The 57,671-nt window shown below is 32.9% G+C and carries 52 protein-coding genes, 1 pseudogene and 2 riboswitches; of the genes and pseudogenes, 39 read left to right on the top strand and 14 right to left on the bottom strand.

The window, feature by feature from the left end; genetic code table 11:
- Positions 1–105 precede the first annotated feature (105 nt).
- A pseudogene (locus Q4500_RS13665) lies at positions 106–1,405 on the bottom strand (Na+/H+ antiporter NhaC family protein).
- Positions 1,406–1,452: 47 nt separating this feature from the next.
- Positions 1,453–1,550: riboswitch (SAM-I-IV-variant riboswitch) on the bottom strand.
- Between the two features lie 196 nt (positions 1,551–1,746).
- On the opposite strand from Q4500_RS13665, the gene Q4500_RS13660 reads away from it, so the two are divergent.
- On the top strand, positions 1,747–2,829 hold the full coding sequence (locus tag Q4500_RS13660) for a serine hydrolase (RefSeq protein WP_303600203.1): 1,083 nt from the start codon (positions 1,747–1,749) through the stop codon (positions 2,827–2,829).
- A gap of 15 nt (positions 2,830–2,844) precedes the next feature.
- Here the strand turns inward: Q4500_RS13660 and Q4500_RS13655 are convergent, their stop codons facing one another.
- Together Q4500_RS13655 and Q4500_RS13650 are read right to left on the bottom strand one after the other, a co-directional pair.
- Complete coding sequence (locus tag Q4500_RS13655) at positions 2,845–3,606, bottom strand: SPOR domain-containing protein (protein WP_303600202.1); 762 nt, start codon at positions 3,604–3,606, stop codon at positions 2,845–2,847.
- 156 nt (positions 3,607–3,762) lie between these two features.
- The gene (locus Q4500_RS13650) at positions 3,763–4,140 is read right to left on the bottom strand and encodes a PleD family two-component system response regulator (RefSeq protein ID WP_303600201.1); all 378 of its coding nucleotides are present in this window, start codon (positions 4,138–4,140) and stop codon (positions 3,763–3,765) included.
- 335 nt (positions 4,141–4,475) lie between these two features.
- Between Q4500_RS13650 and Q4500_RS13645 the strand changes: the two genes are divergently transcribed.
- The 3 genes from Q4500_RS13645 (at position 4,476) to Q4500_RS13635 (ending at position 5,914) form a co-directional block, all read left to right on the top strand.
- The gene (locus Q4500_RS13645) at positions 4,476–5,231 is read left to right on the top strand and encodes a DUF5995 family protein (RefSeq protein WP_368389766.1); all 756 of its coding nucleotides are present in this window, start codon (positions 4,476–4,478) and stop codon (positions 5,229–5,231) included.
- Positions 5,232–5,348: 117 nt separating this feature from the next.
- Entirely contained in the window at positions 5,349–5,513 is a 165-nt protein-coding gene (locus tag Q4500_RS13640) for a Lacal_2735 family protein (protein ID WP_303600200.1), read from the top strand.
- Positions 5,514–5,557: 44 nt separating this feature from the next.
- Positions 5,558–5,914, top strand: coding sequence for a DoxX family protein (locus Q4500_RS13635; RefSeq protein WP_303600199.1), 357 nt, complete (start codon positions 5,558–5,560; stop codon positions 5,912–5,914).
- Positions 5,915–5,917: 3 nt separating this feature from the next.
- Here Q4500_RS13635 and Q4500_RS13630 read toward each other — a convergent pair whose 3' ends face one another.
- Positions 5,918–6,280 (bottom strand): DoxX family protein, encoded by a 363-nt coding sequence (locus Q4500_RS13630; RefSeq protein ID WP_303600198.1) that lies wholly within the window; start codon positions 6,278–6,280, stop codon positions 5,918–5,920.
- Positions 6,281–6,379: 99 nt separating this feature from the next.
- Here Q4500_RS13630 and Q4500_RS13625 point away from each other — a divergent pair, with 99 nt between their 5' ends.
- Complete coding sequence (locus tag Q4500_RS13625; protein ID WP_303600197.1) at positions 6,380–7,633, top strand: NAD(P)/FAD-dependent oxidoreductase; 1,254 nt, start codon at positions 6,380–6,382, stop codon at positions 7,631–7,633.
- Positions 7,634–7,635: 2 nt separating this feature from the next.
- Here Q4500_RS13625 and thiH read toward each other — a convergent pair whose 3' ends face one another.
- The 5 genes from thiH to thiS all read right to left on the bottom strand — a co-directional run bounded on the left by thiH (position 7,636) and on the right by thiS (position 11,104).
- Positions 7,636–8,748: a 2-iminoacetate synthase ThiH gene (thiH, locus tag Q4500_RS13620; protein ID WP_303600196.1), complete on the bottom strand. Its 1,113-nt coding sequence runs from the start codon at positions 8,746–8,748 to the stop codon at positions 7,636–7,638.
- A gap of 3 nt (positions 8,749–8,751) precedes the next feature.
- The gene (locus Q4500_RS13615) at positions 8,752–9,516 is read right to left on the bottom strand and encodes a thiazole synthase (RefSeq protein ID WP_303600195.1); all 765 of its coding nucleotides are present in this window, start codon (positions 9,514–9,516) and stop codon (positions 8,752–8,754) included.
- A gap of 1 nt (position 9,517) precedes the next feature.
- Complete coding sequence (thiE, locus tag Q4500_RS13610; RefSeq protein ID WP_303600194.1) at positions 9,518–10,171, bottom strand: thiamine phosphate synthase; 654 nt, start codon at positions 10,169–10,171, stop codon at positions 9,518–9,520.
- A 20-nt stretch (positions 10,172–10,191) separates the two neighbouring features.
- Positions 10,192–10,827 carry a thiamine phosphate synthase gene (locus Q4500_RS13605; protein WP_303600193.1) on the bottom strand — a complete coding sequence of 212 codons (636 nt, stop codon included), beginning with the start codon at positions 10,825–10,827 and terminating at the stop codon, positions 10,192–10,194.
- Positions 10,828–10,900: 73 nt separating this feature from the next.
- Complete coding sequence (gene thiS / locus Q4500_RS13600) at positions 10,901–11,104, bottom strand: sulfur carrier protein ThiS (RefSeq protein ID WP_303600192.1); 204 nt, start codon at positions 11,102–11,104, stop codon at positions 10,901–10,903.
- A gap of 91 nt (positions 11,105–11,195) precedes the next feature.
- Positions 11,196–11,289: riboswitch (TPP riboswitch) on the bottom strand.
- Positions 11,290–11,540: 251 nt separating this feature from the next.
- Here thiS and Q4500_RS13595 point away from each other — a divergent pair.
- The 5 genes from Q4500_RS13595 to Q4500_RS13575 all read left to right on the top strand — a co-directional run bounded on the left by Q4500_RS13595 (position 11,541) and on the right by Q4500_RS13575 (position 15,794).
- The gene (locus tag Q4500_RS13595; protein WP_303600191.1) at positions 11,541–12,590 is read left to right on the top strand and encodes a serine hydrolase; all 1,050 of its coding nucleotides are present in this window, start codon (positions 11,541–11,543) and stop codon (positions 12,588–12,590) included.
- 131 nt (positions 12,591–12,721) lie between these two features.
- Positions 12,722–13,441: an NAD(P)-dependent oxidoreductase gene (locus tag Q4500_RS13590; RefSeq protein WP_303600190.1), complete on the top strand. Its 720-nt coding sequence runs from the start codon at positions 12,722–12,724 to the stop codon at positions 13,439–13,441.
- A gap of 28 nt (positions 13,442–13,469) precedes the next feature.
- Positions 13,470–14,039, top strand: coding sequence for a hypothetical protein (locus Q4500_RS13585; RefSeq protein WP_303600189.1), 570 nt, complete (start codon positions 13,470–13,472; stop codon positions 14,037–14,039).
- A 263-nt stretch (positions 14,040–14,302) separates the two neighbouring features.
- Entirely contained in the window at positions 14,303–14,980 is a 678-nt protein-coding gene (locus tag Q4500_RS13580) for an alpha/beta hydrolase (RefSeq protein ID WP_303600188.1), read from the top strand.
- A 214-nt stretch (positions 14,981–15,194) separates the two neighbouring features.
- Positions 15,195–15,794: a DUF6642 family protein gene (locus tag Q4500_RS13575; protein ID WP_303600187.1), complete on the top strand. Its 600-nt coding sequence runs from the start codon at positions 15,195–15,197 to the stop codon at positions 15,792–15,794.
- A 106-nt stretch (positions 15,795–15,900) separates the two neighbouring features.
- On the opposite strand, the gene Q4500_RS13570 is transcribed toward Q4500_RS13575, so the two are convergent.
- Positions 15,901–16,779 (bottom strand): LysR family transcriptional regulator, encoded by an 879-nt coding sequence (locus Q4500_RS13570; protein ID WP_303600186.1) that lies wholly within the window; start codon positions 16,777–16,779, stop codon positions 15,901–15,903.
- A gap of 110 nt (positions 16,780–16,889) precedes the next feature.
- Between Q4500_RS13570 and Q4500_RS13565 the strand changes: the two genes are divergently transcribed.
- The 11 genes from Q4500_RS13565 (at position 16,890) to Q4500_RS13515 (ending at position 28,684) form a co-directional block, all read left to right on the top strand.
- Positions 16,890–17,798 (top strand): DUF1338 domain-containing protein, encoded by a 909-nt coding sequence (locus tag Q4500_RS13565; RefSeq protein ID WP_303600185.1) that lies wholly within the window; start codon positions 16,890–16,892, stop codon positions 17,796–17,798.
- Positions 17,799–18,566: 768 nt separating this feature from the next.
- Positions 18,567–19,127 (top strand): hypothetical protein, encoded by a 561-nt coding sequence (locus Q4500_RS13560; protein WP_303600184.1) that lies wholly within the window; start codon positions 18,567–18,569, stop codon positions 19,125–19,127.
- Positions 19,128–19,131: 4 nt separating this feature from the next.
- Entirely contained in the window at positions 19,132–20,949 is a 1,818-nt protein-coding gene (locus Q4500_RS13555) for a sensor histidine kinase (RefSeq protein ID WP_303600183.1), read from the top strand.
- A 20-nt stretch (positions 20,950–20,969) separates the two neighbouring features.
- The gene (locus Q4500_RS13550) at positions 20,970–21,740 is read left to right on the top strand and encodes a LytTR family DNA-binding domain-containing protein (protein ID WP_303600182.1); all 771 of its coding nucleotides are present in this window, start codon (positions 20,970–20,972) and stop codon (positions 21,738–21,740) included.
- Positions 21,741–21,917: 177 nt separating this feature from the next.
- A complete protein-coding gene (locus Q4500_RS13545; protein ID WP_303600181.1) occupies positions 21,918–22,622 on the top strand; it encodes a hypothetical protein in 705 nt (234 codons plus the stop codon).
- Positions 22,623–22,780: 158 nt separating this feature from the next.
- Positions 22,781–23,551, top strand: coding sequence for a hypothetical protein (locus Q4500_RS13540; protein ID WP_303600180.1), 771 nt, complete (start codon positions 22,781–22,783; stop codon positions 23,549–23,551).
- Positions 23,552–23,823: 272 nt separating this feature from the next.
- The gene (locus Q4500_RS13535) at positions 23,824–24,915 is read left to right on the top strand and encodes an AraC family transcriptional regulator (protein WP_303600179.1); all 1,092 of its coding nucleotides are present in this window, start codon (positions 23,824–23,826) and stop codon (positions 24,913–24,915) included.
- A gap of 86 nt (positions 24,916–25,001) precedes the next feature.
- A complete protein-coding gene (locus Q4500_RS13530) occupies positions 25,002–26,315 on the top strand; it encodes an amidohydrolase family protein (RefSeq protein WP_303600178.1) in 1,314 nt (437 codons plus the stop codon).
- 53 nt (positions 26,316–26,368) lie between these two features.
- The gene (locus Q4500_RS13525) at positions 26,369–26,941 is read left to right on the top strand and encodes a hypothetical protein (RefSeq protein ID WP_303600177.1); all 573 of its coding nucleotides are present in this window, start codon (positions 26,369–26,371) and stop codon (positions 26,939–26,941) included.
- Positions 26,942–27,076: 135 nt separating this feature from the next.
- Positions 27,077–27,808 (top strand): NAD(P)-dependent oxidoreductase, encoded by a 732-nt coding sequence (locus Q4500_RS13520; RefSeq protein ID WP_303600176.1) that lies wholly within the window; start codon positions 27,077–27,079, stop codon positions 27,806–27,808.
- Positions 27,809–27,823: 15 nt separating this feature from the next.
- Positions 27,824–28,684 (top strand): alpha/beta fold hydrolase, encoded by an 861-nt coding sequence (locus tag Q4500_RS13515; RefSeq protein ID WP_303600175.1) that lies wholly within the window; start codon positions 27,824–27,826, stop codon positions 28,682–28,684.
- Between the two features lie 604 nt (positions 28,685–29,288).
- On the opposite strand, the gene Q4500_RS13510 is transcribed toward Q4500_RS13515, so the two are convergent.
- Positions 29,289–30,173, bottom strand: coding sequence for an AraC family transcriptional regulator (locus Q4500_RS13510; protein WP_303600174.1), 885 nt, complete (start codon positions 30,171–30,173; stop codon positions 29,289–29,291).
- Positions 30,174–30,353: 180 nt separating this feature from the next.
- Between Q4500_RS13510 and Q4500_RS13505 the strand changes: the two genes are divergently transcribed.
- From Q4500_RS13505 to Q4500_RS13430, 16 genes are all read left to right on the top strand, one after another.
- Positions 30,354–31,415 carry an L-dopachrome tautomerase-related protein gene (locus Q4500_RS13505; RefSeq protein ID WP_303600173.1) on the top strand — a complete coding sequence of 354 codons (1,062 nt, stop codon included), beginning with the start codon at positions 30,354–30,356 and terminating at the stop codon, positions 31,413–31,415.
- A gap of 39 nt (positions 31,416–31,454) precedes the next feature.
- Positions 31,455–31,745, top strand: a complete 291-nt coding sequence (locus tag Q4500_RS13500) for a putative quinol monooxygenase (RefSeq protein ID WP_088696690.1) — start codon at positions 31,455–31,457, stop codon at positions 31,743–31,745.
- 56 nt (positions 31,746–31,801) lie between these two features.
- Positions 31,802–32,587, top strand: a complete 786-nt coding sequence (locus Q4500_RS13495; protein WP_303600172.1) for a glycine betaine ABC transporter substrate-binding protein — start codon at positions 31,802–31,804, stop codon at positions 32,585–32,587.
- A 17-nt stretch (positions 32,588–32,604) separates the two neighbouring features.
- Entirely contained in the window at positions 32,605–33,618 is a 1,014-nt protein-coding gene (locus tag Q4500_RS13490) for a zinc-binding alcohol dehydrogenase family protein (protein ID WP_088696692.1), read from the top strand.
- An 18-nt stretch (positions 33,619–33,636) separates the two neighbouring features.
- Positions 33,637–34,107, top strand: a complete 471-nt coding sequence (locus tag Q4500_RS13485; RefSeq protein WP_303600171.1) for a cupin domain-containing protein — start codon at positions 33,637–33,639, stop codon at positions 34,105–34,107.
- Between the two features lies 1 nt (position 34,108).
- Positions 34,109–35,215, top strand: coding sequence for an L-dopachrome tautomerase-related protein (locus Q4500_RS13480; protein WP_303600170.1), 1,107 nt, complete (start codon positions 34,109–34,111; stop codon positions 35,213–35,215).
- Positions 35,216–35,312: 97 nt separating this feature from the next.
- On the top strand, positions 35,313–36,266 hold the full coding sequence (locus tag Q4500_RS13475) for a 2OG-Fe(II) oxygenase (RefSeq protein WP_303600169.1): 954 nt from the start codon (positions 35,313–35,315) through the stop codon (positions 36,264–36,266).
- Between the two features lie 181 nt (positions 36,267–36,447).
- Positions 36,448–37,260: an SDR family NAD(P)-dependent oxidoreductase gene (locus tag Q4500_RS13470; protein ID WP_303600168.1), complete on the top strand. Its 813-nt coding sequence runs from the start codon at positions 36,448–36,450 to the stop codon at positions 37,258–37,260.
- A gap of 1,135 nt (positions 37,261–38,395) precedes the next feature.
- Positions 38,396–38,965: a restriction endonuclease subunit S gene (locus Q4500_RS13465; RefSeq protein ID WP_303600167.1), complete on the top strand. Its 570-nt coding sequence runs from the start codon at positions 38,396–38,398 to the stop codon at positions 38,963–38,965.
- Between the two features lie 210 nt (positions 38,966–39,175).
- On the top strand, positions 39,176–39,481 hold the full coding sequence (locus Q4500_RS13460; RefSeq protein ID WP_303600166.1) for an HNH endonuclease signature motif containing protein: 306 nt from the start codon (positions 39,176–39,178) through the stop codon (positions 39,479–39,481).
- 57 nt (positions 39,482–39,538) lie between these two features.
- Positions 39,539–41,023 carry a type I restriction-modification system subunit M gene (locus tag Q4500_RS13455; protein WP_303600165.1) on the top strand — a complete coding sequence of 495 codons (1,485 nt, stop codon included), beginning with the start codon at positions 39,539–39,541 and terminating at the stop codon, positions 41,021–41,023.
- Position 41,024: 1 nt separating this feature from the next.
- Positions 41,025–42,254, top strand: coding sequence for a restriction endonuclease subunit S (locus Q4500_RS13450; RefSeq protein ID WP_303600164.1), 1,230 nt, complete (start codon positions 41,025–41,027; stop codon positions 42,252–42,254).
- Between the two features lie 2 nt (positions 42,255–42,256).
- Positions 42,257–42,583, top strand: a complete 327-nt coding sequence (locus Q4500_RS13445) for a hypothetical protein (RefSeq protein ID WP_303600163.1) — start codon at positions 42,257–42,259, stop codon at positions 42,581–42,583.
- Positions 42,576–43,406 (top strand): DUF2971 domain-containing protein, encoded by an 831-nt coding sequence (locus Q4500_RS13440; protein ID WP_303600162.1) that lies wholly within the window; start codon positions 42,576–42,578, stop codon positions 43,404–43,406. The genes Q4500_RS13445 and Q4500_RS13440 overlap by 8 nt, the downstream gene beginning before the upstream one ends.
- Before the next feature lie 2 nt (positions 43,407–43,408).
- Positions 43,409–46,663: a type I restriction endonuclease subunit R gene (locus tag Q4500_RS13435; protein ID WP_303600161.1), complete on the top strand. Its 3,255-nt coding sequence runs from the start codon at positions 43,409–43,411 to the stop codon at positions 46,661–46,663.
- Between the two features lie 3 nt (positions 46,664–46,666).
- The gene (locus tag Q4500_RS13430; protein WP_303600160.1) at positions 46,667–47,374 is read left to right on the top strand and encodes a M48 family metallopeptidase; all 708 of its coding nucleotides are present in this window, start codon (positions 46,667–46,669) and stop codon (positions 47,372–47,374) included.
- Between the two features lie 1,256 nt (positions 47,375–48,630).
- On the opposite strand, the gene Q4500_RS13425 is transcribed toward Q4500_RS13430, so the two are convergent.
- Together Q4500_RS13425 and Q4500_RS13420 are read right to left on the bottom strand one after the other, a co-directional pair.
- Positions 48,631–50,037: a hypothetical protein gene (locus tag Q4500_RS13425; RefSeq protein ID WP_303600159.1), complete on the bottom strand. Its 1,407-nt coding sequence runs from the start codon at positions 50,035–50,037 to the stop codon at positions 48,631–48,633.
- Positions 50,038–50,039: 2 nt separating this feature from the next.
- The gene (locus tag Q4500_RS13420) at positions 50,040–53,642 is read right to left on the bottom strand and encodes a hypothetical protein (RefSeq protein WP_303600158.1); all 3,603 of its coding nucleotides are present in this window, start codon (positions 53,640–53,642) and stop codon (positions 50,040–50,042) included.
- Positions 53,643–54,293: 651 nt separating this feature from the next.
- Here Q4500_RS13420 and Q4500_RS13415 point away from each other — a divergent pair.
- Complete coding sequence (locus Q4500_RS13415) at positions 54,294–56,333, top strand: DDE-type integrase/transposase/recombinase (protein ID WP_303600157.1); 2,040 nt, start codon at positions 54,294–54,296, stop codon at positions 56,331–56,333.
- The gene (locus Q4500_RS13410; protein WP_303600156.1) at positions 56,333–57,007 is read left to right on the top strand and encodes an ATP-binding protein; all 675 of its coding nucleotides are present in this window, start codon (positions 56,333–56,335) and stop codon (positions 57,005–57,007) included. Before Q4500_RS13415 ends, Q4500_RS13410 begins: the two co-directional genes overlap by 1 nt.
- On the opposite strand, the gene Q4500_RS13405 is transcribed toward Q4500_RS13410, so the two are convergent.
- On the bottom strand, positions 56,996–57,586 hold the full coding sequence (locus Q4500_RS13405) for a hypothetical protein (protein WP_303600155.1): 591 nt from the start codon (positions 57,584–57,586) through the stop codon (positions 56,996–56,998). The genes Q4500_RS13410 and Q4500_RS13405 overlap by 12 nt on opposite strands.
- Positions 57,587–57,671: the final 85 nt, after the last annotated feature.

Genomic DNA, 57,671 nt, shown 5'->3' with positions numbered 1-57,671 from the left:
TATATTAGATTTTATCCTCTATATTACTAATTAAGCAATACAAGAAGGTTATAGTACACTTTATTGTAGTTTATTAGGAATTGATTATTCGGTTTCTGTTTAAGCTCAATCATTTTTTTGGGACTTTAACCCAATAAACAGTAACGTATAAATGAACAAAAGCAGCAAATACCACGTATTACTTACCAAATCTAAATAATCGATTTTTTCTTTTGAGAAGCTTAAAATCATTAAAACCTGAGCACCGTAAGGTAATAGTCCCTGAATAATACAAGCAAATATGTCTAAAATGGAAGCTGTCTTTTTATTATCTAAATGGTATTCGTCATTTATCGTTTTTGCAATAGGACCAGCAATTATGATCGATACCGTATTATTTGCAATCGCCATATTAACGGTACTTACCAAGGTGGCAATACCAAACTGAGCAGACTTCTTATTTTTAATGAGTTTTTTAATATTGATCAATATGAATTCGATACCTCCATTTCTCTCTACCAAAGTAACTAAGCCACCTGTCAATAATGACAAAAGAAATATTTCGGTCATATTGGTAAATCCGGTATAGGCGATTTTAGAAGATTCTATTAATGTGAAATCTCCGTAAGCGATTCCTAATGCACCTGCCGCAATTGTACCTAACAACAAGGTTATAAAGACATTGACTCCCACAATGGAAAGAATAATCACCAATACATATGGCATTATTTTTATAATGGAATAATTATAAACCGTGGTTTCAGCTACGACGGACTCCAACCCCAATCCCTGAAATACTAAAATGGCAATGGTGAATAACGCTGCAGGTACCGCTATTTTAATATTCTGTTTAAATTTATGGCTCATTTTACATCCCAAAGACTGAGTCGCGGCAATTGTGGTATCTGAGATAACAGATAAATTATCGCCAAACATACTACCGTAATAGGGCACCACATAATATTGACAAATCTGCGCTGCTTTCATCTTCAAATCCAACTACAATTGGTGCCAATGCTACAATTGCACCAACTGATGTTCCTGTAGAAACCGATAAAAATCCAGCGATAATAAAGATGCCTACATAAATGTATTGAATGGCTATGACATCTAAACCAAGGTTTACAATAGCATTTACACTGCCTGTTTCATTTGTAATAGCCGCAAAAGCACCAGCTAACAAATAAATAAGACACATGGTCAATATTTTATCATCTCCACAACCTTTCAGTAGCGTATTAATTTTAGAAGTAATGGTTTGCCTAAATAATATAAATGAGACCACTATACCAACTATTACCGCAATAGGAGCTGGTAAAGCATAGAAATCATTCTGATATATACCTACCCCTAAAAACGTAAATACAAATACGAACAAGGGTATTAAAGCTGAAAATTTGGGAGTTCTGTCTTTTGTGTTTGCCATTTCTTTCTTTGTTCTATAAAGGAAATAGTAGTAAATAAGTAGACACATGTGTTAACATTTGTTCCAATTAATGGCTTATCTATTTAGCACCTTGCTTGTTATTGCAGGTTGCTATCTCCTTTTTTTGAGATTCTTGATAAAAATTTTGAGGCGGCAAATGTAGTCTATAAATCTTTCTACTAAATCTTAAAAAAAGTTAATTTCTGTAAATAATATTCCTACAGAATTCCTCCTACATAATTACCTAAAATTTAACTTCAATTATTATTTCATTAACAACCTTGCGTATTTTAATGGTCGAAGTTTGGCATCATAACATTAACTAATCCAATCATTTACATATGAAAAATCATTACTTAAAAGTTATTGCTGTTACATTTTTATTATTGTTAGCCTTTTCTTGTACACCAGAAGTAGACGAATTTGGCGAAGATTTTGATCGAGATAAAATGGACTTGTTCTTTTCTAGAATTGAAGAGAAAAATTTAGGAATGGGCAGTATTTCTATTTTCAAAGATGGTAAAGAAGATTATCAAACTTCTTTTGGTTTTATTGATGTCGAAAACTCGATTTCAGCCAATTCAGCTTCTAAATACAGAATAGCTTCTATTACAAAAACATTTACTGCTACAATGATTATGCAGCTTGTTGAAGAAAATACATTAAGCTTAGAGACTACACTAGATGATTACTTTCCAGAAATACCCAATGCCGAGATTATTACTATTGAACATTTACTAAGACATAGAAGCGGACTTTTTAATTATACAAGTGGCGAATTCGAATTAGGAAGAAATTTTGAATCAGCCACGCGCTCAGAACTTATAGACTATTTCATAAGTAACGGAACCATTTTTGAGCCAAACGATAAGTACGAATATTCTAATACCAATTATGTTTTATTATCCTTTATAATAGAAGATTTAGATACCAAAACCTATGAACAATCTTTAAATGATAGAATAGCTATTCCTTTAAATCTGGTTGATACTTACAATGGCGAAATCACTAATTCTGATAACAATGAAGCTTTTTCATATTATTTTGAGAATGATAATTGGACATCTATCTTAGAAACACATCATACCATACTTCAAGGTACTGGTTCAATTGTATCTTCTGCAAAAGGGGTAAATATCTTTTATCAAGCTTTATTCGATGGTAAACTCATTTCTGAATACTCATTGAGTCTTATGACAACTATGGTCGATGGTTATGGATTTGGACTAAACTCTCCTGCATTCTATAACAAACAAGGATTTGGACATACCGGTAGTATTGATGGTTATAGATCATCAACCGTATACTTCCCTTCTGATGATGTCACCATAACTTATGTATCTAATGGTGTAAATATGATACCAAATGATATTGTTATTGGTGCTTTGAGTATTTATTCTAATTTAGATTATGACCTACCTTAATGTAGATGAGATAACCTAACGTTTTTTGACCCAAGAATCAATACCGAATGCTTCGTTTAATTCTAGAATAAGTTGCTTTCTTTTAGCTTCATTACCACAGTCAACAGGAACCCCAACATAGGTCAGACCTTTTGGATATGCTCCTTCATCATGGGTATAGCCCAATTTTTTAAGCTTTTCTATAATTGTATTTTTATTATTAGGGTCTTTAAAAACACCTACCATCGCAATACAATTTAAAGAAGAATTCGTAGTAGCTACTGGTGCCGTTTTGGTAGTTTCAGGTAGCTGCTCGACTTTCTTGGCTACTGGAATTTTAGTTTCCTTTTTTTCAATAACAGTAGTTTCTATGTCTCCTATAATTACTTCGGAGGTACTTTCGTCGGATGCACCTTTAGATATACTTTGAATTTTAGTTGTGATCTCTTCCTCTAAGTCAACATTTAGTTCTTCTTCAAAATCAGAAACAGTAAGTGTAGTATCAGAAATTACAACTGCTATATTCTTATCATGGTCGTATGCATCTTTTACAGGGATGGTTATGGGTTCATAAACATCTGAATTAGAGTAAACATATTCGCGACCTTCAGAATGATAAGAGTCGGGTAGTGGTGCTTCTTCTGCAGTATCTATATCTGGAGTAGCTGCTACACTATCATCCTGTTTATTAAACATATACATATAAATGAATGTAGAAAAAATAGCGATTACAATAATAGCAATTGCAAAATCCCATCTTCCTTTTGGGGTACTAAAAATATCTTTTTCGGGGGTCATGGCTATGTGTTTACTTTAAAATACAATGATGTATTTAAAAAAGTAAATATAACCAATCTCTATTTATGTAAGATAAAAGCCTTCATGGAAACATTTAACTAAGAAAGCCAAAGTAAAGAAAATACGAGTAGATTTCAGCGCATGCAAAATCATTTATTATGCACTAACCTTCTTTCCATAAATCTTGTTATAAACTAAATCTATAGCATTATGAAGCTCACTTTTGGTGAATGGCTTACTAACAAAATCAACACAGCCAAGTTCTCTGGCAACTTCTTCAAATTCTTGCTTGGTAGAACTTGATATAAATGGCAAACGGTCTGCAAACATTTCCAAAAAAGAGAGTCCGTTCATACCTGGCATTTCAATATCTGACATGACCACTTGTGGTTGCGCTATTTGTATGTGTACCCAGGCATCATAAGAATCTTCAAAAGTGATTACACTACGTACTAACGGATGAGTTTTTGCAAGCTTTTCGGCTAATGACAACCATAAAGGGGAGTCATCTACTATTATTAATTCGAGTTTCATTAATCTGATTTCGGGGTTTGAGTGCCGAAAAGTACCCTATTACCTCAGTATGAAAAATTAATTCAGACGAACGTCTTGAAAATATCTTTATATGTTCATATTACACTTTAAAAGGCAGTACAGATTGTAAATTTTAAGGCGAGTTTGATAGCATAAACTTTGAAATATTCTCTCAAAAACATATTACTTTTTTGTGAGGATATTATATTGTCAGCTTATTTCTAGCATTTTATTTAAATCTTTACTCCTTTAAATATTAAATTAGTTTTTCATTGACTCTAGTATTACTACATTTAGAATGTATTAAAAATCTTACTCTTTAAAACAAAAACCAAATCAGCCGACCAACCACCATATCAGAAGTTCTTCACCAACTTGATATCATTATACTAGATGCTATTGAAAACAATAACCGTATCGGGTATTTTGCATTTTTATATAGACGGGTTACTGCTGAAATATTGAAAGAGGTACAATTAGGGAATTTTGAAGATAATGCACGAATGGAAACCTTCGATGTTACTTTTGCCAATTATTATTTAGATGCTTATAATGGTTATAGCACCAATCAACGCATTAGTGTATCATGGCAATTTGCCTTTGACACCAAAAATGACACTCTAACCATTTTACAGCATATTATGTTGGGTATAAATACTCATATTAATCTAGATTTGGGTTTAGCCGCAAGTACTGCTATGAACGGGTTAGAAATATCTGATATTGAGAAAGATTTCAATACCGTTAACGCCATACTTGGCAATATTGTAAATGAAATGCAAGACCGACTTAGCCGAGTTTCGCCTTTGTTATTTCTTTTAGACCTTGCTGGTAAAAATACAGATGAGGAAATCATCAACTTCAGTTTAAAGAAAGCTAGAGAACTCTCGTGGTATAATGCCAACCTGCTTTGGGGCTTAGGTATTGGTCACCAAGATGCAGCTATACACCAAATGGACAAAACTGTTTTAAGCCTTGGAGAATTTATAAAAGCGCCTAAATCAAAAATTGTGACGTACGCTCTTCAATTTTTAGGCAAGTTTGAAGAAAAAAATGTAGGTAGAGTGATTTTTAGATTGCGAGAGGAGTAATACAGACAAAATCACTTTATCTAATTTTGTTTAATTATATCTAAAAATAATTAAACATTATGTATCTTTATAGACTAATAAATCACTAGATACATACATCAAAAATCTATATAAATTATGTTCGGATTATTTAAAAAGAAATCAGAAAAAGAAATATTACAAAGTGAGTATGAAAAGCTATTAAAAGAAGCCTATACCTTATCTACAACGAATAGAAAATTGAGTGATCAAAAGACTTTTGAAGCCGATGAGATAATGAAGAAAATAGAACAGTTATCTTAATTCTTTCGACCCATACAACTACCTACGGGTATAAAAAAAACAAAATGAAGATTTTAAACACTGCCATACTTTTATCAAGTAGCGCCTTTTTATACTACGGTGTAGAATGTCTTTTCTCTCAAAAAATGAAAGATGAGTTTGCAAGATTTGGTCTAAAGAATCAGAGAGTTCTTACTGCATTGTTGCAGCTAGCTGGTGGTTTGGGATTAATTATAGGTTACTTCTTTTCACCTGTTCTAGTATTAGTGGCTTCAGCAGGTCTAACACTTCTTATGTTTTTAGGTTTCGCCGTTAGAATAAAAATTAAGGACAGCGCAGCAGAATCTTTACCATCTTTGGTATTAGCTCTTATAAATTTATTTATAGCAGTAAGCTATTACCAACAACTTACTGCCTCATAAATTTTATGCAAAAGCTATAATCAAACAAAGCACTAGAAATAAAGCTGCAGGAAAAGATTTTAGTAATGGGTCTTTTATTTTAATATGCATCGCTATTGAACCTAACAGTAAGGCTGCCAAACCTAAAGCTGCAGGTTGCTTTACTACTGGAAACCAAATTGCAACAAGTAGTAAAATAGCAAAAGTCACCTTTAAAAAGCCAATAACATAGCACATTTGCTTTGATAAGCCATAGACCTCAAATTCTTCTATTATAGTTGTAGCATTTCCACCACGCCATCTCGTTGGTTTTTTATTCTGTATTAGCCATACATTTAATATACTTAAGGCGACTATAATTTGAAAGATGATAATTAAATAATTCATGATTAAGATAGTTTTATAGACCAATTACATATATTAGTCTATATCAAAAATACTAATTTTGTTCATATATATGTTAAATCAGTTAAACAAAAATATAAAATGAGTAATCAAAATTCTAAGATTCATATTATAGGTGCCGGAATTAGTGGCTTAGTCGCAGCAATTGAACTAGAACAAAATGGATATTCTCCTGTATTAATCGAAGCTACAGATAGGGTAGGCGGTAGGGTCAAAACAGATATTGTAAATGGATATCAGTTAGACCACGGATTTCAAGTATTGTTAACCGCGTACCCTGCAGCTCAAAAATATCTTGATTATAAAGCTTTAGAACTACAAAATTTCTTACCTGGAGCTTCCATTTTTAAAAATGGAAAACAAGAAGTAATTGGTGATCCGCTAAGAGATGCATCCTTATTGTTTTCTACGTTGTTTGCCAATATTGGTACTGTTGCCGATAAGTTGAAAATTCTAAAATTAAATACTAGCCTAAAGAAAAAATCAATCGACGAAATATTTTCAGATGGAGCGCAAACAACATTTTCTTATTTGACCGATTTAGGTTTCTCTTCTGAAATAATAGATGATTTCTTTACACCTTTTTTTAGTGGAATTTTTCTAGAAAACAAGCTAGAAACTTCTAGCAGAATGTTCGAATTTGTTTATAAAATGTTTGGTGAAGGAAATGCTGCATTGCCTAAAGGTGGTATTGAAGAGATTCCTAAACAACTACTACATCAATTAAAAAACACCGTTATAAAATATAACACGTCTGTATCTTGTATTAGCGATAGCAAAATTCTGCTTGCTGATGGGCAAGAAATAGAAAGCGATTTTATTATTATCGCCACAGAAGCGAGTAACTTAATTCAAAATTTAAAGAATCAAGCCATTGAATGGCAAAGCTGTGATACCTTGTATTTTGAAACGGAGAACAGAACGATTAAAAAACCCCTTATCGGATTAATACCTGATCAAGGAACTGTCATCAATAACATCTTTTACCATACAAGTCTTAAAACCGCCATAAACGCAGGTAAAGAATTGCTTTCTGTTACTGTTGTTGACAATCAGGGTATAACTGGTAAAGCCTTAATAGACCAAGTGCAAACGGAGTTAAAGGAATTTTGTGGTATTACTTCTCCTACATTTCTAAAACACTACAGCATACCAAAGTCATTACCAAAATTGAGTGATTTACAATACGAGATATCACCTTCAGAAACACGATTAAAAGAAACTGTTTATTTAGCTGGAGATTTACAACTAATTGGATCTTTAAATGCAGCTATGATTGCTGGTGAAAAAGCTGCGCTGGGTGTATTAGAAAATTTACAAGGTATTTTTAAATAAAATTATTCCCAATTATTGGTCCAATCTTTCCACACTACATCAAGTCCGTTACCTTTCAGCATTTCTGTAATTACTTCTGTTGGTCTTTCATCAGATATTTCAAACTGCTCTAAGGATTCAGGTGCTACGGCATACCCACCAGGGTTGGTTTTAGACTCGGCACTTATAGAGGTGATTCCCAAATTCACAATATTATTTCTAAATACTTCGCTTTCACGAGTAGACATCGATAATTCTACATCTTCGTCTAATAATCTAAAGGCGCAAATTAGCTGTACCAAATCTGGATCGGTCATTTCTACCTTAGGTTCCAATCCGCCAGAATGCGGTCGTAACCTTGGGAAAGAAATGGAATACTTCGTCTTCCAATAGGTCTTCTGTAAATACTTTAAATGTAATGCGGTAAAAAAGCTATCTGCTCGCCAATCTTCTAATCCGAATAAAGCGCCTAAACCAATTTTATGAATTCCGGCTTTGCCCAGGCGATCGGGAGTATCCAACCTAAAATCGAAATTTGATTTTTTACCTTTCGGGTGGTGTTTTTTATACTCTTCTCTATGATAAGTTTCTTGATAGACCAACACGGCATACAAACCATTTTCAATCAATAGTTCATATTCATCTTGCAGTAAAGGTTGTACTTCTATGGTAATATTTGAGAATTGAGAACGAATAAATTTCAAGACATTATTAATATAATCTACACCAACTATTTTATTAGCTTCTCCCGTCACCAATAAGATATGATCATATCCTTTCGATTTTATGTACGCAACTTCCTTTAATATTTCAGCATCGGTCAGGGTACGACGCGGAATCTTGTTGGTCATACTAAATCCGCAATAGGTACAAATGTTCTGGCATTCATTACTCAAATACATGGGCGAATACATTTGTATGGTATTCCCAAAGCGCTTTTTCGTCAACTGCCTGCTCAGCTGTGCCATCTCTTCTAAATATGGCTTGGCAGCAGGTGAAATCAATGCTTTAAAATCTTCTAAATCACGCTTTGTGTTAATTAATGCACGTAAAACATCGTTCTCCGTTTTGGAAAATATGCTTTGTAAGGTTTCATCCCAATTATACGTATCAAATACGTCCTTAAAACTGCTCATTTTCTAATTTAAAAAACTGGTTAGCGGACTACTGGCTGCTGCTTTTTTATGAACTACGGGTGCCAATTTTGCTTCAAAAGCCATTCTACCAGCTGCCACCGCCATTTTAAAGGCTTTTGCCATTTCTACGGGGTTTTGAGAGACAGCTATCGCCGTATTTACCAACACGGCATCTGCACCTAATTCCATCGCATAGGCAGCATGAGAAGGCGCACCTATACCGGCATCTACAATTACGGGCACATTACTTTGGTCTATTATAATCTCTAAAAAATCTTGGGTCTTTAATCCTTTGTTACTTCCTATTGGTGCGCCCAAAGGCATTACGCATTGCACGCCCACTTCTTCCAATCGTTTGCACAATACAGGATCTGCATGTATATAGGGCATGACCACAAATCCCAACTTCACTAACTCTTCGGTAGCTTTTAAGGTCTCTATGGGGTCGGGCAACAAATATTTTGGGTCAGGGTGTATTTCTAATTTCACCCAATTTGTTTCTAGGGCTTCACGAGATAATTGCGCTGCAAAAACGGCTTCTTTAGCATTACGAACTCCCGATGTATTTGGTAATAGGTTGATGTGTGAATGGTTTATATGATGTAAAATATCATCTTGGGTATCTTCGATATCCACACGTTTTAAGGCTACCGTTACTAATTCACTTTCTGATGCCAACAATGCTTCTCGCATTACTTGAGACGAACTGAATTTTCCCGTTCCCGTAAACAATCTTGAGGTATACTTTTTATCCGCTATTTGTAACATATTATTTTCTTTTTTCTTCAGATATCCAACGTTCTTCTTGTAGTGGACCTCCGTTGATTAGTTTCTTCAATTCTGGTATGCTTTTGAAGTTGCGTGTAATTTCACCCGATACTGCAATACCATGTACTCCGGTATTCATAATAGCTGTAATATCATCGGCAACAATACCGCCTATAGCAATAATTGGAACACTTGCTTTCAACTCTTCAATTATGGTTAAATAGCCGTTTAGCCCCAACACCGGACTCAAATTTTCTTTGGTTTCCGTGAATCTAAAAGGTCCCATGCCTATATAATCTACTTTTTTAGCGATAAGAGCTTCACAGTCCCCTAGCGTATTAGCGGTACCACCAATAATTTGCCACGACGCCAATTCTTTTCTAGCTACAGTAGGGGAGGTATCAGTTTTGCCTAAATGCACTCCGTCTGCTTTTACCGCAGCTGCTATTTTGTAGTAATCGTTAATGATTAATCGCGTTTGAAATTTCGCTGTTATTTCCCTTGCCTTTTCTGCAGTTTCCAACACTACTTTTTCAGACTGATTTTTTAATCGCAACTGTACCAATTCTACACCAGAGGTACAGGCTTTTTGTATGTTCTCTAAATGTTCTTGGGGAGTCTTTCCCTGTGATATATAATGTAATTTTGGTGTCATATTCTTTCTTATCGTAAATGCTAAAAATTCTTTTTTCTGATGGATGCTTTCTTCTGTTCTTGAACGGCTGTTTCGTATTGCTTTTTCAATGCAACAAAGCTTTCTACCGGGTTTTCCATATTCCACACTCCGCCTAAAACACCAATTCCCTTAAAACCGAGCTTTAGTGTTTGTTGTACTGTTTTATCTGTGATACCGCCCATGCCCACAATCAACTTTTCACTTTGGTTGACGTTGAAACCTTTGCCTTCATATCCTTGTTTAGATATGGAAGAAAACACGGGACTCAGTAAATGATAATCAAATTCAAATTCACAATCTTCTAAAACCTTTGGATCGTGAAAAGAAGAACTTATGGTCTTACCGTACATATCTAAACTTTTAAAATACTGCCCGGGATTGTCAATATGGTCTATTCTTTTTTGCTCTTGAAAATGAACCCCTTTTAAGTCATATACATTGATCAATTCATGAAAAAAGTGTACTACAATTCTATTATGATATTTGGTATCGATCGCATTTAAATAATCGCAATGCTCTTGATAGTCCTTCAAAGGTTTTCTTAAATGGTAATATGCCAAACCTTCTTGAAACAACTGATGTAGCAATTCAATTTCATTCGGGATATCTTTTTCTGGAGCTATTAATACAATCATTTTTGTGATTTAAATATTGTAATGGAAATTCTCTTGCTTCATGTGGGTAAAACGGGAATAGAAAGCCTGGTTTTCAACCCCCTTGGGTAGCTCTAATGACCAATACTTCATCGCTCTCGTTCAGTGTTTTGGTATGCCACTCTGTTTTGGTAATAATGTTCTCATTTACCGCCACGGCTATTCCGTTGACAGAAATATCCAAACCCTTAATGATTTCATCTAGTGTAACGTTCGGCTTGAATAGGTGAGTGGTGTTGTTTACTTTAATGTGTATCATCTGTTTCACTAGTTAATTGAAGCGTATTCGCTACTATATTTTTTAGTGTAAACAGTAAGAATAGAAAATGATAAAAGGAAAGTACAGGTTGTTGATCCTGATAACTTTTCCCTACGTTGATATTAATCAAATCAGGTTCTAAGGATATTTCTCAAACTATGAAATAGCTACTCCTAAAGTTTACATGGCTAATTTAAGGATTTGAAGGGGAATGTGATTCTTAAAATGGAATAGTTTGATTTTTTTTCGAACAGACCACTGTTAAGTAATGTAATTCAGTAATACATCAAAAGAAAGTTAAAGATTGATTTACTGATATGTTCATGAGATTTCACTCAATTCATCCCCAAAAAATTACAATTCGGTTATTCACAATTCATTTTTATGCTGATTCCATATATGTTTGTATCATCAATCAAACCTAAAGAATCACATAATGGAAAATGTCAAACCAAAAGTCAGTAAGAAAAAACAGATTTTTAGAATCATATTATTTGCCAGTACCTTCATTTCTTTATGGTTTGTACCGTGGATTCTTGTAAAAGCATGGATTCTACCATTACCAAATACGCTACAAGGGCAAGTGAATCAAACGGCAGGTTACGGATTCGACGGTGTCATAGTCTACGTTGACCAAGCCGGCAAACCACCAACACTGTATGGTGCCGGATATCATAACACAGAAAAGAAAATACCCGTTAATCCAAAAGCTTTGTTCAAAATTGCGAGTATAAGCAAGCTATATGTGGCAGTAGCCATTACAAGGTTAGCCAATGAAAATCGTATAGATTTAAATAAACCGCTTACCCATTATTTTCCTGAACTTTTAGGTAAAATTGAAAATGCAGATAAGATTACATTACGAATGATGGTAAAGCATAGAAGTGGCATTCCGAATTTTACCAACAATGCCGATTACTGGAAAAATCAACCAAATACCGATATAGATGTACTTATCTATGCAAGCAATCTACCTGCGGATTTTGAACCGGATGAAGATTATGGCTATTCTAACACCAATTATTTACTGCTTTCCAGAATTATAGAGCAAGTAACTGGCGGTAGTCGTTATGACTATTTTAAAAAAGAAATTTTAATTCCGCTTGGTCTCAACAATACGTTTGGCTCACTTGATGATGTAAATTTAGATGATGTTATGAGTGGTTATTATGTGGGAATTGATAAAGATTTTAAAAGTGAGGATAACGGCATGATGCTGGCTACTGCAGAAGATGTTGGCAAATTCGTAAGAGCATTAAACGATGGTTCTTTACTTAGCGAAGAAGAAATGGAAATCTACTCCTCACTTTATGAGTTTAATCACGGTGGCTTGGCTACTGGCTATCAATGTTTGGCAGAATACCATAAAGATATAGACGCCGTAGTGGTTCAATTTATGAACACGACAGATTTTGAAGGCTATCAATGGAATTTGCTACAAATAACGCATAGTAGAGTGGTTAAAATATTACGTAAAGCAAAATAGCTACAAAACCCCATAACAACTTAAAATTAGACATTTACATATTTAAAAATGTAACAATTTCAACATATCATCGTCTTACAGTCAAATCATCAATCAATCAATCAATCAATCAATCAATCAATCAAATCAGTATGACAGTTTTAGTAGTAGGCGCAAGTGGCGCCACAGGTAGTCAGTTGGTAACACAACTTCTTTTGCAACAACATTCGGTAAAAGTAGTGGTACGTTCTCCCGATAAGCTTCCTGAATCTTGGAAAAAAAATGACAGCCTTCAAATTATTACCGCAAGTATTTTAGCCCTTACCGATGACGAAATGCAAAATTTGGTAAGCGATTGCCATGCAGTGGCTTCTTGCCTTGGTCATAATTTAACTTTAAAAGGTATGTACGGGCAACCTAGAAAATTGGTTACAGATGCTACCAAACGTATTTGCAATGCCGTTAAAGCCAACCGACTACATACACCAACCAAGTTTGTTTTAATGAACACTACCGGTAATCGTAATCGCGATATTCATGAACCCATTTCATTTGCCCAAAAATGTGTCATTGGTCTTTTGCGTTTACTACTGCCACCTCACGTAGATAATGAAAAAGCTGCGGATTACTTGCGTGCCCAAATTGGTCAGAACAACAGTGCAATAGAATGGGTTGCCGTAAGACCAGACGAATTAATTAACGAAGACCAGGTAAGTGAATACGAAATTTTCACATCTCCTACACGTAGTGCCATATTCAATGCGGGTAAAGTAAGTCGTATCAATGTTGCTCATTTTATGGCTAGCCTTATCAATGACACTAACCTTTGGAGTAAATGGAAAGAACAAATGCCGGTTATTTATAGTTCATAACAAGCCAGTTAAATAACATTACAGTAAAATGGACAACTTCATAAAACAGTTAGAAAAACAACATTCTGGTAAGAAGGTTCTATTGCTTTTCTTACTCACCAACATCGTATATGCGTATATGCTGCTAGTTACCATACCGGCAACGATGGAATTCTCGAACGGATTGCAATTATTAGATATGATGCCCGCAGGATATGATTTAGAGTATGTAAACACTCTTTTTCATACTCTAGGAGATACCGGACGCCAAACGTATCTCACCAAACAAATTCCTGTAGATATGATTTACCCATTACTCTTTGGTATTTCTTATGCAGCAGTACTGGCTTATTTCCTCACCAAACTACCCAAACTTAACCCTAAATTCCTTTATCTGTGTCTATTGCCTATAATTGCCGGTATAGCAGATTATATTGAAAACATCGGTATTATTTCCATGCTAAATGCCTACCCAACTGTTACAGAGACTGCTGTAAATATCACCAGTATGTTTTCAATTATTAAAAGTAGCTCTACCACTATTTATTTTTTAGTTTTAATAGTCGTCTTGATTATACTTGGTTTTCGTAAGTTGAAATCTAGTAGCAAAAATTTTTAGCAATAACATAACCCCAATAACTATCAATGGGAGGGAGGCACTATGTATTACAACTCATATTATACCTAAAAAGAATAAAACAGTTGTAGTAGTATCGTATATCGCACATCCCAAATAAATACGCTTAAATTGGGCATTGCATATATATATATTCATCACTTTTTGTAAGCAAATGCACTAAAGGCGGACTCAAATACATATTACTAACAAAGCCATTTATGAAAACGATTTTCTCCTTTGTTTTAAGCTTAAGCTGCTTATGTATGTTTGCACAAAAAACTATAGACTTTCCTTCTAAAGATGGGCTGCTGATTACCGCAGATTATTATGAAGCCAAAGGGAGCGAAACCTTTATACTCCTTTTTCATCAAGCAGGGTGGAGCCGTGGAGAATATAAAGAAATAGCACCTAAATTAAACGCATTAGGTTATAGCTGCCTTGCCATTGATCAACGATCCGGCGGTGAAGTAAATTCCGTTGTCAACCAGACCAACCAAAGAGCGGTAGCAGCAGGGAAGAAAACCAAATATCTTGATGCTTTTCAAGATATTGAGGCAGCCGTAGCTTATGTAAAAATGACATATATGCCAAAGAAAATAATTATCTGGGGTAGTTCTTACTCTTCTTCTTTAGTTCTTAAATATACCGGTGACTATCCTGATAATATAGATGCCGCAATGGCTTTTTCACCTGGAGAATATTTTGGTGAAGACGATTTTATAAAAAATAGTGCCGCACACATTAAAGTACCTACGTTTATTACTTCTGCGCAAAACGAACAAAATAAATGGCTTACTATAAATCAAGCGATACCTACCACAACAAAAGTATCGTATGTGCCGGCAACCAAAGGAAACCACGGTTCGCGAGCGTTGTGGGAAAAGTTTGAGGATAATGATGGCTATTGGAGTGCCGTAAAAGAATTTTTAAAGAGTATATAGTTAAATCCTCAACGCGTCATGGGCTATTTGACATATCCATTTTAGATACTATTCAATAATCGCCTAACGGTTTAGTATTGTTTTGTACTTAAGCTACTCAACAGTGGGAGGGAAGCCCTATGTATTACAACCCATATTTATCTCAAAAACACTAAAAAGTATAAAATAGTTACTGTAATTTTGTATTTCATACACCCCAAATAAATACAAAAGCTTGCTAGAAAAAAGAAGACAATTACCCCAAGAACAATCAATTGACGAAGATCAGTTTATCTATTGTTTAGAAGGTGTTAATGACATTGAAAATGAACAGCTTACCGAAGCTCAACAAAGCCTCGAGCAACTAGCCATGAAATATGGCATAGCTAGTATTTATAAAACTTGTGATACCATCGAAGGATTAGAAGAAAGCTTAAATACACTGGTCTTAGATGATCATAATTTTAAGGATTATGAAATTATTTATTTGGTGATGGCCGGTGAGGCAAATAGCATCTGCCTAAACGATTACTATTATACGCTGCAAGAGATTGCGGAGATTTTCGAGGGACGATTAAAAGGGAAAATCCTGCATTTTTCAAACACCAAAATTCTAGACCTTGACGAAGAAGAAGCACAGTACTTCTTAGATATTACCAACGCAAAAGCAGTTTCGGGCTACGGAAATGCATTTAACGGAGTAAGTAGCGCTAACCTTGACAAGGCTTTCTTTAACTTATTTAAAGAAGATGATGATATGTTCGATGTTATAGAAGAATTGCACCAAAGGCATTACAATGTTTGTAAAATGTTAGATTTTAGGCTGTATTATTAGAATAGAGCTCAAATACTGTTTTAATTTTTGGGCTGCCTAATCATAAAAAATCAACACAGTACTCTCATTGGTTGAACCTATAAAACTTTACTACAAAAGAACCGTGTTACAAAACCTCTAAAAAATAAGGTAAAGCCATATTCGTCTTTTTCTTGTTCCATACAGCGAACAGCTCGGTTTCTTGTGGTACATTATTTAATTCAATAAATTTAATTTTAGTATTGCTCTTATCTCGAAGGGAGTTGGGAACTATAGAAATACCCAATCCGCCTTCTACCAGTTTAAAAATCGTAGGGGCGTGAATTGAACGATGCGATATTTTAGGAGCAAAGCCGTGATCATTGCAAAGGGAAACAATTTGGTCATAGTACATTTGACTATTCTTGTTTGGAAACAGTATATAGGACTCATTTGACAATTGCGATACATCTTTAAAATTGGCTTTAGAAATCGCATGGTCCTTTGGTAATACCAAAGCGAATTTCTCTTTGAATACCGACTTAATTTCCAATGTGGGAGCCACTACATTAGAGCGTATGAATCCAATATCAATCTGTCCCGCTTCTAAAGCAGAAAGCTGGTCGGTGTTACTAAGATCGTTTAAGTAAAATTCAATGTTAGGTTGCGTTTCAGTAAATTTCTTAATGACAGATGGCAAGTATTTTTGCATTGCAGAACCTACAAATCCGATTTTTAGCAATCCTTGTTTGCCAGAAACTGCAGATTTCCAACGCTCCATAGACAAAGCAGCCTGATTTTGTATAAGCGTAGCCTCCTGTTTAAAAATAATTCCTTCAGGACTCAAACTCACCTTTCTATTGGTGCGTATAAAGAGATTCTTGCCTAAAATAAATTCCAAACGCTTTATCTGTTGGCTTAAGGCAGATTGTGATATATATAGTTTCTCCGCTGCCTCTCGGTAGTGTAATGTATCTGCCAATACCAAAAAGTAGTGGAGGTGTCTAAATTCTAATTGATTAGTCATACTTATCAATAAACCTACAATGTTAATTGTTTATTGTTAAAATAGACAAGAACTTTGTAATAGAATTACAATTAAAACATCTTACAATCTATTCTTAATACCTGCGTGCTATGAATTTTGAACAAAATACTTCTTTAGATAAAGTGTTAACTGCTTTGTTTCTTCCCTATAAAAAAAGTGTAACCGATGTAGAAAAAATTACCAAGGCAATGATCGATGCCAATATGATTGAAAACGAAAATGAAATCGTAAACGATCATATAGCGTTTCGTACGTTAGGTGTTCCTAATTTGGGAATTTCATCTTTTGAAAAAATATTTCTACACTATGGATATTCCAAAATGGATTCCTATTATTTTCCTGCTAAAAAACTTGACGCCTACTGGTATGCACCGCCAAGCCAAGAGTATCCTAGAATTTTTATTAGTGAGTTAAGAGTTCAAGACCTTTCTAGTCAATCGCAACGTATCATTTCTGAATATACAAATACCATTAACACCGACCCCATAGATGCCATTGATTTAGACGATTCCAAGGCTGTTGGAGAATTTTTTTACCAGCCGTTATGGAAGTTGCCAACGCTAGCCGATTTTCAAAAACTGTCAGAAGAAAGTGAATATGCAGCTTGGGTAATTTATAACCGCTATTATTTAAATCATTATACCATCAGCGTTCATAATTTACCTTCTCCATATAATTCTTTAGAGGTATTCAATGAATTTTTAGAAGGAATAGGAATTGTGCTTAATTCATCTGGCGGAAAGATAAAAACCAGTAACGATGGTTTGTTACGTCAAAGTAGTTCGATAGCCGAAATGGTAGATGCGACCTTTGCCCATTACGAAAAAATGAAAATTTCAGGTAGTTATGTAGAATTTGCGGAGCGCTCTATACTATCAGAATTTGAGTCTTTAGATAAAAGTGAAATTCAAAGGGAACATAGACGAGAAGGTTTTGAAGCTGCTAATGCAGATAAAATATTTGAAAGCACCTATTTAGAGCAAACTTCAAAGAAGTAATAGTGGCTATTGGTTTAAAACACTTTTTAAATTATTCAGAATTATAGTTTAAAAAGTGTTTTCCAGATCTGCAAATTGTTGGATTTTAGGCTCTATTATCAGACATAAAATTTGATACAGCCTATTAGTAGCATTAGCTTAAAATTCATAATAACTTTATCGCTATTTTATATAATGCCAGATTATAGAGCATTTCTGCTCTATAATGTCTTGCGTTATGAAACTTTGCTTTGGTAAAAGCGAAGTTATTTTCTCCAATCTCCTTTTATTTTTTTCTTTCTAAAAACTTTCTTCTCAAAAGATAATGAAACCGACGCAGGAGGTTCATGAATACCTTTAAAAATAAATAACTAGCAATGAATAAACACTTATTATACGAGCCGACGGTAGGAGGGGAGTATAAGGGTATTTCACTAAAAATTTTTATTAGAAAAAAAGATTTTCATGATTACTTACTTGCTAAAAAAACATATATTTAAACCATCCGTTATTCCAAAATATAAATTGCTCTATCTATAATAGTATTAGAAGAATAAGGTAGAAAGTGATTTTAATTTATTTCTGAATAACCAAAAGATGTAAAACGTTTATTTGGACTCAATTAATTACAATCGCAGCATAGCCATACGTGACTAGAATTGATAAAGACTCCTTTATAAACGTACAAATCTATTTTAAGAATGTAACTAAAGATAATATATGAATTGTTTTAAGAAGTAAACCTATCCTTAAATTTATTATATAAATCCACCAAACCATTATAACATTATGAAAATCAAAATTGGTACTGAGAAGTCTAGCTTATATTTAAATGTACTAGGGTCATATTTAGAAAAAGCAGTAAAATACATGGATTTAGGGGAAGGGACCTTATCGTATCCAATTGCACTTGATAAGTTTGTGGTAAATACGAATGATGCCATTCCAGAAGTCATTATTGGTGTTGACAAGAACATTGATATGATATTGGAATATTCTAAGGATGAGAAAAAAGACTATTCTCCAAGATTACATTATTGTAAAGGCTCGGATTTAACTAAAGATTCAGAAAGTTCAATAGGCTGGGGTGAAATCTTCGAACTCAATGATAGGAGTTCTAGACCTGATGCACAGATTACTATTTCGCCGGATGGTTTTTTGTATATCAAATCAGATAATACATACGAAAAGTGTACTATTGAATTAAAATCAGAAGCTCCTATTTTTGAACGATATATTAGTTACGGTGCCGTATTATCTTTAGAAATGGAAATAACAAAGGAAGGTAAAAAAAAGCGCTTGTATTTTATACTAGACCCATTGATGAAAGTTAGTTCTAATCAGGGTTAGTAATATGCAAGAGACAGTCAACTTGTTTATAGGAAAAACTAGACTGTACAAAGTCCAATTGTTGTTTTTTCTTTTATCCTTTGGTTCTGTTTTTAATGTAATCTCGCAATCCCAACAAAAAGTTGATAGTCTATTAGCTATTTTAGAAACTAAAACTATTACTCAAAAAGAGCAAGCTAGACTATTAAGTAAAATTGCTTACCACCATCCAATTCCATTACAATCACTTGAATATGCCAATGCATCTTTAAAAATAGCAAACAGTTTAAGCGATGAAGAACTTCAAGCAGAGGCATGGGAAGAGCTAAGCCATGTAGAACGATTATTGGGTAATAATCCAAAATCTTTTGAAGCTTCATATAATGCATTACGCATATATGAAGAACTCAATATGTTAGAACGACAGGCAGCCTCTTATGTTCAAATTGGTTCTAACTACATTAATGATAAGGACTATTCTTCTGCAATTGTTTATTTAAGGAAGGCTAGTGATATTTACAATAATAGTAACACTTCAAATTATGCAATAACTTTAGTCAACTTAGGAGAAGCCTATAGGCTATCTGGTGATTTGAATTTGGCTATTGATACTTTTAACGAAGTAGTTAATATCAATGACGTACTAAATGACGATTTGATTTTAGCTTATACCTCAGGAAATCTGGGTATGGCATATGCTGCACAAGGCAAACCTCTTAAAGCTAAGCAAAAGTTAGAAACTGCTATAGAGATTTTAATGATTTTAGGTGACCCCTATTCTTTATCTATTTTTTTAGCAGAATTGGGCAATATCTACACAAAAGAGAGACAATTAATAAAGGCCGAAATGAAATTTTTAGAAGCCTTGGACTTGGCTAGGCACAATGGTCTAAAAGAGCAAATACGAGATGTTAGTGCATTATTGTCAACACTTTACGAGAATCAGCAATTATATAAAAAAGCCTTGATCTATAAAAAAGACTTTCAAAATTATCAAGATAGCTTAGTAAATAAAGCTAATATTCAAAAAATAGAACAACTTAAAGCAGGTTATGAAATAAATAAGCGAGAAACCGAGATTAATTTATTGAATACTATTAATGCCAATCAAAGAAATAAAATGTTAATTCTTGGTATTGGTATTTTCATATTCAGTCTTTTAACCTACATGTTATATAAAAGTAATAAAGCTATCAAAATGGTAAGCAAGCGTGTCTCTGCCCAAAATATAATTATAGAAAAACGTGAACAAGAAAAAGCACTCTTACTAAAAGAACTCAATCATCGAGTTAAGAACAATCTTCAAATGATATCGAGTTTATTAAATCTACAAAGTCGAGAACTTAGTGGCCACCCAGCACAAGAAGCCTTGTTAACAGGTAAAAATAGAGTAGAAGCACTATCACTAGTACATCAAAAGCTTTATCAAGAAGGTATCGAAACAAAAGTGTTCTTAAAAGATTATATAGAAGAATTAGTTCTCGGGCTTTTTTATGGTTATAATATCAGTTTTGAACCAGAATTGGATATTGATGATTCTAGTATCTCTATAGACAAAGCCATACCAATAGCATTAATCGTAAATGAAATGGTCGTTAATTCTTTAAAATATGCCTATAATGATACACCTTCACCAAAATTTAAATTGGTCCTTAAAAAAGTAAACGATACGCTTGAAATAAATATTTGTGATAATGGCGTAGGTTTTACTGAGAAAGAAGGGGCTAAGCAAAATTCTTTTGGTCTTAAATTAATAAAATCGCTGATTTCCCAATTAGATGGCAGTATTAAAAGACTGAAAACTGGGGGTACCCATTGGCAAATTATGGTGAAAAATATCTAAATTTTAAAAATTCATATCACATGATTCCAAGCATTGCCAGGGTAAAATTACTCATAGTAGAAGACGAAATTTTATTGGCTAATGACATTGCGAATAAACTTAGTGATAACAATTACCATATTACCGGTATAGCTGATACGGTAAAAAAGGCCTTAGAATTTTTAGAAAATAATCAAGATATTGATATGGTCTTGATTGATATTATGTTAAAAGGAGAGTTTGATGGAATAGAATTAGCGCGCTTTATAAATGACAAGTACCGTATACCATTCCTGTTTCTAACATCACACGCAGATAATTATATCGTAGAAAGAGCAAAGAGCGTAAAGCCTCATGCGTATTTACTTAAACCCTTTAAAGATCGTCAGGTCTGTATAGCAATTGAGCTTGCTTTAAAGAACTTTTCTAATAAAACTGCAGAAAACGAAATGCAAACAAAAAAACAGTTTGCTGCTACAGAAAATCAGGTACTAAACATTAAGGATAGTTTATTTCTTAAAAAGAACAATCATTTTGAGCGTGTACAGCTCCAAGAAATCTTGTATTTACAAGCTGATAGTAATTATTGTACGGTGTATACCAAAACTGATCGATTTATATATTCTGTTGGACTCAATAAAATTGAAGAGCAACTACCCACTAGCCGTTTTGTGCGTGTACATCGAAGCTATGTGGTTAACATTAATTCAGTAAGTGGTTTCGAAGGCAATATGCTTTATATCTCAGAGAATAAAATACCTGTCAGCAAGTCTCACAAAGATAAAGTTTTTAGGCTCTTCAAAACTATATAAATCCTTTATCACATTTTAGCTCAATTAATTAATTGACTTCGCATATTCCACTTGCTCATTAATTTTAGTACTTCACTAGAATAATCTATCCATTCACTCATCTATTTTCTTTACAAGGTTTTGTTTTTTAAGATTTGAGAAGAAAAAATAAATAGTAACTTCTTAAACCTAATGATTATGACAAATTCAGATGACAACAATGATGGACAAGTAAAAAAGTATTATTCAACTAATCATGATGCAACCGCAATTTATGTGACTACTGAAAAAGACCAAAAAATGAATGATGACACAATCGCAACATTCAAAAAAGCGTCTCATTTAAGCGCTCTTCTAACTGAAGCAATTACTAAATCAGGAAGGGATAAATATGATTACGAGGCAGCGTACGCAATTCTTTCTGGTAGTGGGTACTTTAGTTTAAGTGAAGCCAAAGATGTAACTTATACCCACACGGATTTTTCGGTAACAATAGACGTTGGGATAATTGCCTCTATCGTTGGCGACGCTGTTGCACCTGAAATGGAAGCTGCTTTGACATCAGTCATAAAAGACTTTGGAGGAGCATTAACGGTTAGCGGAACTGTAGATAAAGAATCACAAAAAAAAGTGAAACGAATTCTTTGGGCTGAAGATGAAATGGGGATGCCAGATATTTCCATACAAATGTATTTCCTTAGTAGAGATGAAGCTAAAACATTTATTAAAACTCCTTGCTCCACCTCATCTACAGATGCTATAACCTTTACTTATCACACTTTTGAAGTTAGATTTGTTGATCCAGATTGGTTTGATCAATTTACTGACGATTTTCTTTCATCAAAAGATCATGACGCACTCTTAACACAATTCATGAATCTTATACCAAAACCTGTCGTTTAGACTTTAAATAAGCATTTCTAAGATTAGCTTTTATAGCAATACTCCTAGCTACCAAATAATATAGGAGTATTGCTTAATAGTATAATAAAAAATAGTGTTTATAATTTTTTTTAAAGTAACTAATCAGGATATAAAATAATCCATAAATTAAAAATATTATGATTGACAATGTAGGTCATTTCATGCTTAATCCCAGTGCATTTATTATTGCAAACCCTATTGTTCTTAATTCAATAAATCAAAATTTAATAGGTGGAATTCCAGCGATTAATAATCTTAGAACCTTTTTCTCTCTATCAACAAATACGGTTCATGGAGTTCCAGGATTGTTAGATTATCCAACATTACGTATGCAACCTATTGGTGCTGCCCCAGTTCTTCACCAACCTGGCGGTGGTGTATTAAATACCATTGATGCCATGTACTGTAGAGCCGCCAATGGAGGTGATGGATTTAATATCATGCCTTTCTGCGACATTTCAACTGTACCTGCCCCAGCAGATGCTCACTTTTTGTTTACAACTGGTATGAATGGATGTTCAATGATTATTGCATCTGCAGTGCCAGTTGGTGCGGCACCATTAGCTCCGGGAAGTTGGAGAATACTTCATGACCACGATCATCGTAGCATAGCGGCTTGGGTCGCAGCTGGTTACACAGTGCAATTTGCATGCTATGCTGATATAGCTGAAGCAGGCGTTTTAGGGCCTCATATACATAGTTACAATCCGAATAATTATCCTTGGGGTTATGACGCAGGGGCTCACTTTGGTTTCTCACTTCGAATTGTTACAAATTTTCTCTATTGGAATGGAGCTAATTGGAGTTTTAATAGTCGTCATTATCATGCATCAGGAATTCATATTTTGAATGTTGATTCGCCTCCTGCTTTTGCCGGTGCTACAAGCACCCAGACAATTATAATTTAAATACCTACCAACTTATTAAAAAGTTTCATGATCCTGCGGTAAATTTTAATTCATTATCAGCGGGGAATGTAATGTGTGTGGAAAGGTAGTTAAAACAAATCTTTCAATAATAGTAAAGTATTATTTGTAAACTATATTTGGATTCGATAAAGCCTCGTAATTATGATTTTTTCTTGCGAATCATTACATTACTGAATGTAAATCACAATTAATCATATATTAATATATCGTAGCCCTTTATTAAAAACGAATTAAACCTAAAACCAAAATTCTTGTCATCAATCAATATCTCGTTTTTAGAAATAGTTTCACTTTTAGCTACTCTTCATTGTTTAGTTTTAAGCTTAGTGATTCTCTTTTCTAAGTTTTTCAGAAGTAAAAACAATAAATATTTAGGGTTTACTTTATTAATTATCGCTGTTGTTGGTATTAATAATTGGTTTTGGGATATCGGTTCTGATCCAATAATAATTAGCATCCTAGATTTATTTCTTTGGCAGTTTTTATATCCAACAACCTTTTTTGTCTTCTTTTATAAAACCTCTAATAACGTTCTTGATAGTACCCCAAGCCTAAAAGTTTTTTACTTGCCTTTTGTGCTTTTAAGCGCACTCAATATCTTTTTATCTTTAAGTACAACTTTTCAATTGTATAACCTGCCTGCGATCATTTTAAACTACATTCCTGCATTTTATAAAACAATTAGTTTACTAGCTATTATTTTTCCTATTTACATGATTGTCTTAGCCTATAAATATACGATAGCTAAAAAGGACAGTTTGAGTAAAAAATGGTTAAAATATCTTTTGGCTTTTCTTTCCTTAATTATAGTATTTGGAGTTGTATTAGAATCTTATCGATTTATCTTTTCAGAGAAATTACCTCTTACCTATTTATGGACATTTAGTTCCATTTTTATTTATTGGTTAACCTATAAAGGTATGTATCAATTTAAGTTGTCGAATGACCAATATGAAATTAGAGAAATTACGAAAAGAGAAAAAAAGAAACCAATCGATTCTGTAAACTCAAAAAGTTCTCATTTTAAAAAACTGGAACTTCTAATTGAAGAAACAAAAATACATCACAACCCCAATCTAAGTAGAGATAGTGTTGCTCAACAACTAGAAATAAGTAATGGATATCTATCTCAAATTATAAAAGAAAATACTTCCGTTAATTTCTCAGATTATATCAATTCTCATCGCATCAAAGATGTAAAGCTAATGGTAAAAGACTCAAAGTTTGATAAATATAGTTTACTATCCATTGGTCTCGAATGTGGGTTTAACTCTAAAACATCCTTCTACACAAACTTTAAAAAAGAAACTGGATTAACTCCCAAAGAATATAAAAATAAATAAGTTCTATTTTATCAAGAGTATCGATTTTCGAACTACTAAAGCTTTAATAAAAAGTACGTTTGCATTAAATTAATAAATCAAAAAAAATGCAAACGCTAAAAAATTGTTTACCAGTATTTATTCTAATGCTCTGTTCTGTTGCTCTGGCTCAAACAAAAATAATTTCGTTTGAGAATGTGAGTGTAATACCAATGAATACCGATACCTTAATTACTAATCAAAGAGTAATTATTGCAAATGGAAAGATTTTGAAAATTGAATCAGCTTCTAAAGCGTCAACTACCTACATAGATGATACCATTGAAGCTTCAGGCAAATATTTAATTCCTGGATTGGTAGAAACTCATTATCATCTACAAAACGATATTGAGAATGAGTTTAAACTTTTAATTGCAAATGGAATAACCTCTGCAAGAAACATGGCAGAATATGAGGGGCAAGATCATATAAAAATAAGAGCACTCGCTCGAAGTAACGTTATTCTATCTCCTCATTATTACACCGCCGGACCATATCTTAAAAGAAACCACTTTAATCATATAGATTCTGTTGAAACTATAGTACAATATCATAAATTAAGAGGGTACGACTATTTGAAAATTGCTGATGATCTTCCAAAGAACACATACTTAAAATTATTAGAAGTTGCTCAAAAAGAAAGAGTCGAAGTCATTGGTCACGGGCAAAGAAAACTACCATTAGAATTCTCATTAAGAATGAAATCAATTGCTCATACAGAGGAGTTCATGAACATTTTTACCAAAGAAGAAAACAACTCAATTAAATTTTTAACCCAGAAAGCTAGAGAAATAAAAACAAGTGGTGTTTATGTTTCTCCTACTCTTGGAATATTTGAAATGATTAGTCGGTATGCCGATAAGAGCAAATCTGAAATATTGAATAATGATGAAAATATCAAATACCTACCAAAACATTATTCAGATTATTGGAAGTCCAATAAAATTAATTATAGAAAAAATTCATGGTTTACTGATAAAGAATCGTTGATCCGACTTGAAAATGAATTAGAATGGCAAAAAAAGTTCACCTTATTACTACATAAGCAAGGAGTACCATTAATGGCAGGAAGTGATACATATGGCTTATTTCTTCCTGGTTTTTCTCTTCATCACGAATTAGAGTTAATATACAATTCAGGACTTTCCACTTATGAAACACTTAAAACAGCAACAGTTGTTCCGGCACGTTATTTAAATACAATTTCACAAAGCGGAACTGTTACTGAAGGAAAATTAGCCGATTTGGTTTTATTAGAAAAAAACCCCCTTGAAGATATAAGAAATACAAAAACAATTTTGGGTGTTGTTATTAAAGGGAAATGGTTTGATAGAAAAAAGTTGAATAATATCTTATTAGATGTAGAAAATTCGAACAAATAAAACGAACTACTACTCAGACACAAAATCGTTGTAATCAATCAAAAAAAATAACTATGAAAAAAATAAATTATAAAGAAATAATCGAAATCATTTGCCGCCTTTATGTGTTCTTTTTTCTAACTGTTTATGGAATAGGAAAGGTTATGGGAGGGCAGTTTTATACGGCTGAAAGAATGCCAGATGGATTGGACCTTATGCCAATAGGACAAGTTTCAGACTTTGACTTGGCTTGGGTTTTCATGGGGCGTTCTTATGGATATTTACTTTTCATAGGGCTAGCAGAAATTTTTGGAGCAGTTTTATTGCTTTTTAATAAAACCAAACTAATTGGCACCCTGGTTTTAATCCCAATAATGGTAAACGTAATAGTATTCGACATTTTTTTTCTTGACGAATATGGTGCATTAGCTGGAGCAACATTATATCTTATAATGCTACTTACAATTCTTGTTATCAATAAAGAAAAGATAAGCAAACTGCTAATAGAACTTGTTAGTACTAAAATGATTTCTCAAATATCATTCAAAGAAAAGCTCATCAAATATGCACTAGTACTCGCTACAATAATTTTAATTTTTATGGGAGATCAATTAATTGTGAGTTTCCTTGGATATGGAAAAGGATAAGAAATAACTCAATACAACATAACAAATATGTAATCTTATGTGTTGTTAAAACCTTACATAAATTACGGTTTCAGTAATTGAAACAATTATAGAAATACATCGTCTTAAAGGTATTATAATCAATCAAAAATCAAAATGACAGTTTTAGTAGTAGGCGCAAGTGGCGCAACCGGTAGTCAATTAGTAGAACAACTTCTAATTGAAAAACATAAAGTAAAAGTAATTGTAAGATCACCAGAAAAGTTGCCAGAATCATGGATAACAAATAATGACCTACAAATTATCTCTGCAAGTCTATTAGAATTAAGTGATACAGAAATGATTGCCATTGTTAGCAATTGTGATGCAGTTGCTTCTTGTCTTGGTCATAATTTAACTTTGAAAGGTATTTACGGGCAACCAAGAAAATTGGTGACAGATGCTTCGCGAAGGTTATGCCATTCGATAAAATCAAATAATCCCAAAAAACCAATAAAGTTCATTTTAATGAATACTACAGGCAATCGTAATCGGGACTTAAACGAACCTATTTCTTTTCCCCAAAAATGTGTCATTGGGCTGCTTCGCTTGCTTTTACCACCTCATTTAGATAATGAAAAAGCTGCAGATTATTTACGCACGCAAATTGGTCAAAATAATAAATCCATTGAATGGGTTGCAGTAAGACCAGATGGTTTGATTAATGAAGAAGAGGTCACCGATTATGAAATACATACTTCCCCAATAAGAAGTGCCATTTTTGATGCTGGCAAAGTAAGCCGTATAAATGTAGGCCATTTTATGGCTAGTCTAATTACCGACAACAACTTATGGAAGAAGTGGAAAGGGCAGATGCCAGTAATATATAGCAATTCACATCAAAATTAATTTTATTAAGAAAAAATGGAATCATTATATAAATCTGAAACAGGAAAAGCTGAAATTTTAAATCTCTATGACAAAAAGTTAAAGGATTTAAATAACAATTATCATAATAAAACCGTTGAAACGACTTTTGGTAAAACCAATATAATTATCACAGAAGATGTATCAAAACCACCAATACTAATTGTTCATGGGTCAAATGGTTGTGCACCAATTGCCTTAGAAACATATTCAGGGTTAGAATTACATTTTCAGGTTTTTGCAGTAGATGTATTGGCGCAACCCAATAAAAGTGCTGAAACGAGATTATCAATGAAGAATGTTGATTACGGTAGGTGGTTACATGAAGTTATTGATAATCTAGCGTTAAAAAATGTGACGCTCGCAGGTTTCTCGTTTGGTGGTTTAGTCATATTAAAAGCATTAGAATTTAAAGATGCCAATATCAAAGAAGTCTTTCTAACAGCTCCCGCATATATAGTAAATGGAAACCCTTTAAAAGCATTATTAAAGGTGTTCATTCCAATGAAGCGTTATATGCGAACAAAGAAATCAAAATATATAGAACATTTTTTAAACGGGCTGTTTACAGAAAAAGACGCCTTTGCATTAGAATTTCTCTCTAAAGTGTTTTTGCATTTTAAAATGGATTTTACACCTGTTCCAGTAATAAATAGGAGTGAAGCTAATTCAATAAAAACACCATTAACATTAATAGCGGCAAAAAATGACTTGATGTTTCCTGGCAATAAAATGATTATACGTGCTAACAAAATATTTCCTTCATTAAAAAGAACAATATTACTAGAACAATCTAAACACGTTCAAAATACCACAGATAATAACCGAATTGTAAATCTAATACTTGGGGCTCAGTAATGCACTTTATTGAGAGTTTCAATTAATCAAACATTACAAAACAGTATTAACGAGCTAAGGTGCTTCCTAAAATATAGCAAATGAGCCGTTAATTATTTCCTAGAGTGTATGCAGCCTTAATTTTTTTTTGTTTTGTTTCAAGACAAAAGATATAACACGAAAAGAAAACTTCAACTAAAGTTCAAATTATAACAAGGGCATAGAATTTTTATTTTCAAAAATTTATACTGTTGTGGCAATTCCATGAGGATCGCCTAAAATTTTTTATAACGTACTTTTGTAGGTTTTAATCAATTATCAGAGCTTCAGGGATATTTTACATAATATCATTTTAGCTACTTGGTTTAAACTTTTGTGGAATTATGCCAGCGCACCAGCTTTCTTGATTTGTACTTCAGCCACTGGCTAAACTACAAATGCAAAATGTTCTATAATGTTCTGCGTTATGTAACTTGAACTTTGGTTAAAAGCGAAAGTTGTTACTACAGTTTATTGAAAAAATTTATTCTAAAAGTTACTTCTGCAATGTTAATGTAACACTTTTTATGCGACGACGAAGGAGGGAAGCATAATGTGTGTGGAATGGAATGTTTTAATAATTTATCTAGCTAGCACAAACATTACGTTTTAAAAGCATGTACTCACCTTTGTTTTTAAACTCGCGAATGGAAACACCAACATACTTTTTAAACGTTCTTGAAAGATGACTTATATCTGTAAACCCCAATTCATCAGCTATTTCACTTAAACTATAATCAGAATTTAACAACCGAATTTCAACAAGTTTCAATTTCGCCTTTATGATATATTCTCTTAGCGGCATTTTTACTTGTTTCTTAAAAAACTCACTAACATAAGTTGGTGACATAAAAAACACTTCAGCTAAATTTTCAACTTTAAGTAAATTAGTTTGATCAATATTTTCATTAATATAGGTGAGCATTTTTGTTATCCTATCATCCGTATTGTTTTCAGAGACCTCATAAATATCACCCTTTTTAATATTTCTAATCAAAATTTCTAAAATACTGGTCATTAAACTTCTTATTAGAGAAATAGACTCTTTACTATAGTTTCTAGATTCTTGTAAAATCATGGTAATCAGGTTTTCCAAGTATTGCCTATCCACTTCACTTTTAATAATATCTCCTGGTAACTGATTGTAATTAGAAAGAATATAAGCAGCTTCTTTAAACCACTCATCTCTATCAATGGATACTTTGTTGACTCCCTTAAAAAATGAATCGGTGAATTTTAGAAACACAAATTTTGAAGGCGTTTCAATATCAAACTTATGACATTTTAAAGGTGGAAGTAAGAACATACTACCCGAACTATATTCATAATCATTGTAATTAATACATTGTGTCCCGCTACCTTGTTTTACTAGAACTAATTCAAAAAAGTTGTTTTTAACGGCTCTAGGAATCCATTTTGACAATTCTAATTCTTGTATTTCAAAAGGTTTGTATGCTTCTAAAACTTCCATATTTCATTGGTTTTTATACAAATCTATGTAAAATAATATAATTTAAACCGAAAAACTAACTATAAACCTCTAAAAATACATAAACAACCATTCGTTGTACAAAGATAGGATTTGATATTGCCTGTAACTTTGCAGTGTAATTAAAAATGAAATTATTAATCAACTTTAAAAATTATAAAAATGAAAAAATTAGTATTAATAACTGCCTTATCTTCATTAGTACTAGTGATGTGCAAATCACCAAATGAAAAAAAGAATGTTCAATCTGAAGGAACAACAACTCAAATCGAAAAAGTTACACATGAAATAAAAACTGCTGAAACCGTATTTTCCAGTCAAGATATTAGACCAGGAAATTTAGCAGTAACAAGCAATGGAAGACTATTCGTTACTATGAACCCTTTGGTTGCACCAACAACTAAAGTATTTGAATTAAACAAAGATGGTAAAAATGTTTCATATCCTAATGATGAATATGCAACTGGAGTCAATTCAATCTTAAAAGCTGTAATTGGTATTAGAGCAGACAGTAAAGACAATCTTTGGTTATTAGATATGGGAGCAAAACAATTTGTGGTTTGGGATACTAAAAACGAAAAATTAGTAAAAACTATTGCCATTCCAGAAGCTGTGATAAAGCCAGCTAGTTTTTTACAAGATTTTATTATTGATGAAAAACACAATCGAGTTATCATTGCTGATATGACTCAAGGCGATTTAAAAAGCGCACCAGAACCTGCTTTTATTGTTATAAACACTGAAAATGGCGAAGCTAAAAGAATGGCACAAAACCATCCATCAATGATGCCAGAAATGGAAGGTGGTTTTGCATTGAATCCAATTGCTATCGATCCCAAGTTTAATTGGGTATATTTTGGAGCATTACATGGAGAAACAATGTACAGAGTACCTGCAAGTAGTTTCAATTCTGATGAAGAATTAGTGAATACCATAGAAAGATTTGGTGTTAAATCTTTTTCTGATGGAATGGCTGTTGATAAAAACGGAAACGTTTATGTAACTAATGTTGTAGATGGTGAAATAGGATTATCCACAAAAGAAGCCTATACAACGCTAGCTAAAATTCCAGAAGGACAATCATGGCCAGATGGTTTATACGTTGCTAACGACGGGTTTATTTATGGTACAGTAGATCAATTAAACAGAACTGCTGCTTTAAACAATGGTGAAGACGTAAGTACTGGACCTTATTTAGTTGTAAAAACAAAACTTTTAAAATAACATAAAAACATTTTAATAATAATAATAATAATAATAATCATGAGCAAGTTAACAGTTGTAGCCAGAATAGTAGCTAAAGAAGAAAAAAGAGAATTTGTAAAAGCAGAATTATTAAAATTAATTCCAATTACAAGAGCCGAAAAAGGAAATATAAATTATGACCTACATCAAGATAATGAAAATCCAAACCTATTTTTATTTCATGAAAATTGGGAAAGTAGAGAGCTATGGCAAGAGCATATGAATAATGAACATTTAGCTGAATACTTAAAAGTTACTGATGGTGCTGTTGAAGAATTTATCTTAAATGAAATGACCGTTATTGGTTAATAGTTGTACGAGCGTATTCATAATCGGATACGTTTTTACTTTCAATACTAAATATTATGATATCTAATAAAAAAATAACCATTGGCGTAACGAATTTATCTTTTCACAGAATAGCGGCTTCATTAGTAACAAATATTCTCCTGGATATGGGTTTTGAAGTAAATCGTATTTATGAGCACCATGAAAAAAACTTCCAAAACCTAAAAGAAGGAAAGACAGACCTTTTAACATCTGCTTGGTTACCTTCTAGTCATGGTGGATATAGGGCAGAAGTTCAAAAAACGGTTCCACTTACAAATTTAGGACTTCATTACAAGCCTTATGCCTTATGGGGAGTTCCAGAATATGTTTCTGAAGAAGATGTAAGTGAAGTTTCAGATTTATTAAAACCAGAAGTATTAGCAAAAATGAATCGTAGAATTCAAGGTATTAATCCTGGAGCTGGTATAAGTCGTTTTTCTGCTCAAATGATTACCGATTACAATTTAGGTGAAGCTGGATACTCTTTTCATACAGGAACAGAAGAAGATTGTTTCAGTGCTTTTGAAAACGCCGTTGCTAATAAAGAGTGGATTGTTGTGCCTTTATGGAAACCACAATTTTTACATTATAAACACAAAATTAGAGAACTTAAAGACCCAAAAGGTTTATTAGGAGTTGTGGACGAAGCTGTTTTATTAATTAGAGATGATAAAAAAGATTTATTCTCTTCAGAGCAATTAAAAGTTTTAGACAGCCTTCGTTTTGGCAATGATGTTATCGCTGAATTGGATTATAAAGTAAGCGTTGAAGGTATGGACATAGATAAAGTAACCAAAACTTGGTTAGAACAAAATAGATAATTTAAAAAAAACATATAATGAAAGCAATAGGATTTAAACAATCATTACCAATACAAGAAGAAAATAGTTTCATTTTATTTGAAACAGAAAAACCAAGTCCAACAGGATTTGACATTTTAGTTAAAGTTCAAGCAAACTCTGTAAATCCAGTAGATTTTAAAATTAGAGAATCTGCTGCAAAAGATGCAGTTTTAGAAACACCAAAAGTTATTGGGTGGGATGCTGTAGGAATAGTGGAAGCTGTAGGTGAAAAAACATCAAAATTTAAAGTAGGTGATGAAGTTTTTTATGCAGGTGACATTACACGAAGCGGAAGTAATGCTGAATTTCAATTAGTCGACGAGCGTATAGTAGGTCGTAAACCAAAAAACCTAACAATTGCCGAAGCTGCAGCAATGCCTTTAACAAGTTTAACTGCTTATGAAGCAATATTTGATAGAATTAAAATTAATCCAGAAAAAGACCAAGGCAAAACTGTTTTAGTTTTAGCAGGTGCTGGCGGAGTTGGTTCTATTGCTATTCAATTGGCTAAAAAACTAGGAAATTTAACCGTAATTGCCACAGCTTCAAGACCAGATTCAATTGCTTGGTGTAAAGATTTAGGCGCTGATTTTGTGGTAAATCATCACAACTTAAAAGAAGAATTAGAAAAAATCGGGCATTCTCAAGTGAACTATATTTTGGATTTTGTGGACTTAGAAGGCTATTGGGAAACAGCTGCAGAAATTATAAAACCACAAGGACATATTGTTTCAATTACAGAAAGTAGTAAGCCGTTAAATTTAAACATTATGAAATCTAAGAGTGTTACTTTTTCTTGGGAATTAATGTACACACGCTCTATGTTTAACACAGAAGATATGGATAGACAACACGAAATTTTAAATCATGTTGCAGACTTATTAGACAATGGCACTTTAAAATCAACTTTAACAACCACACTTGAAGGGTTTACAGTAGCGAATTTAAAGAAGGCACATGAAGTACAAGAATCAAGTAAATCTATTGGAAAAACAGTTATTTTATTTTAATCAAAATAAGTTTATAAAATGAGTACAAAAAAAGTATTAGTAGCAGTAATCATTTCTTTATTATTTATAATAAATACAAATGGACAGGTAACAACCATTGATTCTGTAGCAACCTCTAAAGTCCAACATTTCAATTTTGATGACATGCCATCTGAAACTATTGGCGAAGGTATCAAGCGTAAATGGTTTCATGGAGAAAAAGGTCAAATGACCATTTTTAATTTAGAAAAAGGAGCACATATTCCTTGGCACAAACATCCAAACGAACAGATTACTTACATCATGTCTGGTAAAGTAAAAATTAAAACCATAATTGATGGAAAAGAAACTATTGTTGAAGTTGGAGCAGGAGAAGTTATCGTGTTCCCTGAGAATGTACCACATGAATTTTGGGCTTTAGAAAAAACGGTTGATTTAGACGTACATGTTCCTGTTCGTCAAGATTGGTTAACTAAAGAACTGCCAGATTATTTAAAAAAAAGCAAGTAAAATGAAAGATTATATAATCACTTTAAGCCTAATTATAACAGTTATGACAACAAATGCTCAAACAGTAATAACAGATTCTGAAGTTTTTGCCACTACAGAGCAGGCAGTTGGTAATATTACATTTACAAACTCCGGAGATTTAGTGTATAGTCATCATCCTTTTTTTGCACCAGAAAACAGAGTCATGATTATGGATGCTAAAACCAAGGAAAGCAAACCGTTTCCTAATAAAGCATGGAATACACCAAGAGACACAGACGATAATTTTTTAAGTAATGTCCTCGGAATAAGAAATGATAAAAATGGCATTGTATGGATGTTAGATATGGCACAACGTGATAATGTAACACCAAAAATTGTAGGTTGGAACACTAAAACTAACCAATTAGAGCGTATATATTACTTACCAAAATCTTCAGTTCCAAAAGAATCACAACCTAATGATATGGTTGTTGATACTAAACATGAATTTTTTATTATTGCTGATGAAGGCATTGGAAATGGAGGAGATGGCAGTAAAGGGGCTTTCATTATTGTGGATATGAAAACAGGTAAAACACGTCGTTTACTGGAAGGTAGACGCACAACCTTACCAGAAAACACACCAACAATAATTAACGGAAAACATTTAGCTGTAAATGATAAAGATTTATTGGTTGGTAATGATGGTATTACTGCAGATGCTAATTTTGAATATATTTATTATGGTCCGTTAAACGGAACTAAAATATACAGAATTAAAACGTTAGATTTAGTAAATGAAGTATTAAAAGAAGAAGCATTAGATAGTAAAATCGAAACCTATTCCGAAAAACCAAACAATGGCGGAATGAGTATCGATACAGCAGGCAATATTTATTTAACAGCTTTAGAAACCAATAGTGTGGCTGTAGTTTTGGCAAAAGATAAAAGCGTAAAAACCATGGTTAAAGATGCTAATATGGTTTGGCCAGATGGTGTAAGCTACAATCATGTAGATGGTTATATGTACGTTTCCGCAGCACAAGTAAACAAAGGTGCTGCGTTTAATGATGGCAAAGATTTATCTACAAAACCATTTTACATTTTCAGATTTAAACCTATTACAACAGGGGTTTCTTTTAGATAATTTAAAAGTTAATTTCAGATTAATGGTTTCTTAATTATACTTAAAGCAATCCAAAATATCCTATAACGACCGTTTTTGAAAAAAAAACATATAAACAATGACAAATAAAAATATACTCGCACAAGTCCGTGCACTTACTTTACCTTCTCGTGAAGCCTCGTTAAATCGTGAAGCTTCAGTTTCACACTTTTGGAATAGTAACCGAAATCTACTTGAAGAGGCATGGGCTGAATGGGAAATTGAAAACAAAGACAATTTACTAGTTCCTGATGAGACGTTGCTAGATCCACGTTTGCAAAAGGCGATTAAAGAAGCTTGGGAAAATCCAGAAAAAGAAAATGCTGTTGCCGATTTATGGGAAGAAATTAGTCCTGGTGTTTATGTTGCTCAGTTTTTTAACCCAGAACGCTTAGCGGATTTTCGTAAATATTTAGAAGCTGTAGTAAATTCACAAATACCTAAACGAGCACCATACGGAATACAATTGAATCGTTATGGAATTATGCTTGATCCACGCTCAGAAGGTTATCTTGCAGCACCGAATTTTCAAGCATTTTATAACGATATTATGGACCGTTATATGCGTCCGATTGCACGTTTGTTATTGGGGACTTATGGTTATGACAACCAAACATTTGGTTTTTCTATTCGGTACAATCCAGATAAAGACAAGGATTTAAATGGTCACACGGATGCTTCTGCTGCGACTTTGAATATCAACATTAACTTACCCGGTGAAGCATTTACAGGTTCGCAAGTTGATTTCTATGATAAAACCACAGGAAAAACAGTGCAAACTACGTTTGAATCAGGGAAAGCAATAATTCACAGAGGTGATGTAGCACACGCTACGCATCCAATTATTAGTGGGCAACGTAGTAATTTGGTAGTGTGGTTATACGGAGACCGTATGCAAATTCCAAGAGGTGGAGCAAGTAGCTACGGTAGTGTCGATAACTCAGAGTCTAAAGTTGTTACATCTGAAAGTATTAGTCCTCGTGAGCGTTGGAGTATGCCAAAGAGTACCAAAGATACCTTTGCACCTTTTTAAAAGGATTAGAAAACGTTTATCTTGCTTTAGGCAATGATTATATGGAAAAATAGCTACTGGACTATTTATTAGAATTTTATAATAAAATTCAAAAAAAAATAAGAAAATGTCACCTTGAGCGCAGTCGAAAGGTTTTATAGTTCGCATCTGAACTCAAGGTGATATTTTAATAAAAAAAATTATGAGTAAAACAATAATAATAACAGGAAGTACAGACGGTATTGGAAAGTTAACAGCTTTTAGTTTAGCCGAAAAAGGACATACAGTTTATGTACATGGAAGAAATGAAGCAAAAGTAGACGCGGTTGTTTCTGAAATAAAAACAACAACAAATAATCAGAATATTTATGGTTTAGTTGCTGATTTTTCCGATTTAGAAGCTGTTTTAAAATTAGCAGAACAGATTAAAAAGGACATTCCTAAAATAGATATACTAATCAATAATGCAGGAATTTTTAAAACGAAAGACGTTCAGAATAAAAACGGATTAGACATTAGAATGGTGGTAAATTATTTAGCACCTTATGTGTTGACAAATGCCATATTAGAAAACATTAAGCAATCCGAAGCGCCAAGAATTATTAATTTAAGTTCTGCTGCACAAGCACCAGTTTCTGAAGCTGTTTTAATAGGGAAGGAGCAAGACTCTGCAAATAGCACCTATGCGCAAAGTAAATTAGCATTGACGATGTGGAGTTTTAATCTAGCAAAACAAGAGCCAAAAATTACGGTTATAGCAGTTAATCCAGGGTCGTTATTAAATACAAAAATGGCTAATGAAGCCTATGGTCAGCATTGGTCTCCAGCAGAAAAAGGAATGGATATTTTATTAGATTTAGCATTGTCTGATGATTATGAAAATGATTCAGGAAAGTATTTTGACAATGATAAAGGGGATCCAAAAGGATACTTTTCTCCAGCGCATCCTGATACTTATAGCTCTGAAAAAATTAAAATATTATTAGATTTAACTGATAGCTTAATTGGAGTTTAATGGCCTCATAAAATTTTGGTAAAACAATAGGCGAAAAGAGCGTACATATTTTAGGGGTTTAGTAATACAGTTTCTTAATAATTTCGATTATACAAGGGATTTCAAACAATGTTAACCAGTTACAAGGTTTCCTAAAATATAGCGAATAAGCCGTAAATTGTTTCCAAAAGTTTATGCAGCCTTGAATTTTTGTTTCTTTTGTTTCAAGACAAAAGATAATGAATCAATAAAAAAAAGATTAATTGAAGTTCTACATATAACAAGTGCATAGAATTTTATTTTTACTCACATATTTAATTATTTGCAGAAACTTCAAATGTGTTCGTGAATCTCCTAAAAAGTCGATTTCTTAAAATTTATGCTCTTGTGGCAATCCACGAGAATCGTCTAAAATTTTTTATTACGTACATTTTATCGAATACGCGATTTTTAATAAGAGCAAAAAGGTTAGCTTTTATTTTGGCGTTGGCAAGCGGTGGATAATTGTGTGTAAAATAAATTGCCAGAGCAATTTGATTTTATAAAACAATCGAGCGCTTGGTAGCGGCTATTTTACATAACGGCTAATTATAGATACAAATGTTTTATAAACGCTGCGAAGCAAACCGCTTAATAGTTTAATGACCCAAGTTCCAATTATTCTAATGAAAACGAATGCTTCTGGGATATTTTACATAATACTACATTATAGCTATCAAATGGACTTCTCCCTTAAATAACCAAATGATAACATTTGTACTATAATGTTCTGCGTTATGTAACTTGAGCTTTGGTTAAAAGCGAAAGTTGTTACTACACTTTATTGAAAAAATTTCTTCTAATAAGTTTCTTTAAAAATGTAATGGAATACTCTTTGCCCAAGTGACGATAGGAGCGAAGTGGTAATGTGTATGGAATGGGAGTAGGTGTACAAATCTTCATTAACACCAAAAATCATAATTATTATAAACTTATACTATCCTTTTTCTACATAATTATAATTTTCAAAAAAAATATAATTATTTAAACACCTGTTAATCAATAGGTTGTTTGATATTATTAAAATTAGAAAGTAATTACAAAGAAATAAATTTGGTTATTACTTAAAAATATTACTATCTTTGTAGAAATTAGAAAATGATTACAAAGAAATTTTATGACGAAAATTAATCAAATAGCAGAAGTTCAATTTGGGCTTTACAAGAAAAAAAGCAAGAAAGGAGATACTAAATATCTTACTACTGGTCATTTTGACAATTTCTTAAATCCAACGCTATTTGATGACAGTTTCATCAACATTTCAGGTAAAGATACAAAGTTCTTATTACAACCTAATGATGTGATTCTTACTGGTAAAGGACAGCGAATTTTTGCTTGGAGCTACGATGAGTCATTTGGTAAGGTTGTTCCTAGCTCATTATTTTACATTATTAGAGCAAATAAAGAAAAGGTTTACAGCCGCTATTTAGCAGCTGTTCTTAATTCAGCACGAAAACGTTATGAGTTAGAATTACTTGGTGTTGGTTCTTCTATTATATCTATTGCAAAAAATGATGTTTTAGATTTTGAAATTCCGCTGCCTAGTTTAGAACAACAACAAAAAGTAATTAATGTATTAGCCCTTCTTGATGAAGAGATTGCTTTAACAAATAAAATTTTAGAAAAGAAAAACGCTCTAAAAAAAGGAGTTTTAAATGAATTAATAACAAATAAAATGGAATTATAAGACATAAAAAAAGCCTTTAAAGCTGGTCGCCTTGAAGACTTTAGATTGGTATTGTTTATTCTCAGTGGCTTGTCACCGAACTGATAAAAACAATGTTCTTGGAAAAACAAATGTATACCAATCTTATGACATATCAAAATAATGATAAGTCTTGACTCGGATTAACACGCTCTACTCCGAGATATTGAGTGTATTTTTAAATTAATAAAAGTGTATAATAGAAACACAAATAGACAACCGTTTAGCGAAGCGGTTATTGAAGCCGTTTGGCAAAAAGGAAAAGTAGTAACTGGATATGACGCCAATAAATACAGAAAAGATGCTTGTGGCATCTGGATGGTAAGAAGTGCATACGGAAATACAAGTTCTGAGTATGGTTGGGAAGTAGACCATAACAAACCAGTATCAAAAGGAGGAACCGATAATTTATCAAACCTTCAGCCATTAAACTGGCAAAACAATAGGCACAAATCTGACAATTACCCTACGTGGTATTGCAAATTCAAAGCCGCATAAATTTTAATAACTAATCAGGAGAGGTACTAAAACTACCTCTCCTTAAATAAAATAAAAATGAGTAAACTCACACAAAGCGATATTAACTATAAAGTATGGAAAGCCTGTGATACCTTTAGAGGTACTGTAGATGCAGGACAATACAAAGACTACATACTTACAATGCTCTTTATAAAATACATAAGCGATGTAAATAAAGAGAAGAAAGAAGAATACGCAATAAAATACAATGGAGATAAAGCACGTATAGAAAGAGCTTTAAAACACGAACGCTTTTCACTTCCAGAAAAATCGTCTTTTGACTATTTATATGAAAAACGTAATGAGACCAATTTAGGTGATATCATTAATATTGGTCTGGAAGCATTAGAAGAAGCCAATAGAAGCAAACTAGAAAAGGTTTTTAGAAACATAGATTATAATAGTGAATCTAACCTTGGAGAAACGACAGATAGAAATAGGCGTTTGCAGCATCTTCTCAATGATTTTAAACAATTAGACCTAAGACCATCTAATCTAGTTGGTAACGATGTTATTGGTGATGCATATGAGTATTTAATTTCAAACTTTGCAGCTGGCGCAGGTAAAAAAGCTGGAGAATTTTATACAGCATCAAAAGTATCTCAATTATTAGCTAAACTTGTTGAGCCAAAAGCTGGAGATCGTATTTGCGATCCAACTTGTGGTTCTGGTTCTCTACTACTTAAAGTAGCAAAAGAAGTAGGTAGCACTAATGTATCACTTAATGGGCAAGAAGTAAATGGTTCTACCTATGCATTGGCACGTATGAATATGTTCTTGCACGAAATGGACAATGCCAACATTGAATGGGGTGACACATTGAATTCTCCAAAACTGGTAGAGAATGATGCATTAATGAAATTTGATATCGTAGTAGCAAATCCACCGTTTTCTTTAGATAAATGGGGCGCAGAAGATGCTTCTTCTGATAGATACAGTCGTTTTCATAGAGGCATACCACCAAAAAGTAAAGGAGATTACGCGTTTATAACGCATATGATAGAAACTTTAAATGAACACGGAAAAGCAGGTGTAATATTACCACACGGCGTTTTATTTAGAGGAAGTAGTGAAGGTAAAATACGCAAACAGCTTATAGATGAGAATCTCTTAAAAGCAGTTGTAGGCTTACCTTCTAATCTGTTTTATGGTACAGGTATTCCTGCTTCTATTTTAATTTTTGATAAAAATAAAGGAGATAATACAGAGATACTTTTTATTGATGCAAGTAATGAGTTTGAAAATGGGAAAAACCAAAATAGACTTAGAGATGAAGATGTAGAAAAAATCTATAACACTTTTGCTGAATGGAAAACTGTAGATAAATACAGCCATATTGCAACCTTGGAGGAAATACAAGAAAACGATTACAACCTTAATATTCCTAGATATGTAGATACGTTTATAGAAGAAGAGCCTGTTGATATTATGGAGACTCAAAAAGAGATAGTTGAGCTTAAAGTGAAATTAAACGAGGTAGAAAGCCAAATGGAGGTTTATCTAAAAGAAATGGGATATTAATATGAGTGAAATTATAAAAGAAAAATATAAGGACACTAAGTTAGGATTAATACCTGCTCACTGGGAGATAAAAACCTTAGGAGATATTGGGAAGACAATAAATGGATTAACATATAGCCCTAACGACATTCACAAGGATGGTGTTCTGGTATTTCGTTCTTCAAATGTTCAAAATCGACAAATTGAATTAGAAGACAATGTATTTGTAAGTGTTGATAAGGATAATTATAATCCTGTTAAAGAAAATGATTTGTTGATTTGTGTGCGAAATGGAAGTCGTTCATTAATTGGTAAAAACGCACTTATCAAAAAAGAACATGAAGGATTAGCTTTTGGGGCTTTTATGTCAATATTTAGAAGCGAAGACAATAGTTACTTGTATCAACTTTTTGATACAGATATCTATAACAGAGAGATTCATAGAAATTTAGGAGCAACAATCAACTCAATAAATGGTGGTAACCTAAAGAAATTCAAATTTCCTTTTCCTCCAAAAAAAGAAAGAGATAGAATTACCCAAATCCTCTCGCAATGGGATGAAGCTATTGAAACCAGCCAAAACCTCATTGAGAAATTAAAACTTCGTAAAAAAGGGTTAATGCAAGAGTTATTATCTGGTAAAAAGAGGCTTGACGGGTTTGATGAGGAGTGGAATGAAGAACCGTTGGGGAAATTTATAAGGTATACACCAAGACCAAAAGAAAAACCAAAGAATCATTATTTAGCTCTTGGTTTAAGGAGTCACGGAAAAGGAATATTTCATAAAAATAATTTTGACCCTGATTCTATTGCAATGGACACCTTATATGAAGTAAGAGAAAATGATTTAGTTGTTAATATAACGTTTGCTTGGGAACACGCTATTGCAATTGCAAATAGTAAAGATGAAGGTGGTCTAGTTTCTCATAGATTTCCTACATACACATTTGTTAAAAATCAGTCTGACCCTATCTTTTTTAGATATTATGTTTTACAAAAGAGGTTTAAGTACCTCTTAAATGTAATTTCTCCAGGAGGTGCCGGTAGAAACAGAGTGATGAGTAAAAAAGACTTTCCAAAATTGTTAGTTAAAGTCCCACAATTTAACGAACAAGTTGCAATAAGTAATGTATTAAGTTCTGTTGATAATGAAATTGAAATAATGTTAGAAAGATTAAAGACTCAGAAAACACAAAAGAAAGGACTGATGCAGCAATTATTAACTGGTCAAAAGCGCGTAAAAATAGATTAGATATGGAAGAAAGAATTGTACAAGCGTTTATCACAGCTTTTGAACCGCGATTTAATTTGATTGTAAATGGATTAGGCAATCACATACATAGAGTTGATATTTCTGATGTTAATACTAGAATGATTCGAGCATACGATGAGAGTATTCTTGAAATAGCAATAGATAGAGAGTTAGATACTGATATGGAAGTTGTATTTACGCAGCCTCGTGCACAAGGTCGTATATCTTATGGGCTATACCTAAAAATGCAAGTATTTCCTGTTTTTAGTGAATATTCACAACAGCTTTTTGTACGTATTCAAGAATTAAATACAAAAAGAGATGAGTAGAAATGAGCAATGGAATACATACTACACTAAAGGGATTAAAAAAAAATCTCTTTATAGATATATGGCTAAAGACAAGTTGTTGAGTTTACTCACAACTAAGTCTGTTTATATGCCTACTATGGATAGGTTTGATGATAAACTAGAAGGGATTTCAACATATAATATTACAGAACTTCAAGTTCATTACGAAACTTGTTTCATTGACCGAGAAGATGAGATTGCTCCTGCTATGCTTAAAGATTGGAAAGAGCAAAAAGAAAAGTCTGCATATCATCTTAAAGCAATCAGTAAGAAGATGATTTGGAATCAAAAAGCACATTATGTAAGCTGCTGGTTCAATTCAGATAGAGAGTCTGATGGAATGTGGCGCAACTATGCTAAGGAGAATGGATTTGCTATTAAAGTCGATAGAAAAAAGTTTCAAAAGAAGGTGAAACAATCTTTGGGGATTAATTCGCTTTCGCAAAAGCAAAACCTAATTCTTGGAAGGGTAAAGTATCAAGATTTCCCTAGAGTCATTGAAGATGAACAAGGTAATACAGTATTACATCTGGCTTTTAGAAAAGATGAGTCTTTTGAGCACGAGAGAGAATATCGTATGGTACTCGTAGACAAAAGTGAAGGTGATAAACCAAATCACTTTTTATATGAATTAGAAAATTTTGAAGAACTAGACATCACAATCATTGCGCATCCAGCGATGAAGGACGATGTATATCTAAAATCAAAAGCGGAGTTTGAAGCTTTAGGTGAACACATTAAAGTTAAAAAGTCTGAATTAGAACCTTTTTATCAATTAATTGATAGAGTAAAAGAATTATAAATATGAGCACACCATCATACATAGAAGACAACGTGTCTCAGATACCAGCATTGCAATTGCTTATAAATATGGGCTATAGCTATGTAAGTCCAAAACAAGCAGAACAATTGAGAGGAGGGAAGTCACAGGTAGTCTTCACTGAAATATTGCGGAAACAGTTAACGGAAATTAACATCATTAATCGTCGTGGTAAAGAATATGATTTTTCAGATGCTAATATCAATTCTGCTGTATTGGCTGCAAAAGACTTGCCTATACAAGATGGTTTTATCAATGCAAATAAAGCACTCTATGATTTAATTACACTAGGTAAAGCATTTGAACAAAGTATCGATGGTGACAAAAAAAGTCATACAATTAACTATATAGATTGGGCAAATCCTGAAAATAATGTGTACCACGTTACAGAAGAATTCCCTGTATTAAGAACAGCTAGAACAGATACTTACAGACCAGATTTGGTACTGTTCATCAATGGTATTCCTACTGTGATAATTGAGTGTAAAAGTCCATCATTAGGAGGAATAAAGCCGCCTGTAACTTTAGCTATTGAGCAACATACTAGAAACTTTAGTAAAGACGGTATTAGGTCTCTTTATATGTATTCAAATTTGCTAATTAGTATTGCTACCAACAGTGGTAAGTATGCAACTACGGGAACAAGTAAAGAGTTTTGGGCAAAATGGACAGAGCAGTTTACGTCTAGTGAAGAAGAAAAAAACTACTGGTCTAGACTTAAAGAACTCAAAAACAAACCTCTTGACGAAGCCCAAAAGAATATGGTATTTGAGGAAAGAGCAGAATATGTTCGCAGAAGTTTTGATGGCATAGACACAGAAGAACGATTATTTACAGAACAAGATAAATTATTATACAATGTATGTCGTCCAGAACGATTGCTAGATTTAATTTTAAACTATACGCTGTATGATGATGGAATTAAAAAAGTAGCTAGATATCAACAATATTTTGCAGTTAACAATACGATAAGTCGTGTAACTAAATTTGATAAAACAGGGAAACGTAAAGGTGGAGTGATATGGCATACACAAGGAAGTGGTAAATCACTTACTATGGTTATGCTTGCTCAAATGTTGGCGTCAAATCCGCACATCTCAAACCCGAAAATTGTTTTAGTTACAGACCGTGTTGATCTTGACGACCAAATTTCAGACACTTTTAAAAAGTGTAAAAAAGAAGTTCGTCAAGCTAAAACAGGTTCGCATCTTACAGAATTGCTAGAAGACAGCAATGATGCTATTATTACAACCATTATAAATAAGTTTGAAGCAGCGGTAAAGAACAACAAGAAACCATTCACTTCAGCAGATATCTTTGTATTAATTGACGAAGGACACAGAACGCAATATGGTACATTTAACGTAAGTATGCAGCGTGTTTTTCCTAATGCGTGTTTTCTTGCTTTTACAGGTACACCTTTAATGAAAAAGGAAAAGAGTACAGCAAGTAAATTTGGCGGATATATTGGTAAAGCATACACCGTAAAAGATGCTGTAGATGATGGTGCTGTAGTACCATTGCTCTACGAAGGAAGGCATAATCAAATTACACTTAATGAAGCACCAATAAATACCTATTTTGAAAAACTTGCAGATCGCAACAACCTTACAGAAAGAGGACGTGCTAAATTAAAGCAAAAATTCAATACCGTAAATGAGCTAAATAAAACAGACCAAGTAATATATGCTAGAGCTTGGGATATAAGTGAGCATTACACAGAATTTTTTCAAACACATAGTGATAATTATAAGCCAAAAGCACAGTTAGTTGCACCAACGATTAAAAGTGCCTTATTGTATAAAAAATATTTGGATGAAATTGGTTTGGTAGATTCAGAGGTAGTTGTCACACAATCTGACCAAAGAGAAGGAACTGAAGATGGGTTTTTTAATGAGAATGAGGATAAGAGGAGGGAAGATGAGTATCTCAACGCAATGATAGATAAGTATGGTGATTTAAAAAAATACGAAAAGAGTATTATAAATCAGTTTAAAAAGCGTGATAAGCCAGAAATATTAATTGTAGTAGCAAAACTTTTAACTGGTTTTGATGCACCTAACAATACAGTATTATATTTATGCCGTTCGCTTAAAGAACATACATTACTGCAAGCAATTGCTCGTGTTAACCGTGTATATCCTGGTAAAGATTATGGTTACATTGTAGATTATTACGGTAATCTTGAAAACCTAGACACAGCTTTAAGTACTTACTCGAATTTAGAAGGGTTTGAAGAAGAAGACTTAGAAGGAACGCTAACTAATATCAGTGATGAAATTGGTAAGTTATCACAAGCTCATTCAGAATTGTGGGATATTTTTAAAACATTAAAAGGTAGAAATCTAGAAGCAACAGCTTACGAAGAACACTTATCGCCAGAAGATGTAAGAAACAAGTTCTACAATAAAGTTTCGCAGTTTGCAAGATTACTAAAACTCGCTCTTTCTTCGGTTGATTTTGTTACTAATACAGATGAAAAGAAGATAGATACATATAAAGGTGATGCTAAGTTCTTTTTGAAATTGCGTGTAGATGTAACCAGACGTTACAATGATGATATAGCATACAAAGAGTTTGAACCTCAAATACAGAAACTCATTAATAAGCATATTACTACTGATGGAGAAGTTATGCGGATTACAGAGTTAGTTGATATTTTTAATAAAGAGGAACGAGATTCTCAGGTTGAAAAAATAATAGGAAAAGCAGCACAAGCTGACCATATTGCTAGTAGAACTGTTAAAGCTATCAATATAAAGATGCAAGAAGACCCTATTTATTATAGAAAACTTGCAGACCTAATCAAAGAGACTATTGCAGCCTATCATCAAAAACGTATAGACGAAGCGGAGTACTTGAAAAGAGCTAAAGAACACGAAGATAAATTTTTTAATGGACGTTCAAAAGAAGCACCAGATGAGTTGGTAGACAATACAGTGGCTTTAGCATTTTACAACTTTAGCACCTCTGTTTTTGAAGATGTCGAGCTATTAAAAACATCATTTCATATTGAAGTAAGTTTGGCTATTGATAAAGCGGTAAAAGAGCATATTTATCTTAATGAGAAAAAGATAATAGACTGGCATAAAAATGAAGATATAACAGGAAAAATCAATATCGAATTAGGCGATGTAATTTATGATTTACATCAGAAATTTGACATTGACACAGACTGGGATAAAATAGATTATCTCATTGGCGAATGCTTGAAAATTGCAATACTTAAATACAAGTAACTTATGGAGTTAAAGAGTATTCCATATGGTAATTCAAGAATCGATTTTAGTTTAAAGCGAAATGACAGGAAGACACTAGGTATTAAGGTATATCCAGATGGTTCTACCGTTGTAACAGCGCCAATAGAAACACCTTACGAAAAAGTAACTGAAAAGGTAAAGTCTAAAGCACAATGGATAGATAAGCAAAGAGACTTCTTTATGTTCTTTGAGCCAAGGACAAAAGAAAAGATTTACGAGAGTGGTGAAAGCCATTTGTATTTAGGGAAAAATTATAGATTAAAAATTACTGAGTCAAATAATAATTCAGTCAAACTAAAAGGAGGTTATATCTTGATTGAAATTAAAGATAAGCACAATAAAAAATTGATTGAAAAGGAACTGAAAAAGTGGTACAAATCCAAAGCTATAATACATTTTCAAAATATTTTTGATAATAGACTGGGATTAGCTAAGGATCTGTCAGATAAAGAAACATCGTTAAAATATGAGTGGCTTAATAACCGATGGGGAAGTTGCTTTAAAAATGGAACAATTAGTCTAAATTTAGAATTAATTAAATCCCCAAAGGAATGCGTAGATTATGTTATAGTACACGAAATGTGTCACTTAGTGCATCATAATCATAGTAACAAATTCTATAAATTATTGGATAAAAAACTGCCAAAATGGAGAGATTCAAAAGATAAACTTGAAAGACTGTTGGCATAAAGTCAATACATAATGTACATTATTATGTAAAATAGAATCTCGATGTTAAACTTGGCCTCATAAAATTTTGGTTAAAACAATAGGCGAAGTGAGCGTCCATATTTTAGGGGTTTAGTAATACTGTTTCTTAAGAGTTTTAATTGTATAAGGGATTTCAAAGCAATGTTAATTAGTTACAATGTTTCCTAAAATATAGCGAATGAACCGTTAATTGTTTCTCCAACGCGCCAGCTCGCTGCTTCACTAAAAATACACTTTGGGTGTATTTTCTTAACGTTTGCCCGTATGTAGTCTTGATTTTTTTGTTTCTTTTGTTTCAAGACATTATTTTAAAGAATTGATTGAGTATTAATTTTTAAAATACAAATAATGAAACTTTAAAAAAGGACTAATTGGAGTTCTACATATAACAAGTGCATAGAATTTTGTTTTTTTCAAAATTTATGCTCTTGTGGCAAGCTTACGAGAATCGTCTAAAATTTTTTATTACGTACATTTTGTCGAATACGCTATTTTTAATAAGAGCAAAAAGGTTAGCTTTTATTTTGGCGTTGGCAAGCGATGGATAATTGTGTGTAAAATAAATTGCCAGAGCAATTTAATTTTATAAAACAATCGAGCGTTTGGCAGCGGCTATTTTACATAACGGCTAATTATAGATACAAATGTTTTATAAACGCTGCGAAGCAAACCGCTTATTTGTCAAACTTCATTTAAAATCTATACTCCAAAACTTCATAAAATTCATCCAAACTAGACCTATATCTAGATAATAATGATTTTGCCGTATTAATTTAAAATTGTAATAATTTCAAGAATTTAAAAATCCATCATTTAAAATTAAAGTATTATTTAGATTTATTTCTGTGAATAGAAGTTTAATTTTTAAATGAAGGTTTACACATAATTACTTTGTTATAATTCTCCTGCAGACCTTATAACGTAACTATGTAAAATAGTGCAGAAATACGCTATCCACAAAACTACTATAATTGTACTATAATGAGTTATGTACAACATGGGCTTAGGTTAAAAACGCACCTTAAAACAACAGTTTCTGAAAAAAAATTATCGAAAATTTTTCTATACTTAGTTAATGAAACACTCTTTTTATGAAAGGGCAGAGGAGTTAATGAAAATGCGTCTTGAATGGAGTATATATTAAAAGTCTATTTTTCGAGTTACTATTTATATTTCTTCTTCTACGTCATCTCTTCCTATCTGTAATTCTAATTTAATCACTTAGTAAAATTGTTTTATGGTGACCAGATAATAACATGCCTTTGTACCCATTGCAGCATGTCTCGCCTTCTAGGATGGTTGGCATATACACTATTTATGATGTCGTTTAATGTAGTTCTAATATTGCCTCCATGTAATCCACGATTTCCAGCAAATACCCATTTGAGACCGTTGGGAACACCACCACGATTTGGTCCCAGAGCTTGTTGGCTAAATAATAGATTTAGGTCGTAGGAAAGTTGTCTACGTAATTCACTGTTATTCGATAGTTGCATTACATTTTTAAATTCAAATTTGACATTGTTCCATAGAAGATCGCTATAGCGTCTTCCTCTGTGAGATTGTTCAAAAACTAACCTACTCGCTTGACTAACAGGAACATGTCTCGAAACCCATTGCATTACAAATCTCGCTCCTCTTTGTTGATTCCCACCCATTACATAATTTAGAACAACTCGATCGAAATGTTGTGCTTGTGAGAACTCATTAATAAATTTTAAAATTTTACGGCTTTGAATTCTTCCTATAGATTGAGCATAATCTCTGTTTAGAAGAATAGTTTGAAGTTGAGTTCTAGCACCTTGTGATAATTCTCGAATCCTATTTAATTGTTGGGCATTTATCGGGTTACTATAACGAGATGGCAAACTTTGAGCAATATTGTTTAGTTCTCTTTCTAAGATTCCAAGAATCCTATTTGCTTCCGATATTTGATTTGTGGTTAAAGGATTTCCTCTTCTTACACTAGTTAAGATTCGATCAAGTGATTGAAGTGAAGAGTGATTTAGAGTTTGTAGAGCTGCTCTAATATCGTCATATCTCCCTCTCCTAATTAAATTTGATAATTGCAGAAATGATGATCGTACACCTCTTCCACCCAATGATAATAGTAAAGTCGCTAGCCTTCCAATAGGTGCAATGGCTATTGAAATAGCAATTTCTCTTCCTGCTACTGTTAATATTTGAGTAAATGCCTCTTCTAAATTTTCTCCGCCCCTTCGGATTATATCACCATAAATTTCTTGTCTACTTGGAATACCTTCAAGACCGCCTTGACCTGTATTTTCCCCATCAGGAGGAGAAACTAACCATCTTAAATTTCCATTTCGATCTCTAATACTTCGAAATACTAGGCCTTGGAGTGATGGATTTCCATCGGAGACAGCAGAAACAATAGAATCAAAACTATTTCTAAGAACAGCAGAGTCGTTGCTAGATACACCCGAAGTTGCTCTGCCATTGATAAAAAAAGTAATATTTCCTTCTTCATCTACATCTTGAAAAGTAGACGTTGCCCTATTTTGTGTACCTCGCACGCGTTCAACTCTCCTCGTATCCTCAATTTCTCTGATTCGCTGTTGTAATGAAAGGTTTTCACTTCGAATCCTGTCTAGAGCTCTTTGTATTTCATCAGGATCCATAGCTATTCATCAATATTTATAGAATCAATTCCTTTAACAACAATACTTTTATCTACATCATTATCATCGAAATTAGGTATTAGACCAACCATTGGACCTGCATGACGTAAATTCTTTAGACGAGCTTCACGAACCTCTTCTTGTACTTTAAGAACATCCATTCCACGATGAGCAAGTTTAAAGTCTTCTAATAGCGTCGTTTCACCTTTAAGTGCTTCCATGTAAATTTGTCCTGTGGGTAGAATAATTTCTTGAGTATCAGGTACTGGAGATGATAATGATTTTGCAAGAATCTCACTTAAGGTTGTACGATCTTCTTCACTTAGCGTTTCATCTTCCCAAACTTCTTTGGCATAGTCTATAAGCTCAGCCGAAGTCACACCTATATCTAAAGCAGGATCACGCACTCCAAGATAATCATCTACAAATTCTCGCATCATATAATCTGTAACGTGAGTACAATCCTTTAAAGGAAATACCGCATAATTACCTTTAAAACCGAGTAATTGATCAACATGAGCAATACTGCCAAGTGGTACTTTATCTTCATCAGAGAAACTAGTAATATCTGGAGGAACTGGAGGATCGCAATGTATTTGATAAGGGTTACCTTGGCGCTCAACCCCTGGCGGCATGGGCCAAATGTTTTCCCAACGTGATAGTGAGCATGTCACCTTGCCAGCACCAACGTGGTAGACCATTTTTTCTGCCCATTCAAAGAACCATTGATCTGGATGCTTCATTTCCCAAATAGCATGCATATAGTGAAAAATATTCTGACGAATATGTAATAATAATTGTTTTACTTGAGTGTCTTTTTGTGCAATTGTCTTTAAAGCATCGGCATATTGTTGTCCAGCTTCTCGCGCTTCTCGTTTTGCGGCTCTCTGTGCAGTAGCAAGTTCTTCTGCCCGTTGGTCCACATGTTTCAGACGTGATTCTGCAGCCTTAATCATAGACTCATAAAGTGCACCCTGATCAGGTTCGTTATCACCTCCAAATATTGAAAATCCTCCAGACAGAAAGAAGTCTTTAACTTTATCACTCGTACTTTCTTCACCAGCTTCAAAATCGTCAGCCTGTTTTTGAAAATTTATTAATTGAGAACGAAGTGCTGTACGATCGCTTATTACAGCATCAAACTCAGTTGTTATTGCAGACATTGCTGCTTGTTCTCGCTCATAAACTGATTTTTTAACATGAATATCGACAGCTTCAGATGAACGTCCATTTTCAATTATGTGAATGGCTTCTTCAAATGCATCATCTAATAGCGCTCTGCGTAAAATCCAAGCATATTCCAAAATCCAACCTTCCGTTAATTCATGAGGTGATGGCATATCTAATGCGAGCATAATTACAGGTGTTACACTTTCTAATCTTTGATGTACTTTGTAACGTCGTTCCAACTCATACATTAAATAAGTAACCGTAACCTCATTATTAGGATTATGAATTTTTTGTATTGATTCCAAACTATCTTCAGATTCTTGCGAGTTCTCAACACTTATCTCCCGCTCTTGTCGCACTTTTTCTGAAGCTTTACGAGTAGCTTCAGACATCTGTTTATGTTGTCGATTGGATTCTATTTTTTGATTATGAGAAAATTCGCTTGCACTATCTATTGACCCAATACCCAAAGTAAAAGATCCACTTGCGGACATTTTAAAGTTTGTATCGGTAGCTAATTTTGCAATCACATCAAGTTCACTTTTTACTGATGATGAACTTTCATAACTATTTTCAGTCAAGGCTTTTCGCATCTCTTTTTCTGCTCTAGTACGTTTTCGTTTTTGTGTAACTTTTAGTTCGCGTGTTTCTCCGGGTGCCAACGGTAGGGTAGAGATAAGACGCCCAACCTGATAATTAAGAGGTTTCCATTCTTGGCGATACTTAACAACAATACCGTAATTAACAGAATCTGCGGCATAATATTTAAATGAGTAGGGCTTACTTAATCTAGTACTGATATCAGATATAAGTCGCTGTAGTCTTCCAACACCATTCATACTACTAGGAGCTTCCTTTATACGAGTAGCTTCTGTTCTGCGTTCAATACGCTGAGCATTTATGTCATCAGGCCAACGTGTTGCAGCGTTTTCAAAATATTCTGCAAAGTTTATTTGTGCTCTTGGGGTTAATCGATTCCATTCAGCGTCAGTAAAGAATTCACTATATTTAGAAGGTACAGTTACCCACAATGCTTCAAAGGCTCCTAAATCATTTGAAATAGATAAGAAAAAATCTTCAAATTCTTGAATGTCTCTGAAGTCATCTGGTCGTGTAAATGTATGACCATAATCTAAATCAATACGGTTAATCTCATCAAACATGTTTTGAACATCTGTTTCAAGTTCTGCATCAAAAGCAGCCGTCCATACATCTTTGAAGGCAATTTGTAAATTATTAAAATCGCGGAATGCGGTCACATTTGCTGGGCCACTACCCATTTCTAATTCGTTAATGCGTGCTTTTATAGTTTGTAAGTCATCAATAACTGTTTTTTTCTCAGGATCTTCAAAAGCGGGTAACGATTCTATCTGTCCTAAAACACGTTCTTTGACAATTTGCATGGCTAAATCAACATCAGGTGGAGGAGGTGGTGTATTGGTTTCACATATAATAAGCTCTGGTTTACTGAAATCTGCGCTCTCTTTTTTAGCACGTGCATCGGTGACTAAAGTTTTTACTCGTTCATAGCTTACACCAAGACCCTTTATTTCTAATAAATCGCAAGCACTAACTGTTTCTTCTATAGTGACCATGCCGCTGGTAGGAATAGTAATATCTGGTAAATATCGAGCGAATTCCTGTTCTGTAAAATAGAGTACAGATGGAGGAATTGAGATTTTTCCTAAGTCAGAAACACTAGAATTTATGGTATTTCTTTGTATAAGGTCAGATTCACTAGCTGATAACGTTTTTGGGATAAAATTAGGGTTTTGGGCTAATGCCCTTGGGGTAAGCATTTTCGGGATTTTTTCGATAATCCCTGCACGTCGTTTACTGTTTTCCTGTGCATCGGCAGAGGAGAGGTCTTTAAAAAATTTATCGATATCCAAAGCCTTGATAATATCATTATTGACACCTGCCTTTGCAAAAAGACTTACTGGAATCTTAATGAAATAAGCTTCTTGTCTCCCTGCATTCCAATGCGGCATAAATGCAAAATGAACTATTCTTTGTGTTTCTGGTAGTCCAATCCCATATCCGCCAACATCAACAGAAATGTCTGGTCCTAGAACAATGAGTACTAAATCAGGACGTTTTTCTTTTTTTTCATCATTAAACGCCTCGTCCGAGAAAGAAAGTTCGAATTTACCTAATTGATCTGTGAGGACTGAGCCAAGTCTATCGCCAGAAGGAGCATCGCCTCTTAGCTCACGATCTTCCTCCTTGGCTGGTCCGAAAATCAGAGTAAATAATTTTTGAATATTCTCAGGTGAACTGGATGCTAATTGAGAATCGAAAAGTTCTGAAATAGGTAAGTCGCCCTCAAATTGATCTTTTATGAACTCCGTAATAGCTGAATCAATGTCAAATAATGCAACTTTTAAGTTTATAATTCCCTTTCCGTTATCAGCTCTTACTATCTGACCAGTCACTTTATTTTTTGCATCCATTGTAGGAAATTATGGATTAAAATAATGCCTAGTCTTTTTTTTGTATTGTTAGTAAATATCTGATTATAAATTAGTTATAAATATGTGTAGATAGTAAGTCAGACGGACAAAACTTTGTTTAAACTTGCGAGCGCATAGAAACTTACATTTATAAACATAAAAGTCAAACAGACTTAAAAAATGATTACTAGGAACATGAAGAGGTAACAAGTGCACAGAAATTTTATTTCTAAAATTTTGCGTTGTTGCGGTTGTCTGACTAGGATGCTGTGAAAAATTTATTGACTAATGAGTTCCTCATAAATCGCAAAATTCAAAAGAATCTAAAAGTTTTTTCTTTTTGGCGTTGGCAAACGGTTGCAAATTATAGATACAGCTAAAACGCTTCTAATATGGTCTCTGGGAATTTGAAACCTATAATTCTTCATTCAAAAAAGTGAACCAAGTCACATCAAATTCGTCATTCATCCCTATTAGTTTAGTATAAAAATAATCTTCATAACTATAGATTTATTTATAAGTATAAATGACAAAATGTACACAATTATCTGATAATCATATAATTGATTAATATTTAAATTCAATTTACTATCTTTATAAGTAATCATACCATTAATAATTAAACTAAATAAGGTGGAGATTGGATATTTACAAATTATCGGAGGTAAAGCATATGTGTTAAAATCTCTATTAGTTGATAACGGTATGAATATCAGAACTCTTAATAATGAAATTTCCAGAGCAAAAATTAATAAGACAGGTTTTTATCATACTCATAAAAAATTAGGGTCAACAGAAATATGGATTCGTTATGAAAGTATCCCTTTAAAACGATTAGAGAAGTTAAACCTTCCAACTGAAGAGTCTAAAATTATTGATTTGTTAGAGAATGCAGCTCCAAAAGACTCTTTCAATTCTTCGTTAGATTTTATTTTTCATCAAATTTGGATTGATCAAAACTATTGGACGCAATATATACCTCTATACAAAGAATATTTTACAGATATTGAGATTATAAACAACTATGCAAGAACACACGCAATAATCCAAGAAATACTATTTTCCATCAGATTTACATCTAAAAATCTAAAAGAAATCCATATTGCTTTTCAAAAATTACCAAAGGTGTGTTTTAAAGCAAAAAGCTACACTTATTTCTCAAGTAAAATAACCAAGTGCAATAGAGAAGGAATTGTTGAAAATTTAGTTCATGATTTTAGAATTAATGGTAGGAAACCATATAAAGTAAATTCAGTTGTAAAATCGCTTATAAAGGCTCATCGATTGAGTAGTAAAAGGTATAGTAAATATAAAATATTAGTTTTAGTCAATACACATCTTAAGCAGATAGGTTATCAAACAATTTCACAATCTACCGTAGATAGAATTTGTGATGATGTAGAATTTAGAAATAAATCGGATATACTAAGACTCGGACTAAAGTATGCCAATGATAATATAACTCCCTATTTAGCTAGAAAAACTCCTGATTTTGCGGGAGGTCTTTACCAAATTGATTCTTCGCAAGTGAATATATATTATAATAATGAAGGTACACCATCATATTTAACTTTGTGCGTTGTATTAGATGTCTATTCTAGAAAAATTATTGGTCATAGTATTGGAACTGTAGAAAATTTTCAATTGATAAATAATGCGATAAAAAGTGCATTTATAAATGGAGGAATTGCGCCAGATAACATATTAGTAGACAACCACAAGGCCTATCATTCAAATGAGTTTTCTTCTTTAAAAAGTAAACTAATGAGTTTGGGTGTAAACATTAGATATGCTAAAGTTAAAAATGCAAAAGACAAAGCTCATGTAGAAAGGTGGTTTGGTACATTTCAATCAAAATATTTGATTGAAGTTTATGGGTATCTAGGAGAAGGAATAAAAACTAAAAGAGAAAATGGTCGTGCTAATGAAAAACAAACTGCTAAGTATAGAAAATTTAAAAATCTTTATAAAAAGAAAGAATTAATAAGAGCTATTGATATTAAAATTAAAGAATACAATGAAGCTATTCACTCTGTAACACAGGATATCCCATACAGAGCATTTAAAATTTCAATGAAAACATCAAAAAAGACTATTAATAAATATGATATTGCTTTAATCTTTGGGCAAACAAAAACTATTAAAGTAAGAAATTCTAAAATTTTTATAACTGTTTTAGGTTCTAAACACTCATATACGATATATGATTTAAAAATATCCAATAAGGTAAACCGAACGTCTGTAAAAGTGCTTTATGATGAGTTTAATTTGTCCCAAGTGTTTATAAGTACCTTAAACAATGAAATGATAGGTGTTGTTTCTAGAGACACAAAAATAAATATCGTACCAATAAACAGTTCTGAAGCTAAAATATACCAAAGTCATAGTTTGAGAAATATTAGAAATGTAAAACAAAATTTAAAAGAAATTTATAAAGAGATAAAAGAGGGTTACGATGAAATAGAAGCTGCCCCAATTTTAGGCTTAGATGTAAAAACGAATTTAAAAATTAAAGAAACTAGTCAAGATAGTTTAAAAGATATTGAGAGTGAATTACTATCACTAAGAGTTATCAATCAAATTCCAAGTAATTCTGCATATGATGGAGATTTAAAAACCATACCTGAAATTATAGATGATAATATTCCATTCATACTTAAGAAAGTCAAATAATGGAAAAATTTAAAAAGCAAATATTCGAGTTGAGAAACTATGCACATATTCAAAAGGTATGTGAGTTTGCTCACAACAACTCTAAATTTTTAATAATTGCAGGGGAAACTGGTACAGGTAAAACCGAAGGTTTAGTAAGTTATAGTCAAAAAGATAAAGAAAATATTAAGTATATACGATTACGTAAAAGTATGACTACTCGAGATTTTTTTTCAGAGATAGCAGGTGTTTATAATTACAGAGGATATACAAGAAAATCTTTTTATCATTTTATGAATTGGATAAGAGATTACATTCAAGAAAGCAATGAAAAACATCTGTTAATTGTAGACGAGGGTGGTATGTTCGATAATGAACAATTAGGTTTAATTCATGAGTTAAGGGACTTAACAGAAAATAATTTGGGCATAATTTTAGCTGGTCCAAAATATTTTGTAGAAAAATTAAAAAATTGGAATACTGAACAAAAAAATGGTATACCAGAATTTTATAGAAGAATTAATCGCATAATACCGTTAAAGGACTTAACTAAAGAGGAAATTATTGGTGTATGTAACGCATATGGCGTGAAATCAAAAGATATTAATAACCAATTTTCTGATATTAAAAACATTGGTGATTTAACAAATAGTATCGAAAATTATCTCTATTTGAAAGAAAATTTAGCTATCTAAATTATCAATTAATTCTGATTTGAAATGAAAAAATTTAATCCTCCCTTCATCATCTCTTTCAACCCAAATTAAATCTTTACGCTGTAGGGAATTAATTATCTTCCAGATATTAGTATCCATTACATTATTATTAAAGATATGCTGATAAATGAGTGCTTTACTTTTAAGCTTTACTATTCCTTTTAAAACCCTTAACTCATTTTTATTTAATTGCTTAAGCCTAGTTTTAAGTGGTTTTGATAGCGTTATAGTTTCATCATAATTTGGGGAATATAATTTACATACATCACAAGTATCATAGTACCCTTGAAGGTATTGCATAAATTCCTTTCTATTATAGGCTGTAACCAAAATTGAATTAAAACACAATTTACAATGAGTTAAAGTCATCTTAACGCAAGAATTTGTTTGCACTTCTATAAAGGGAAATTCGCTCTCTTCATCAGTCAATGTAAGGTCTTCAAGAGAATAGTTGAAATCAGAAATATCAAAAGCCCAGTATCGAAAAATTTGAGCACTTAACTCCTCTGAAATATCCGGTGATACTATAATTTTATATTTAATTTTCTGATTATCCACTGTTGAATTAATGACATATATGTCATTATAAATATCCTAAATTCTTAAGACTTTTCAAACTATATGGGAGGTCATTTTAGAAACG

The organism is Maribacter sp. 1_MG-2023 (assembly GCF_030547005.1).
In the GTDB taxonomy this organism is placed as follows: Bacteria; Bacteroidota; Bacteroidia; order Flavobacteriales; family Flavobacteriaceae; genus Maribacter.
Note: the sequence above shows the minus strand (reverse complement) of the source record. Positions and strands in the feature narration are given on the sequence as shown.

Excerpts from the sequence above, each read along its gene's own strand:
- Q4500_RS13510 (WP_303600174.1), bottom strand. The coding sequence starts at position 30,173 with ATGGAAGTTTTAGAAGCATACAAACCTTTTGAAATACAAGAATTAGAA.
- Q4500_RS13465 (WP_303600167.1), top strand. The coding sequence starts at position 38,396 with ATGACGAAAATTAATCAAATAGCAGAAGTTCAATTTGGGCTTTACAAG.
- Q4500_RS13555 (WP_303600183.1), top strand. The coding sequence starts at position 19,132 with ATGCAAGAGACAGTCAACTTGTTTATAGGAAAAACTAGACTGTACAAA.
- Q4500_RS13550 (WP_303600182.1), top strand. The coding sequence starts at position 20,970 with ATGATTCCAAGCATTGCCAGGGTAAAATTACTCATAGTAGAAGACGAA.
- Q4500_RS13485 (WP_303600171.1), top strand. The coding sequence starts at position 33,637 with ATGAGTACAAAAAAAGTATTAGTAGCAGTAATCATTTCTTTATTATTT.
- Q4500_RS13445 (WP_303600163.1), top strand. The coding sequence starts at position 42,257 with ATGGAAGAAAGAATTGTACAAGCGTTTATCACAGCTTTTGAACCGCGA.
- Q4500_RS13625 (WP_303600197.1), top strand. The coding sequence starts at position 6,380 with ATGAGTAATCAAAATTCTAAGATTCATATTATAGGTGCCGGAATTAGT.
- Q4500_RS13470 (WP_303600168.1), top strand. The coding sequence starts at position 36,448 with ATGAGTAAAACAATAATAATAACAGGAAGTACAGACGGTATTGGAAAG.
- Q4500_RS13530 (WP_303600178.1), top strand. The coding sequence starts at position 25,002 with ATGCAAACGCTAAAAAATTGTTTACCAGTATTTATTCTAATGCTCTGT.
- thiS (WP_303600192.1), bottom strand. The coding sequence starts at position 11,104 with ATGATACACATTAAAGTAAACAACACCACTCACCTATTCAAGCCGAAC.
- Q4500_RS13565 (WP_303600185.1), top strand. The coding sequence starts at position 16,890 with ATGAATTTTGAACAAAATACTTCTTTAGATAAAGTGTTAACTGCTTTG.
- Q4500_RS13515 (WP_303600175.1), top strand. The coding sequence starts at position 27,824 with ATGGAATCATTATATAAATCTGAAACAGGAAAAGCTGAAATTTTAAAT.
- Q4500_RS13475 (WP_303600169.1), top strand. The coding sequence starts at position 35,313 with ATGACAAATAAAAATATACTCGCACAAGTCCGTGCACTTACTTTACCT.
- Q4500_RS13430 (WP_303600160.1), top strand. The coding sequence starts at position 46,667 with ATGGAGTTAAAGAGTATTCCATATGGTAATTCAAGAATCGATTTTAGT.
- Q4500_RS13660 (WP_303600203.1), top strand. The coding sequence starts at position 1,747 with ATGAAAAATCATTACTTAAAAGTTATTGCTGTTACATTTTTATTATTG.
- Q4500_RS13450 (WP_303600164.1), top strand. The coding sequence starts at position 41,025 with ATGAGTGAAATTATAAAAGAAAAATATAAGGACACTAAGTTAGGATTA.
- Q4500_RS13560 (WP_303600184.1), top strand. The coding sequence starts at position 18,567 with ATGAAAATCAAAATTGGTACTGAGAAGTCTAGCTTATATTTAAATGTA.
- Q4500_RS13585 (WP_303600189.1), top strand. The coding sequence starts at position 13,470 with ATGGACAACTTCATAAAACAGTTAGAAAAACAACATTCTGGTAAGAAG.
- Q4500_RS13545 (WP_303600181.1), top strand. The coding sequence starts at position 21,918 with ATGACAAATTCAGATGACAACAATGATGGACAAGTAAAAAAGTATTAT.
- Q4500_RS13440 (WP_303600162.1), top strand. The coding sequence starts at position 42,576 with ATGAGTAGAAATGAGCAATGGAATACATACTACACTAAAGGGATTAAA.
- Q4500_RS13655 (WP_303600202.1), bottom strand. The coding sequence starts at position 3,606 with ATGACCCCCGAAAAAGATATTTTTAGTACCCCAAAAGGAAGATGGGAT.
- Q4500_RS13580 (WP_303600188.1), top strand. The coding sequence starts at position 14,303 with ATGTTTGCACAAAAAACTATAGACTTTCCTTCTAAAGATGGGCTGCTG.
- Q4500_RS13490 (WP_088696692.1), top strand. The coding sequence starts at position 32,605 with ATGAAAGCAATAGGATTTAAACAATCATTACCAATACAAGAAGAAAAT.
- Q4500_RS13435 (WP_303600161.1), top strand. The coding sequence starts at position 43,409 with ATGAGCACACCATCATACATAGAAGACAACGTGTCTCAGATACCAGCA.
- thiH (WP_303600196.1), bottom strand. The coding sequence starts at position 8,748 with ATGAGCAGTTTTAAGGACGTATTTGATACGTATAATTGGGATGAAACC.
- Q4500_RS13480 (WP_303600170.1), top strand. The coding sequence starts at position 34,109 with ATGAAAGATTATATAATCACTTTAAGCCTAATTATAACAGTTATGACA.
- Q4500_RS13540 (WP_303600180.1), top strand. The coding sequence starts at position 22,781 with ATGATTGACAATGTAGGTCATTTCATGCTTAATCCCAGTGCATTTATT.
- Q4500_RS13455 (WP_303600165.1), top strand. The coding sequence starts at position 39,539 with ATGAGTAAACTCACACAAAGCGATATTAACTATAAAGTATGGAAAGCC.
- Q4500_RS13525 (WP_303600177.1), top strand. The coding sequence starts at position 26,369 with ATGAAAAAAATAAATTATAAAGAAATAATCGAAATCATTTGCCGCCTT.
- Q4500_RS13425 (WP_303600159.1), bottom strand. The coding sequence starts at position 50,037 with ATGGATCCTGATGAAATACAAAGAGCTCTAGACAGGATTCGAAGTGAA.
- Q4500_RS13605 (WP_303600193.1), bottom strand. The coding sequence starts at position 10,827 with ATGATTGTATTAATAGCTCCAGAAAAAGATATCCCGAATGAAATTGAA.
- Q4500_RS13410 (WP_303600156.1), top strand. The coding sequence starts at position 56,333 with ATGGAAAAATTTAAAAAGCAAATATTCGAGTTGAGAAACTATGCACAT.
- Q4500_RS13495 (WP_303600172.1), top strand. The coding sequence starts at position 31,802 with ATGATATCTAATAAAAAAATAACCATTGGCGTAACGAATTTATCTTTT.
- Q4500_RS13640 (WP_303600200.1), top strand. The coding sequence starts at position 5,349 with ATGTTCGGATTATTTAAAAAGAAATCAGAAAAAGAAATATTACAAAGT.
- Q4500_RS13570 (WP_303600186.1), bottom strand. The coding sequence starts at position 16,779 with ATGACTAATCAATTAGAATTTAGACACCTCCACTACTTTTTGGTATTG.
- Q4500_RS13520 (WP_303600176.1), top strand. The coding sequence starts at position 27,077 with ATGACAGTTTTAGTAGTAGGCGCAAGTGGCGCAACCGGTAGTCAATTA.
- Q4500_RS13595 (WP_303600191.1), top strand. The coding sequence starts at position 11,541 with ATGGAAAATGTCAAACCAAAAGTCAGTAAGAAAAAACAGATTTTTAGA.
- Q4500_RS13635 (WP_303600199.1), top strand. The coding sequence starts at position 5,558 with ATGAAGATTTTAAACACTGCCATACTTTTATCAAGTAGCGCCTTTTTA.
- Q4500_RS13505 (WP_303600173.1), top strand. The coding sequence starts at position 30,354 with ATGAAAAAATTAGTATTAATAACTGCCTTATCTTCATTAGTACTAGTG.
- Q4500_RS13650 (WP_303600201.1), bottom strand. The coding sequence starts at position 4,140 with ATGAAACTCGAATTAATAATAGTAGATGACTCCCCTTTATGGTTGTCA.
- thiE (WP_303600194.1), bottom strand. The coding sequence starts at position 10,171 with ATGACACCAAAATTACATTATATATCACAGGGAAAGACTCCCCAAGAA.
- Q4500_RS13500 (WP_088696690.1), top strand. The coding sequence starts at position 31,455 with ATGAGCAAGTTAACAGTTGTAGCCAGAATAGTAGCTAAAGAAGAAAAA.
- Q4500_RS13615 (WP_303600195.1), bottom strand. The coding sequence starts at position 9,516 with ATGTTACAAATAGCGGATAAAAAGTATACCTCAAGATTGTTTACGGGA.
- Q4500_RS13630 (WP_303600198.1), bottom strand. The coding sequence starts at position 6,280 with ATGAATTATTTAATTATCATCTTTCAAATTATAGTCGCCTTAAGTATA.
- Q4500_RS13590 (WP_303600190.1), top strand. The coding sequence starts at position 12,722 with ATGACAGTTTTAGTAGTAGGCGCAAGTGGCGCCACAGGTAGTCAGTTG.